At 63.4% G+C, this 57,032-nt stretch carries 51 protein-coding genes and 2 tRNA genes (2 of these 53 only partly in view); 29 read left to right on the forward strand and 24 right to left on the reverse strand.

Annotation, left to right across the window (positions count from 1 at the left end; genetic code table 11):
- The 11 genes from thrS to AC3WOH_RS12555 all read left to right on the forward strand — a co-directional run.
- A protein-coding gene (thrS, locus tag AC3WOH_RS12505) for a threonine--tRNA ligase (protein WP_492229656.1) crosses the window boundary here: on the forward strand, nt 1-120 show its final stretch. The gene continues 1,800 nt to the left of window position 1, outside the view; only the last 120 of its 1,920 coding nucleotides appear in the window; the start codon falls outside the window, past its left edge; it ends in the stop codon at nt 118-120.
- Between the two features lie 81 nt (nt 121-201).
- Complete coding sequence (gene infC, locus AC3WOH_RS12510) at nt 202-810, forward strand: translation initiation factor IF-3 (RefSeq protein ID WP_184861242.1); 609 nt, start codon at nt 202-204, stop codon at nt 808-810.
- Nucleotides 811-997: 187 nt separating this feature from the next.
- The gene (gene rpmI, locus AC3WOH_RS12515) at nt 998-1,201 is read left to right on the forward strand and encodes a 50S ribosomal protein L35 (RefSeq protein WP_005795135.1); all 204 of its coding nucleotides are present in this window, start codon (nt 998-1,000) and stop codon (nt 1,199-1,201) included.
- Nucleotides 1,202-1,226: 25 nt separating this feature from the next.
- The gene (rplT, locus tag AC3WOH_RS12520; protein ID WP_005795139.1) at nt 1,227-1,586 is read left to right on the forward strand and encodes a 50S ribosomal protein L20; all 360 of its coding nucleotides are present in this window, start codon (nt 1,227-1,229) and stop codon (nt 1,584-1,586) included.
- A 104-nt stretch (nt 1,587-1,690) separates the two neighbouring features.
- Complete coding sequence (gene pheS, locus AC3WOH_RS12525) at nt 1,691-2,743, forward strand: phenylalanine--tRNA ligase subunit alpha (RefSeq protein WP_492229657.1); 1,053 nt, start codon at nt 1,691-1,693, stop codon at nt 2,741-2,743.
- Between the two features lie 82 nt (nt 2,744-2,825).
- Nucleotides 2,826-5,273, forward strand: a complete 2,448-nt coding sequence (gene pheT / locus AC3WOH_RS12530; RefSeq protein ID WP_492229658.1) for a phenylalanine--tRNA ligase subunit beta — start codon at nt 2,826-2,828, stop codon at nt 5,271-5,273.
- 36 nt (nt 5,274-5,309) lie between these two features.
- Nucleotides 5,310-5,663, forward strand: coding sequence for an integration host factor subunit alpha (locus tag AC3WOH_RS12535; RefSeq protein WP_184861019.1), 354 nt, complete (start codon nt 5,310-5,312; stop codon nt 5,661-5,663).
- Nucleotides 5,664-5,762: 99 nt separating this feature from the next.
- Nucleotides 5,763-6,197: a MerR family transcriptional regulator gene (locus tag AC3WOH_RS12540; RefSeq protein WP_492229659.1), complete on the forward strand. Its 435-nt coding sequence runs from the start codon at nt 5,763-5,765 to the stop codon at nt 6,195-6,197.
- A gap of 30 nt (nt 6,198-6,227) precedes the next feature.
- Nucleotides 6,228-6,304, forward strand: a tRNA-Pro gene (locus AC3WOH_RS12545).
- 267 nt (nt 6,305-6,571) lie between these two features.
- Nucleotides 6,572-6,970, forward strand: a complete 399-nt coding sequence (locus AC3WOH_RS12550; protein ID WP_492229660.1) for a hypothetical protein — start codon at nt 6,572-6,574, stop codon at nt 6,968-6,970.
- 217 nt (nt 6,971-7,187) lie between these two features.
- Nucleotides 7,188-7,790 carry a hypothetical protein gene (locus tag AC3WOH_RS12555; protein WP_492229661.1) on the forward strand — a complete coding sequence of 201 codons (603 nt, stop codon included), beginning with the start codon at nt 7,188-7,190 and terminating at the stop codon, nt 7,788-7,790.
- A 21-nt stretch (nt 7,791-7,811) separates the two neighbouring features.
- Here the strand turns inward: AC3WOH_RS12555 and AC3WOH_RS12560 are convergent, their stop codons facing one another.
- The gene (locus AC3WOH_RS12560) at nt 7,812-8,030 is read right to left on the reverse strand and encodes a hypothetical protein (protein ID WP_492229662.1); all 219 of its coding nucleotides are present in this window, start codon (nt 8,028-8,030) and stop codon (nt 7,812-7,814) included.
- 589 nt (nt 8,031-8,619) lie between these two features.
- Between AC3WOH_RS12560 and AC3WOH_RS12565 the strand changes: the two genes are divergently transcribed.
- Complete coding sequence (locus tag AC3WOH_RS12565) at nt 8,620-8,937, forward strand: single-stranded DNA-binding protein (protein WP_492229663.1); 318 nt, start codon at nt 8,620-8,622, stop codon at nt 8,935-8,937.
- A gap of 136 nt (nt 8,938-9,073) precedes the next feature.
- Here AC3WOH_RS12565 and AC3WOH_RS12570 read toward each other — a convergent pair whose 3' ends face one another.
- Nucleotides 9,074-9,286 carry a hypothetical protein gene (locus AC3WOH_RS12570; RefSeq protein WP_492229664.1) on the reverse strand — a complete coding sequence of 71 codons (213 nt, stop codon included), beginning with the start codon at nt 9,284-9,286 and terminating at the stop codon, nt 9,074-9,076.
- Nucleotides 9,287-9,564: 278 nt separating this feature from the next.
- On the opposite strand from AC3WOH_RS12570, the gene AC3WOH_RS12575 reads away from it, so the two are divergent.
- Nucleotides 9,565-9,921, forward strand: a complete 357-nt coding sequence (locus tag AC3WOH_RS12575; protein WP_492229665.1) for a hypothetical protein — start codon at nt 9,565-9,567, stop codon at nt 9,919-9,921.
- Nucleotides 9,922-10,270: 349 nt separating this feature from the next.
- Nucleotides 10,271-11,572 (forward strand): tyrosine-type recombinase/integrase, encoded by a 1,302-nt coding sequence (locus AC3WOH_RS12580; RefSeq protein WP_492229666.1) that lies wholly within the window; start codon nt 10,271-10,273, stop codon nt 11,570-11,572.
- A 56-nt stretch (nt 11,573-11,628) separates the two neighbouring features.
- Here the strand turns inward: AC3WOH_RS12580 and AC3WOH_RS12585 are convergent, their stop codons facing one another.
- The 21 genes from AC3WOH_RS12585 to AC3WOH_RS12685 all read right to left on the reverse strand — a co-directional run bounded on the left by AC3WOH_RS12585 (nt 11,629) and on the right by AC3WOH_RS12685 (nt 39,820).
- Nucleotides 11,629-13,338: a plasmid recombination protein gene (locus AC3WOH_RS12585; RefSeq protein ID WP_492229667.1), complete on the reverse strand. Its 1,710-nt coding sequence runs from the start codon at nt 13,336-13,338 to the stop codon at nt 11,629-11,631.
- A gap of 110 nt (nt 13,339-13,448) precedes the next feature.
- The gene (locus tag AC3WOH_RS12590) at nt 13,449-13,655 is read right to left on the reverse strand and encodes a DNA-binding protein (RefSeq protein ID WP_492229668.1); all 207 of its coding nucleotides are present in this window, start codon (nt 13,653-13,655) and stop codon (nt 13,449-13,451) included.
- A 93-nt stretch (nt 13,656-13,748) separates the two neighbouring features.
- Nucleotides 13,749-14,429 (reverse strand): hypothetical protein, encoded by a 681-nt coding sequence (locus tag AC3WOH_RS12595; RefSeq protein ID WP_492229669.1) that lies wholly within the window; start codon nt 14,427-14,429, stop codon nt 13,749-13,751.
- 83 nt (nt 14,430-14,512) lie between these two features.
- Nucleotides 14,513-16,588, reverse strand: a complete 2,076-nt coding sequence (gene brxL, locus AC3WOH_RS12600; protein ID WP_492229670.1) for a protease Lon-related BREX system protein BrxL — start codon at nt 16,586-16,588, stop codon at nt 14,513-14,515.
- A 27-nt stretch (nt 16,589-16,615) separates the two neighbouring features.
- Complete coding sequence (pglZ, locus tag AC3WOH_RS12605) at nt 16,616-19,222, reverse strand: BREX-1 system phosphatase PglZ type A (RefSeq protein ID WP_492229671.1); 2,607 nt, start codon at nt 19,220-19,222, stop codon at nt 16,616-16,618.
- A 139-nt stretch (nt 19,223-19,361) separates the two neighbouring features.
- Nucleotides 19,362-20,471, reverse strand: a complete 1,110-nt coding sequence (locus tag AC3WOH_RS12610) for a hypothetical protein (protein ID WP_492229672.1) — start codon at nt 20,469-20,471, stop codon at nt 19,362-19,364.
- The gene (locus tag AC3WOH_RS12615) at nt 20,441-21,109 is read right to left on the reverse strand and encodes a DUF3226 domain-containing protein (RefSeq protein WP_492229673.1); all 669 of its coding nucleotides are present in this window, start codon (nt 21,107-21,109) and stop codon (nt 20,441-20,443) included. The genes AC3WOH_RS12610 and AC3WOH_RS12615 overlap by 31 nt, the downstream gene beginning before the upstream one ends.
- Nucleotides 21,106-22,287, reverse strand: coding sequence for an AAA family ATPase (locus tag AC3WOH_RS12620; protein ID WP_492229674.1), 1,182 nt, complete (start codon nt 22,285-22,287; stop codon nt 21,106-21,108). The genes AC3WOH_RS12615 and AC3WOH_RS12620 overlap by 4 nt, the downstream gene beginning before the upstream one ends.
- A 26-nt stretch (nt 22,288-22,313) precedes the next feature.
- Entirely contained in the window at nt 22,314-25,964 is a 3,651-nt protein-coding gene (gene pglX / locus AC3WOH_RS12625; RefSeq protein WP_492229675.1) for a BREX-1 system adenine-specific DNA-methyltransferase PglX, read from the reverse strand.
- Between the two features lie 87 nt (nt 25,965-26,051).
- Complete coding sequence (locus AC3WOH_RS12630) at nt 26,052-26,363, reverse strand: type II toxin-antitoxin system RelE/ParE family toxin (RefSeq protein WP_492229676.1); 312 nt, start codon at nt 26,361-26,363, stop codon at nt 26,052-26,054.
- Nucleotides 26,360-26,809 carry a hypothetical protein gene (locus AC3WOH_RS12635; protein ID WP_492229677.1) on the reverse strand — a complete coding sequence of 150 codons (450 nt, stop codon included), beginning with the start codon at nt 26,807-26,809 and terminating at the stop codon, nt 26,360-26,362. Before AC3WOH_RS12635 ends, AC3WOH_RS12630 begins: the two co-directional genes overlap by 4 nt.
- 119 nt (nt 26,810-26,928) lie before the next feature.
- Nucleotides 26,929-30,573, reverse strand: coding sequence for a BREX system P-loop protein BrxC (brxC, locus tag AC3WOH_RS12640; protein ID WP_492229678.1), 3,645 nt, complete (start codon nt 30,571-30,573; stop codon nt 26,929-26,931).
- 50 nt (nt 30,574-30,623) lie between these two features.
- On the reverse strand, nt 30,624-31,211 hold the full coding sequence (locus tag AC3WOH_RS12645; RefSeq protein WP_492229679.1) for a DUF1788 domain-containing protein: 588 nt from the start codon (nt 31,209-31,211) through the stop codon (nt 30,624-30,626).
- Nucleotides 31,208-31,801, reverse strand: coding sequence for a DUF1819 family protein (locus AC3WOH_RS12650; protein WP_492229680.1), 594 nt, complete (start codon nt 31,799-31,801; stop codon nt 31,208-31,210). The genes AC3WOH_RS12645 and AC3WOH_RS12650 overlap by 4 nt, the downstream gene beginning before the upstream one ends.
- 315 nt (nt 31,802-32,116) lie before the next feature.
- Nucleotides 32,117-32,192 (reverse strand) — tRNA-Thr (locus tag AC3WOH_RS12655).
- A gap of 12 nt (nt 32,193-32,204) precedes the next feature.
- On the reverse strand, nt 32,205-33,212 hold the full coding sequence (locus AC3WOH_RS12660; RefSeq protein WP_184861009.1) for a class 1 fructose-bisphosphatase: 1,008 nt from the start codon (nt 33,210-33,212) through the stop codon (nt 32,205-32,207).
- A 32-nt stretch (nt 33,213-33,244) separates the two neighbouring features.
- Nucleotides 33,245-34,087, reverse strand: a complete 843-nt coding sequence (locus AC3WOH_RS12665) for a tetratricopeptide repeat protein (RefSeq protein ID WP_492229681.1) — start codon at nt 34,085-34,087, stop codon at nt 33,245-33,247.
- A 16-nt stretch (nt 34,088-34,103) separates the two neighbouring features.
- Nucleotides 34,104-36,818, reverse strand: coding sequence for an aminopeptidase N (gene pepN, locus AC3WOH_RS12670; RefSeq protein WP_492229682.1), 2,715 nt, complete (start codon nt 36,816-36,818; stop codon nt 34,104-34,106).
- Entirely contained in the window at nt 36,802-37,479 is a 678-nt protein-coding gene (locus AC3WOH_RS12675; RefSeq protein ID WP_184861003.1) for an HAD family hydrolase, read from the reverse strand. The genes pepN and AC3WOH_RS12675 overlap by 17 nt, the downstream gene beginning before the upstream one ends.
- Before the next feature lie 76 nt (nt 37,480-37,555).
- A protein-coding gene (prfB, locus tag AC3WOH_RS12680) for a peptide chain release factor 2 (protein ID WP_492229683.1) occupies nt 37,556-38,660 on the reverse strand; the annotation gives its coding sequence in 2 pieces (ribosomal slippage) (nt 37,556-38,578 and nt 38,580-38,660; 1,104 coding nt in all).
- 236 nt (nt 38,661-38,896) lie between these two features.
- A complete protein-coding gene (locus tag AC3WOH_RS12685) occupies nt 38,897-39,820 on the reverse strand; it encodes an alpha/beta fold hydrolase (RefSeq protein ID WP_492229684.1) in 924 nt (307 codons plus the stop codon).
- A gap of 187 nt (nt 39,821-40,007) precedes the next feature.
- Here AC3WOH_RS12685 and AC3WOH_RS12690 point away from each other — a divergent pair, with 187 nt between their 5' ends.
- From AC3WOH_RS12690 to AC3WOH_RS12735, 10 genes are all read left to right on the forward strand, one after another.
- Nucleotides 40,008-41,024: an AraC family transcriptional regulator gene (locus AC3WOH_RS12690; RefSeq protein WP_492229685.1), complete on the forward strand. Its 1,017-nt coding sequence runs from the start codon at nt 40,008-40,010 to the stop codon at nt 41,022-41,024.
- Nucleotides 41,025-41,135: 111 nt separating this feature from the next.
- Nucleotides 41,136-42,416: an anthranilate 1,2-dioxygenase large subunit AndAc gene (gene andAc / locus AC3WOH_RS12695; protein ID WP_492229686.1), complete on the forward strand. Its 1,281-nt coding sequence runs from the start codon at nt 41,136-41,138 to the stop codon at nt 42,414-42,416.
- A 13-nt stretch (nt 42,417-42,429) separates the two neighbouring features.
- Nucleotides 42,430-42,948, forward strand: coding sequence for an anthranilate 1,2-dioxygenase small subunit AndAd (andAd, locus tag AC3WOH_RS12700; RefSeq protein ID WP_492229687.1), 519 nt, complete (start codon nt 42,430-42,432; stop codon nt 42,946-42,948).
- 35 nt (nt 42,949-42,983) lie between these two features.
- Entirely contained in the window at nt 42,984-43,307 is a 324-nt protein-coding gene (gene andAb / locus AC3WOH_RS12705) for an anthranilate 1,2-dioxygenase ferredoxin subunit AndAb (protein WP_492229779.1), read from the forward strand.
- Nucleotides 43,308-43,366: 59 nt separating this feature from the next.
- Complete coding sequence (locus AC3WOH_RS12710; RefSeq protein ID WP_492229688.1) at nt 43,367-44,572, forward strand: ABC transporter substrate-binding protein; 1,206 nt, start codon at nt 43,367-43,369, stop codon at nt 44,570-44,572.
- A 37-nt stretch (nt 44,573-44,609) separates the two neighbouring features.
- On the forward strand, nt 44,610-45,530 hold the full coding sequence (locus AC3WOH_RS12715; RefSeq protein ID WP_492229689.1) for a branched-chain amino acid ABC transporter permease: 921 nt from the start codon (nt 44,610-44,612) through the stop codon (nt 45,528-45,530).
- Nucleotides 45,531-45,583: 53 nt separating this feature from the next.
- Nucleotides 45,584-46,540: a branched-chain amino acid ABC transporter permease gene (locus tag AC3WOH_RS12720; protein WP_492229780.1), complete on the forward strand. Its 957-nt coding sequence runs from the start codon at nt 45,584-45,586 to the stop codon at nt 46,538-46,540.
- Nucleotides 46,537-47,295: an ABC transporter ATP-binding protein gene (locus AC3WOH_RS12725; protein WP_492229690.1), complete on the forward strand. Its 759-nt coding sequence runs from the start codon at nt 46,537-46,539 to the stop codon at nt 47,293-47,295. The genes AC3WOH_RS12720 and AC3WOH_RS12725 overlap by 4 nt, the downstream gene beginning before the upstream one ends.
- Nucleotides 47,292-48,011, forward strand: coding sequence for an ABC transporter ATP-binding protein (locus AC3WOH_RS12730; protein ID WP_492229691.1), 720 nt, complete (start codon nt 47,292-47,294; stop codon nt 48,009-48,011). Before AC3WOH_RS12725 ends, AC3WOH_RS12730 begins: the two co-directional genes overlap by 4 nt.
- Before the next feature lie 10 nt (nt 48,012-48,021).
- Nucleotides 48,022-49,092, forward strand: a complete 1,071-nt coding sequence (locus tag AC3WOH_RS12735; RefSeq protein WP_492229692.1) for a CDP-6-deoxy-delta-3,4-glucoseen reductase — start codon at nt 48,022-48,024, stop codon at nt 49,090-49,092.
- A gap of 7 nt (nt 49,093-49,099) precedes the next feature.
- On the opposite strand, the gene AC3WOH_RS12740 is transcribed toward AC3WOH_RS12735, so the two are convergent.
- Nucleotides 49,100-50,146, reverse strand: coding sequence for an AraC family transcriptional regulator (locus AC3WOH_RS12740; protein WP_492229693.1), 1,047 nt, complete (start codon nt 50,144-50,146; stop codon nt 49,100-49,102).
- 248 nt (nt 50,147-50,394) lie between these two features.
- Between AC3WOH_RS12740 and AC3WOH_RS12745 the strand changes: the two genes are divergently transcribed.
- The 5 genes from AC3WOH_RS12745 to AC3WOH_RS12765 all read left to right on the forward strand — a co-directional run.
- Nucleotides 50,395-51,195: an SDR family oxidoreductase gene (locus tag AC3WOH_RS12745; RefSeq protein WP_492229694.1), complete on the forward strand. Its 801-nt coding sequence runs from the start codon at nt 50,395-50,397 to the stop codon at nt 51,193-51,195.
- Nucleotides 51,196-51,208: 13 nt separating this feature from the next.
- Complete coding sequence (locus AC3WOH_RS12750) at nt 51,209-52,744, forward strand: flavin-containing monooxygenase (protein WP_492229695.1); 1,536 nt, start codon at nt 51,209-51,211, stop codon at nt 52,742-52,744.
- Between the two features lie 35 nt (nt 52,745-52,779).
- Complete coding sequence (locus AC3WOH_RS12755; RefSeq protein WP_492229696.1) at nt 52,780-54,003, forward strand: dienelactone hydrolase family protein; 1,224 nt, start codon at nt 52,780-52,782, stop codon at nt 54,001-54,003.
- A 130-nt stretch (nt 54,004-54,133) separates the two neighbouring features.
- Nucleotides 54,134-55,459, forward strand: a complete 1,326-nt coding sequence (locus AC3WOH_RS12760) for an ABC transporter substrate-binding protein (RefSeq protein WP_492229697.1) — start codon at nt 54,134-54,136, stop codon at nt 55,457-55,459.
- 53 nt (nt 55,460-55,512) lie between these two features.
- Nucleotides 55,513-57,032: the 5' portion of an ABC transporter permease gene (locus tag AC3WOH_RS12765; protein ID WP_492229698.1), read on the forward strand. It continues 229 nt past the right edge of the window; the window shows 1,520 of its 1,749 coding nt (coding positions 1-1,520); its start codon is at nt 55,513-55,515; its stop codon lies beyond the right edge, outside the window.

Genomic DNA, 57,032 nt, shown 5'->3' on the forward strand with positions numbered 1-57,032 from the left:
GACAAGGAAAAGGCGGCCGGCGCCGTTGCAGTGCGCGGCCGGGGTAATCGTGACCTCGGAGTGATGTCCATCGAAGCGTTCGCTGAGCTGATCGCCAAGGACATTGCCACCAAAGCCTGACGTTTGAGTCTAAACCTGCTTTGTTGCACGCCAGCTGTGCGGCTGTAGCTACACATTTTGTAGTATTTTGATTGAAGGAAGATAGCCATCGCTACTGAATTTCGTGATCGTCGCCACCGTGAAGAGCGCAAGCACCGCCTGAACCGTGAAATCATGGCCCCGGAAGTTCGTCTGTCCGGGCCTGACAACGAGCCTTTGGGCGTGGTCAGCCTCATGGAAGCCCTGCGCATGGCCGGTGAGCTGGATGTGGACCTGGTCGAAATTGCCGCCACGGCGAACCCGCCGGTGTGCCGCCTGATGGACTACGGCAAGTTCAAGTACCAGGAGCAAAAGCGCGCCGCCGAGGCGAAGGCCAAGCAAACGGTCATCGAGATCAAGGAAGTCAAGTTCCGTCCGGGTACGGACGATGGCGACTACAACATCAAGATGCGCAACATCCGCCGCTTCCTGGCCGATGGTGACAAGTGCAAGATCACGCTGCGGTTCCGCGGCCGTGAAATCACCCACCAGGAGCTGGGGCTGGCGCTGCTCAACCGCATTCGCGATGAGTTGGCCGACACCATCATCATCGAGCAGTTTCCCAAGCTGGAAGGCCGCCAGATGATCATGATGATTGCGCCGGGCAAGAAAAAGCCCGCCGCAGCCAAGCCGGCAGCGGCCGAAAGCACGCCTTCGGGCAGTGCCGCCTGAGGCCGATAGCGGACCAGGGACAAGGATTTGCCGGGCGAACCCCGCAAGGGGCGCGCCCGGCGATAGGCAGCGTTTCGGCGCTGCCGCACAGCCGGTGAAAGCCGGCTGAAAAAGTGGCTCGGGGCCAACAAGTTTGCAGATCGGTTTCTGCAAACGCCTCACGAGCACAAAGAAAAGGAGCATTCACATGCCCAAAATGAAGACCAAGAGCAGCGCGAAAAAGCGTTTCCGCGTCCGTCCAGGTGGTACCGTCAAGCGCGGTCAAGCCTTCAAGCGTCACATCTTGACCAAGAAGACCACCAAGAACAAGCGCCACCTGCGTGGTGCAGTGAATGTGCATGAGACCAACATGGGCTCGATCGCACAAATGCTGCCCAGCGCTGGCCTGTAAATAACGACGAACAAGGAGTACTCACATGCCTCGCGTCAAACGTGGTGTAACGGCCCGTGCCCGTCACAAGAAAGTTCTCGCCCTCGCCAAGGGCTTCCGTGGTCGCCGCGGTAACGTCTTCCGCATCGCCAAACAGGCGGTGATGAAGGCTGGGCAATATGCCTACCGTGACCGCCGCACCAAGAAGCGCGTGTTCCGCCAACTGTGGATCGCCCGTATCAACGCCGCTGCCCGTGAACTGGGCCTGACCTACAGCCAGTTCGCCAACGGCCTGAAGAAGGCTTCCATCGAGATCGACCGCAAGATGCTGGCCGACCTCGCAGTGCACGACAAGGCTGCCTTCGGCAGCATCGTGGAGCAAGTCAAGGCCAAGCTGGCTGCTTGAGTTCACGACAGGCGGCCGTCTCTTACCGGGCGGCTGTTTGCGCAATAACAGCAAGGGCTAGGGCTTGTGAAGGCACTAGCCCTTGTTCATTTTCAAGAGTCGATATGAACGAGTTGGATACCCTGGTCGAGAGCGCGACGCAGTTGTTTGCGCAAAGCGCCACCCCCGCTGATCTGGAAAACGCCAAGGCGCAGTTCCTGGGCAAGTCGGGTCGCGTGACCGAGCTCATGAAGGGCATGGCCCAGCTGTCGGTGGACGAGAAGAAGTCCCGCGGCGCCGCCATCAACGTCGCCAAGCAGGCCATCGAAGCCGCGCTGACCGCGCGCCGCCAGGCGCTGGCCGATGCCGAGCTGCAGGTTCAGCTCAAGGCCGAGGCCCTGGACGTGAGCCTGCCGGGGCGCCAGCGCGGGCAGGGCGGCCTGCACCCCGTATCGCTCACGTTCGAGCGCATCGAGGGCATCTTCGGCTCCATGGGTTTCGACGTGGCCCAGGGCCCCGAGATCGAGACCGACTGGTTCAACTTCACCGCGCTGAACACGCCCGAGGACCATCCCGCGCGTTCCATGCACGACACCTTCTACGTCGAGGGCGGCACGCCCGAGGCGCCCAACCTGCTGCGCACGCACACCAGCCCCATGCAGATCCGCCACGCGGTGCAGCATGTCAAGGCGCACCGCGCCGCGCTCGACGCCGGCCAGCCCATGCCCGAAATCCGCGTCATCGCGCCGGGCCGCACCTACCGCGTGGACAGCGATGCCACGCACTCGCCCATGTTCCACCAGTGCGAAGGCCTGTGGATCGGGGAGAACGTGAGCTTCAAGGACCTGAAGGTGATCTTCACGGCCTTCTGCCGCACCTTCTTCGAGAGCGACGACCTGGTGCTGCGCTTCCGTCCGAGCTTCTTCCCCTTCACCGAGCCCAGCGCCGAGATCGACATCCAGTTCCAGACCGGCCCGCTGGCCGGCCGCTGGCTGGAGGTGGCCGGTTCCGGCCAGGTGCACCCCAACGTGGTGCGCAACATGGGTCTGGACCCTGAAAAGTACATCGGCTTTGCCTTCGGCATGGGCATGGACCGCATGACCATGCTGCGCTATGGCGTGAACGACCTGCGCCTGTTCTTCGACGGCGACATCCGCTTTTTGTCGCAGTTCCAGTAAAGGCTGGCCCGCCGAGCCGTTTTCGCCCAGGCGCGCGCTGTATCCATGCCGCGCAGGGCACTTTCCGTACAAGAGTTCGACTATGCAATTCCCTGAATCCTGGTTGCGTGAGTTCTGCAACCCACCCCTTTCGACCGCCGAGCTGGCCGAGACGCTGACCATGGCCGGCCTGGAGGTGGAGGAGCTGCGCCCCGTGGCGCCACCGTTCACCAAGATCGTCGTGGGCGAGATCAAGGAGGCCGTGCAGCACCCCGATGCCGACCGCCTGCGCGTGTGCCAGGTGGACGTGGGCCAGGGCGCGCTGCTCAACATCGTCTGCGGTGCGCCCAATGCGCGCGTGGGCATCAAGGTGCCTTGCGCCTTGGTGGGCGCCGAGCTGCCGCCTGGCGACGACGGCAAGCCCTTCCTCATCAAGGTCGGCAAGCTGCGCGGCGTGGAAAGCCAGGGCATGCTGTGCTCGGCGCGCGAACTCAAGCTCTCGGAAGACCATGGTGGCCTGCTGGAGCTGGATGCCTCCGCCCCCGTGGGCCAGGACATCCGCGCGCACCTGAACCTGGACGACACGCTGTTCACGCTCAAGCTCACGCCCAACCTGGCGCACTGCCTGAGCGTGTACGGCATTGCGCGCGAAGTCTCGGCGCTGACCGGCGTGCCACTCTCGCAACCGGCCTTCCCGGCCGTGGCGAGCCAACTGGCGGACACCCTGGCCGTGAAGATCAGCGCGCCAGACCTGTGCGGCCGCTTTTCCGGCCGCGTGGTGCGCAATGTGAATACGCGCGCCACCACGCCGCAGTGGATGCTGGACCGCCTGGCGCGCTGCGGCCAGCGCGGCGTGTCGCCATTGGTGGACATCTCCAACTACGTGATGTTCGAGCTGGGCCGCCCCTCGCACATCTTCGACCTGGACAAGATCCATGGCGGGCTGGACGTGCGCTGGGGCAAGGCGGGCGAGTCGCTCAAGCTGCTCAACGGCAACACCATCACCGTGGACGAGAAGGTCGGCGTGATCGCCGACGACCAGCAGGTCGAGTCGCTGGCCGGCATCATGGGCGGTGACGCCACCGCCGTGTCCGACGACACGAAGCACATCTACATCGAGGCCGCCTTCTGGTGGCCCAAGGCCGTGGCCGGCCGTTCGCGCCGCTACAACTTCTCGACCGATGCCGGCCACCGCTTCGAGCGCGGCGTGGATCCTGCGCTGACGGTGGAGCACATCGAACGCATCACCCAGTTGGTGATCGACATCTGCGGCACGCCCGAGACGGCCTGCGGCCCCATGGACGACCAGCGCGTCAACCTGCCCGTGCCGGCACCCGTCACGCTGCGCGTGGCCCGTGCCGCCAAGGTCATTGGCATGCCGCTCACGCAGGCGCAGTGCGCCGATGTGTTCCGTCGCCTGGGCCTGCCATTCACCGAAGGCGAGGGCACGCTGGCTGTGACGCCGCCGGCCTACCGCTTCGATATCACCATCGAGGAAGACCTGATCGAAGAGGTCGCGCGCATGGTGGGCTACAACAACCTGCCCACCACGCCGCCGCTGGCACCCATCACGCCCAAGCTGCCGGCTGAGGCCTCGCGCAGCCCGTTCGCCGTGCGCCGCCTGCTGGCCGGCCTGGGCTACCAGGAGACCATCAACTTCAGCTTCGTCGAAGAGCGCTGGGAGCAGGAACTGGCCGGCAATGCCCAGCCCATCAAGCTGCTCAACCCCATCGCCAGCCAGATGAGCGTGATGCGTTCGAGTCTGCTCGGTTCGCTGCTGCAGGTGCTCAAGTTCAACCTGGACCGCCGCGCCGAGCGCGTGCGCGTGTTCGAGCTGGGCCGCGTGTTCCTGCGCGATGCCAGCGTGCAGAACACCGACACCACGGTCGAGGGTTTCCACCAGCCCATGCGTGTGGCGGGTGTGGCCTATGGCGCCAACGACATGTTGCAGTGGGGCCGCAAGGAGCAGGGCATTGACTTCTTCGATGTGAAGGGCGATGTCGAGGCGCTGCTGGCACCGCTCAAGGCGACCTTCGAGCCGGGCGAGCACCCCGCCATGCACCCCGGCCGCTGCGCGCGCGTGCTGGTGCAGGGCAAGCCCATCGGCTTCGTGGGCGAGCTGCACCCGCAGTGGCGCCAGTCGTGGGAGCTGCCGCTGGCGCCCGTGATGTTCGAGCTGGAACTCGACGCCGTGCTGCAGCGCGTGGTGCCGCAGTTCAAGTCGGTCGCCAAGCACCAGGCGGTGGAGCGCGACTTGGCACCGGTGGTGGCTGAGCGTGTCACGCACGCCGAGATCGTGGCAGCCGTGCAGGCCGCCATCCCTGGCGGCATGCTGCGTTCTGCCGTGGTGTTCGACATCTACCGCCCCAAGCCGCTCAAGGCCGGCGAGGAAACGCCTGCCGGTGGCCTGGCTCCCGGTGAGAAGAGTGTGTCCGTGCGCCTGACCCTGGGCAGCGACGAAGCCACGCTGACCGAAGCCGAGATCGAGGCTGCCGTGCAGGCCGCTGTGACCCAACTCACACAGCGTGTGGGTGCGCGGCTGCGCGGCTGAGGATCGCAGCGACAATAGCGGAGCACACACAACAACATGACGATGCTGACGGGGAGAGATGCCGTGATCGAATTTGCAGTCGAAAGCCTGGAAACCCCTGCGCTCACCAAGGCGCAGCTGGCCGATCTCTTGTTCGACCAGATCGGTCTGAACAAGCGCGAGTCCAAGGACATGATCGACGCTTTCTTCGACCTCGTCTCGCAGAGCCTGGTGGAAGGCAACGACGTGAAGCTCTCGGGCTTTGGCAACTTCCAGATCCGCACGAAGGCGCCGCGCCCCGGGCGCAACCCGCGCACCGGCGAGTCGATCCCGATCCAGGCGCGCCGCGTGGTGACCTTCCACGCCAGCAGCAAGCTCAAGGAGCAGATCCAGGCGGCCGCCGGATTGTGAATTTTTGCCTGATCGGTGGCTGAATCGGGGCTGGCGGTCTGGCGGTTCCTGCCGGCCTGCAGTACCCTTGCAGGCTTTCCCATTTGAATCCGGAACCCCATGGGCACTGTGCTTCCTGCCATTCCTGCCAAGCGCTACTTCACCATCGGTGAGGTGGCGGAGCTGTGTGGCGTGAAGCCGCATGTGCTGCGCTACTGGGAGCAGGAATTCACCCAGCTGCGCCCCATGAAGCGGCGCGGCAACCGGCGCTACTACCAGCACCATGAGGTGCTCATGATCCGCCGCATCCGCGACCTGCTGTACGACCAGGGCTTCACCATCAGCGGTGCCCGCAACAAGTTGCAGGAGCTGGCACTGCCGGCGCGCAATGATGCGGCGGGGCAGGGCGATGCCGAAGGGCCGGACAGCGAGTTGCCGGGCGTGCTGATCGACGATGTGCAGGGCCTGGGCAGCGCTTCTTCGGCCTTCGTTTTCGACTCGAATGCGGTCCGACAAGAATTATTTGAGATCCGAGCCCTACTTTCCCAAAACTAGCCGAATTTGTGCATATAATCTAAGTCTTGTCGGCGTGTAGCGCAGCCTGGTAGCGCACTTGCATGGGGTGCAAGGGGTCGCGAGTTCGAATCCCGCCACGCCGACCATTTTCTTCGATGAACAACGGGCTATCGCCACAAGCGGTAGCCCGTTTTTCTTTGCGCGCTCGGGGCTTGCGACAGCACGCACGCAGGCTTTGCTGCCGCTCTTTGGGGTCATGCCTCCATCTCTGCGCATGGGAGGCTCTTCTGATCGGCCCGGGTCCGGGTTGCCGTGTTACCGGCGGATCTTTTCTTGTTTGTGTATCCATGTGTTTCTGGTAAGGTTTCGCGGCCGGAAGGCGAAGACCTCTCTTTTCCAGGACTGCTTTTTCCATGCCGATTTCCAGAATCACGACGGGGGTGCTGCTGTGCGCTGCCGCATTGCTCGGTGGCTGTGCCACCTGGTCCACGAGTTCCGTTCGCAATGCTGCGCCCGACACTGCTGCTGCAGCCAGTGCGCCCCGGCTGAGCCCCGCGCAGGTGGCCATCACCGACCAGGACATCGTGGACCGGCGCTACGCCGCGCTGGGCGATATCACCGTCAGGGTCAACAAGACCACGATCTTTCATCCCTCGCCGACCCCTGAACTGGTGAACGACAGGCTGCGCGAGAAAGCGGCCGCGATGGGGGCCGATGCCGTGGTGCTGGTGCGCTATGGCGACGTGGGCATTTCGATGATGAGCTGGGGTACTCTGGAGGGCAAGGGCCGTGCAATCAAGTTCGTACCTTAAGGTTCTGGGCGGCGTGGCCGCATTGGTGCTTCTGGCGGGGTGTGCCACCCGGGCGCCCGCGCTGCCGGAGGCCAGGGGGCCGGGTTCCAGGTCTTTGGATGCCAGGGGTCCTGTCAGCAGCGGCGACCAGGCTGGATCTCCCAATACCTTGGTCATGCCGTTTGCCCCGCCTGCGGCGCCTGCAGTGGGTGTCGTGCAGGACCTCCGACCGGATGCCGTGATCGCCTCCCGTGTGTGGGACGGCCTAACCGAGGCCGAGCGTGACCGGCTCAAACTGCAGTATGCGACGCAGGTGCTGCGCGCCGATGGCTACGGCACCATCGTGGATGTGCAAGGGGTTGATCGCTCAACCCCGGGCACCACGGCGGGTGCGCACCTTGGCGGTGCCATTGCGGGCGCGGCATACCTGGACCGTGGCCTGCGCGGGGGCAACTACTCCGCTGGTGGTGCATTGGCGGCCACCTTGCTGGGGGCTGCCATCGGTTCGACCATGGACCGCAGGCCCCAGGCGCGTTACCAGTTCCGCTACACCGTGCGCCAGGGCGATGGCGAGATGCGCTATGTGGACGAGCACACCAGCGCCCCCTTCAGGCATTCGCCCGGCTTGTGTGTGCGGGTGCCCGAATTGACGCAGGTGGGGCAGCATGTGTGCGAGCAGACGCCGGAGTCGGTGCGCCAGCGCTACCTGGCAATGGAATGGACGCCGCCTGCCGCGGTGGCGGCACCTGTTGGCGGCCCGCCTGCTGCGTCGTCGGCGGTGGATGCAGCGCCTGCTGGCGTAGCCCCCGCGCCAGCGGGTCCTGCCAAGCCTGTGCTGTAGGAGCTTGGCTTGGGGCGGGCTTCAGCGCCCCAGCCGCGCCAGCGACTGCTGGATGCTGGCAAAGGCCTGGGTGAGCTTGCGGGTGGCGCGTTGCAATTCCTCGGGCCGGACTTCGCTGGTGCGGCGGCAGCGCGGGCAGGTGATGCGCGGGCTCAGCTTGAGCTTGCCCAGCCGCTCCTTGATGGTCTGCTGGCAGTGCGGGCAGGGCAGCTCGATGTTGGCGTCGTCCAGAACAGTCATGGTGGCCCCTCTCGAAAGATGGTGGGTGTGAACTGGTGGAGGTTGCCGGGCCATTGTCACCGGTTTGCCGGTGCCCGCCAAATCCGGTCTGACCCTTTGTGGCTACGCATGGGCGCTGTCGGATGCGTGGGTGCTGCTCTGGCCTGCTGCCGGCAGTGTCGCGCGCTAGCCGCACCAGGGCTTGCGAGGCGCCGGGTTTGAAAGGCCGGTGGTTACAATACGTACTGGCTTTTGGATGGATGTGCGTGCCACTGATGGTGGTGCGTGCAGGTCATGAGACAGGACGCCGTGCGGGTTGGTCCGGGGCTGTGGGGTGGTGGTGCCCCGCGGCGGGCCATTCCTTCAAGGGGTGCGAGGGCGCAGAGTCCGCCATGTGTTGGCGAGGCGGTTGCGGCTTGGTGCCTCTTTGGAAAAAGCCCGTGCCGGCGGCGACCCCATCATCCGCGGCAAGAGCCCAGAGCCAGTTGGTCCTGGGCTTTTTTTGTGGACAGGGGCGGCGTGTTTTTCGAGACTGCTGTGTTCCGGCCGGGTGGGCGGGGCGATGGCCCCGGCATGAACAAACCGACAACAAGTGCTGGATGGGGATTGCATGATCGATGGACTGATTTCGGGCCGTCTCTACGGAGGGCCAGAACGGCGTCTGGACAAGGTGGGAAAGCCCTACATGGTGGCCAAGGTGCGGGCCCCGAGTGCGGAGGGCGAGATGCTGTTCGTCAACGTCATCGCGTTCGACGATGACGTGTGCCAGGCCATGGAGCAGATGCACGACGGCGAGTCCATCTCGGTCGCCGGCTCCATCACCCCCAAGGTCTGGACCGACAAGCAGGGCAATGTGCGTCCGGCGCTCGACATGGTGGCCCACCGCGTGATGAGTGCGCGCGACGCGTACCAGACGCAAACCAGCTGAGCCATTTTTGGATGGGGTGGGCCTGGTGCCCATTGCCTCCTCCTGGCTGCCTATCTCTTTTGCCCCTCGCATCTGCCGCTTGCTGCGGATGGCGCTGGCCGCACGTGGCGTGGGCAAAGAGATGGCACGATGGTGCTCAGGCGGTTCTTTTTTGCGGGGTGGGTGCTGCTGTCTGTGTGCCCATCACAAACCCGAGGGCTTCCAGTTCTTCGCGTGAGAGGTGCAGTTCGCGCACTTCGGGTTGGCGGTGTTCGATGGAGCGGCGGCGCTCGTGCTTGCCAGGCGGCCCAGCCTCGGTCTGGCGGCGGTCCTTGCCACTGCGTCGTTCGTGAAAGGCTGGGTTGTCCATGGGGATTGGGCCTGTCAAATCCTGGGGCTGTCGGTCAATCGAGGGGTGTTCGTTGTGGGCGAGCGCCGGGGCACACGGCGACCCCTTTGTCGTGGTGTTGAGTATGCCCCGTGTGTTCGCCCGCTGTGGCAGGAAATGGCCGGCAAAGGCCCGATTGCAATACTTGTTGACGTTTGGGGTGGGGCAGCAGGGCGTTCTTGGGTGTGCATTGCTGTGGGGCTTGTGCAAATACGTTTCGCCAAAGGGTTGCGCCCACTTGCCATGCGAGTGGTGTGGGGATGAGTGCCGGTGTTCGGTGCCCCCTGTGCTTCGACGCGCGCCAGCGCTTATTCTTCTGGGAGCAATTTTTTATGCATGGTCAGGTTCTAGGGCTTGTCGTCTTGGTTGGGTTGATGGGTTGTGGCAGTACGGGGGTGGTGAAGCTCGAAGCTGATCGGTACATGGTGTCCGAAAAAAACGCGAAGGTCGGCTTCGTCTCGGCTGCGGAGGAGAAGGCGTCTGTCTATCGGCAGGCAAATGCCTTCTGTTCCGGGCTGGGCAAGGAGGTTCAGACGCTGGATCTGCAAACCACCAACTCGGGGTTTGGTCGCCAGGCCAGCGCAACACTGGAATTCAAATGCATTGATCGCAAGTGATCCAAGGCCCGTGTGTTGACGGGCCGTGAGCATGCAGGGCGAGCTTTGCGCTATATCGGGGTGGCCATCCTGCAGGCATGAAAAAAGCCCCTGACTCTTGCGAATCAGGGGCTTTTCATTTGGTGCCGGAGAGATGAATCGAACACCCGACCTTCTCATTACGAATGATGGGAGTGGCACATTTGCCTGTGTTGATGGATGTTGATAAAATCTATACAAATCAACACGTTAAAGCATTTTTCGCGGTTTACCGACGGTGCGAGTGTTGAAAGATACTCGGCTTTTTTTAAGAAAAAGTCTTACATCCGCCCTTACATCCTTAGCGATGTAAGACCGCACAGGATCCTCGATGGCAAAGATTGCTTTCACCGCAGGGCGCGTAACTGGCTTTAAATGTCCAGCCGACAAAAAACAGGCATTCATGTGGGATGTGAATGCGCCAGGGCTCGGCCTCCGGGCGACACCTGGGGGCAAACCTGCCTACGTTTTCCAGGGGGTGTATCAGGGCAAGGATTTGCGGATCACCATTGGTAGCCCTGCTGCATGGACGATTCCTGCTGCGCAGACCAAGGCCCGCGAGTTGCAGCGACTCATCGACGAAGGAAAAGATCCTCGCAACCTAAAGCGCGATGCAATTGCGGCCCACATTGCGAAGCATGCAGCTCTGGAAGCCAACGCATTGACTGTGGGGGACTTATGGCCCTCGTATCTGCAGAGTGGCAAGCCCAAGCGGCGTGACGCTTGGAAGCCACGCTATCGGGCTGATCTTGTGGCGATGGCGTCACCCGGTGGCGAAAGGAAGAAAAGAGGAGCGGGTCTAACGAGGCCTGGACCACTCCACCCCCTGCTGGCGCTGCCGCTAGTGCAAGTGAATGAAGATAGTTTGAAGATTTGGTACGACCGCGAGGCCCTCGCAAGCAAGCATCAAGCTGCTCGTGCGCTGATGATGTTCCGTGGTTTTCTTCGCTGGTGTGCAGGCCGCCCTGAGTATCGAAACCTAGTCGACCGCGATGCTGGGAAATCCGCTGCGATCATGGAGAACCTCCCGCCCAGCACCCGCCGAACGGATGCCCTCGAAGCCGCGCAGGTCGCTGCCTGGTGGTCGGGTGTTGAGCAGCTCCCGAACCGTACTGCAAGCATCTATTTGCGAGCGCTTCTGCTGACCGGCGCTCGTCGCGAGGAACTGGCTACCCTGACTTGGGGGAACGTTGATTCCCAGTGGCGCAAGCTGACCATCGCCGACAAAGTGGACAGCACCCGTACTATTCCGTTAAGCGCCTACATGGCTCAGCTCCTTGCAACATTGCCCAAGACCGGGCCCTTTGTGTTTGCCAGCACGGGCAAGGCTGGACGTATAAGTGACGCCCGCTCAAGTCATGCGGCTGCACTGCAAGAGGCAGGAATTGAACACCTGACCTTCCATGGCCTACGGCGGAGTTTCTCGTTGTTGGGCGAGGCTGCGGGCGCCCCCGCTGGGGCAATCGCACAGATCATGGGACACAAGCCAAGCGCCACCGCAGAGGGGTATCGGCCACGCAGTGTGGACGCGCTGCGACCGTTCTTGGCCCGCATTGAGGAGCACATTCTTGATTTGGCTGGCGTTCAATACGATAGCAATACGGTCCCTGGGGTGCTGCGCGCTGTGGTTTGAAATGTCCTGAAGCTAGTCATCCGCACCGTTGTCAAATGTTAAGTTTTGACAGGTTCTCATGGGGTTCGCTTTGTCTTTCGCGTCATTCCGTTTTGCGATGATGTCTTCTTGCCATCGGGACTTGTTGGTCCGGTGGAGCAACCTCCGTGCAATTTGCATCGCCCGCCGTTTAACAGAGCGGTCTGCTTGCAAGCGGTTCCAGCGCGCGTTTTAGCTCCACAAGTGAGGCCTCGAAGTGCCTCGGGGAAATCAGGCCTCAGAGGTGGCGGATGCGGATATCCACGCGCCCTCCAGGCCGCAAAAATTTCCTTCGTTGCTGCGTAGTACGCTTTCAGCAACCCGCGCTTTTGGTCATCGGTCATTTCAAAGACTTTTACGGAGCACCCGTGCATAGGGCAATTGGCGTGGTCAACGCATCGGAGGTCGCCATACGGGTGTTGATGGCCGTAGCCCCCACACTGCGGTCCAGCGGTTTGGCATCGGGACAGCGATGCTTTGCATGGCGCCCTGGTTGGAGGCCACCGCCAAGCGCGATGTACTTGCCTTTGTTGCGGTGCTTGATCGTGGCAGCCAATGTTGTGGGCGGTGTCGGTTGCTTCCGGACGTGCTCGTCGCACCAACTGGAAGATCGGTCGTTGCTGGAGTGCATGTGCTGCCGACGTGCGGAAGGGGGCTCCTGCGGACACCTGCGACGCGTCACGTTCCTTTTGAACTTGCGCGCACTGTGGACTGGGTTTCTGCAGCGCGAACCCTACAGAGCATAGGGTTCGCGTTGGTATATCGCTGGCAACTACTGCGGCCTCGACGGTGGAGAGCGACAAGCCCGCCTTTGGATCGCGTGTCGCTACAGCAGCAGATTGCGCAACTGCAGAGACTTTGCAAAGGAGAGGGAGGACGCGGTGAGCCTGCAGATACTCCGTGCTTTGACGATAGCGCTCTGCACTTGCGCCGCGCATGTTGCGGACAGGGCGCGTAAAGATCTCCGCCATCGTTGACTGGCGTTTGGCCCGGCGGAAACGCTTGACTCGCGGTGGCAAGCACGAATCCTCATCTATTCCCGTTACTGCGGGCGCAGTTGTGGGACAGCCCAGCATTTGAAAGAACGGCTCTGGGTTGTCCTCAATAAAGGCTCGAATGATTGGTGCCACCGCGCTCTCCCACATCGGATCGCGGATGCGCTGCAGATACGCTACCGTTTCGCGTGCCATTTGATCTGGTGGCACCGAGTGTTCGGTATCGAAGCCGAGCTGCTTCCACGCTGGCTGTATGGCCTGCTCGAAGCTTCGCAGCAGGGCGCCAATGTGATGAGGCCCACCTAACAGATCGGAACCTCGCATGTGCCCATCAACAAGGGGGACTACCAGCACATGCATGTGCTGGGCACTCTCGTCATTGTGGACGATGGCACTCAAAATGTTTTCTTGGCCGAACTTCTGACGCAGCCAGGCAATAGCTGCGGTGAAGTACTTGCCGTCTGCGTCGTAGCACCCGACCGGGAGGCTGATCACGCATTCGATTAACCTGACGGCGTCCACCCGCAGCTTGCGTACACCGGCGGCTATCAGCATAGCCTTGTAGGCTTCATTGACGGCGTTTGAAGTCAGCCCTCCCCACACTACTTGGTTTGCTTCCTGCTTGCCGGCCGTGATGTTAGGGGTGAGTGGTAGCTCTCGCAAATTGTGGCGCGCAGCTGCAAGCACGCGGCTTGTGCCTTTCAATTTCTTGAAACGCACAAAGACTCCGGGTCTGACCGTGCTCACAGCCATGTCAATGGGAGGGGGGGTACGGGGGCTTAGAAGCAATAAGGGCTCAGTGGCGACCTGAGCCCTTACCAAAAAGCAATGTGTTGCTCTGGGATTGCCCTGGTGCGCCGTGGTTACGCGCCGAGGAGATTGCGCAGATCCACAACCGCCCAGGCAAGACGGTTGTGAACACGAGCAGGGCGGATAGGGCCGTTCTCCTTGCAAGCCCACAGGCGCAGGGTCTGCTCGGAGCGGTTCAGGTGGAATGCAGCCTCGGCAGTGGGAAGATGCGAACGAGTTTCCTCGCTCAGGCGCGTGGGTGAGTGGGGGAGAGTGGTCATCGGTGTACTCCGGTGAATAGAACGGCGTTGATGACCGGACTTTTCCAGCGGCGACGAACACGAACCCCCTTCGTGTTCGCTTTCTGATCTCTGCTAAACCGAATCGCCTTCAGTTACCTGGCGAAACTTTCGACGAATAGTGGTGGGCGCGACCCCATAACGAAGGGCCAAGATACCTGCAACATCTTTGGATTCCCTTCCAGACTCCAACAAGCGCTGCCGTTCTTGCAGGAGCTTTTGGATCTCTGGTACAGACGATTGCCTAATCCGCTCTTTTCCGGATTTCTTGCCCCCTAAGCTGGCACCTTGTTTGATGCGCGCTTCTTTAGCCTTGAGGTTGCGGATTACCGGACCCAGAGCTTGTGCGACGCTAGAACCTGCTTCTCCTAGCGCCATATAGTTTAGTAGGGTTGGCCAGTGTTCGATGGGGCAAATCGACAGTGCGTACTGCAATACCCCGTCCCGAGTTCCGCCTTCAATCTGGTGGGCGACCTCGTCGGCGCACTGACGTAAAGTGAGCAGTGCAGGCCAGGGCAAAAGATCTGCCAAGACGATGCCTTGTTGGCGTTTCTCTGGCGACATTAAGCCGCGAGGAGGCATCGGAATACGAACTCCCCAGCTGGGATCGCGATAGAGCGCGACACGCGTTTTTTCTGTGGCTTCGGCTATCGCAAGCAACATCTGCAACTCGATGGGGTCCTCCAGCTTATAGGCGACGGGGTCGAGCCGCAGCGAAGTTCGAGAAGCGAGGATGTCGAGGGCGGGTGTGTTCATGGGGGTATGCCACCTAGTCGCTTCTGGTTTGAGAAATCGAAGAGATCAAGACCTTGAACGAACAACGCTGACCGCATCAGTTTTTATTCCACGCCTAGGGCCTTAAACGCAGCATCCACCGGATCTGAATAAAAGCTCGTCTGAAATTTTGCGAACAATTCGCCTGGGACCGATGGGATGTCCGTCACGCTCGACATCGGCAGCAAAATGCGCTTGGCGCCTGCGTCGAAGGCCACCTGCATGCTCTCCGCCAGATTGCGCACCTGAACAATGGTGCCTCCCAGACTCATGTCGCCCAACACAGCCAACTGCGACTGCACGGGCTTGGCAAGGGCTGCTGAGCAGAGCGCGATAAAGCTCGCCAGCGTCAGCGCTTGCGGCGCACCACTGTTCTGCAGCTCCACCAGGTGGGTATGAAAATCCCGCTCGCCCGGCTTGATGGAGGCGCTCACCCGCGAGGAGTTGGCTTTGAAATAGTCAAAGGCCACCTTGACGGCCTCCCGTGGCGCGACACCTGACACGCTGACCTTGCCACCGCCAGGAATCGACTGGATCTCCAGCCGGTAGATACCCGGCATTTCCGAAACGCCCATGCTGATGGTGTGCAAGGTGCCTGGCTGCAGGCGCCCCTCCGGCACCAGTGCACCGCCTGACTGTTCCGGCACGGTTACAAAGCGCTCCACTCCGTCTTCCAAATCGATGTAGCTGAAATGCACGTCGTAAAACTCCATGCCCCCAATCTTCTTGAGCTGCTCCTTCACACGGCGTCGAGTTTCCAGCGCATATTCCAGGCACTTACGCACCGAATCCTTGGTGTACTCACCGTTCGGGCACACCAACTTGAGCAAGCCCGACGTGGTGCGGCGCACGGCGATGGTGTCACGCTGGTTCAAGTTGTTGCCCAGCTTGAACCACTTGTCGATGGCATCGGCAAAGCTGTACTTGCGCATTTCACGCAGGTACTCCGCCAAGTAGTCCACGATCATGCCGTACTGGTTGGTAAAGAACTCAGGCCGCATCTTGGGGATCTCCCAGCCCGGCACATATGCATGAAAGCGGTCAAAAAACGCCGAGTCGATCATGGCCTCCGGGAACGGGGCCAGCAGGTGTGAGGTCTTGACCAGCGACTCCACGCTCTGGTTGATGTTGCCTACGAACACCATCGCCGCGCTGGCGTTGATCGACTCACGGCCCCGGCTGAACGAGCCCGAGGCCATGTAGTCCTTCATGATCTGCACGCCGTCGTGGTCCTTGAAGTTGATGCCCGCCACTTCGTCAAAGGCCACCACGTCCCACAAACCTACCAGCCCCACTTTGCGGGCGCTCATGTTGTAGAACAGATTGGCCACCGTGGTCTGCCCGCCCGACACCAAAATGCTGTTGGGGCTGATTTCTTTGTAGATGTGGCTCTTGCCGGTGCCACGCGGGCCCAGCTCGCAGAAGTTGTAGTTGTTTTCCACCAGCGGCACCATGCGCGCAAGCAGGTGCCACTTTTCACGCTCCTTGAAGCAGGTCGGCTCCATGCCCGTGGAGCGGATCAGCGCGTCGATCCACTGCGCATCGGTGAATGCCTTGCGCGCCTCAAACAGTGCCTGCATGTCCATGTTGGGCATCTGGATGGGCTTGAGTTCAGTCACGGTGAAAGGCGATCCGCGCTGGTCTTCTTCAAAGTGGTACTTCAGCGTGACGATGCACCAGATTCCGCCTACCAACAGTTTCTCAAACTGCCGCACATATGAGTCAGAAATCTCGGCGTTCTTCACGCCCAGGTTGGACAGCAGAGCTTCGTACAGGTCGCGCTTTTCATTCAGCTTGACGGTGATCTTGTCGATCACCTTGTACGTGCCGCTTTCGCGCACCTTGGACTTGACCTTTTCTGCTTCGTCCGCACGCACATAGTTTTCAGCCAGCACGCGCTTGACCATCTGCAGCCCGTTCTGAATGGTGGCCTCGTCGTTGCTCGCGCAGTACATGCCCAGCAGGTACTCCAGCACGTACACCGGCACATTGGCACCTTCCTTGATGAGCTTGGTCAGATCCTTGCGGACCACCTTGCCTGCAAAGTGGGTGTTCAGCAGATCGTCCAGGCTCGCGCCTACGGTGGATTCCAATGCTTCAGATGGCGGCGTGGCAGTAGGGGTGTTCAGTTCTTGTGTCATTCGCGTTCTAGAAAAAACCGCATTCCATTAAAAGTCGCTGCCAAAGGCCAAGTCCACCTTGATAGGCAGGCGAAGCACTTCCACCTTAGTGATGGCATCCCGCATCACCAGGTCATAGCGGCGGTGCGGGTCATGCGCACCGGCTAACACCGTCAAAAATACAGTGCGTTTGCGCTCATCCAGTAGCTGAGAGGTGCTGTCAAACGTCAGCGTCTGCTCGTCGCTGATCGACGCGTCGCCCTCGCGCAGCGACACCACCACCGTGCGCGCCAGCACCCGCTCGGACACCGCATCGGTCTGTATGAACTCGAAACGCTGCGAACTGGTCACCATCTTGCCCACGTTGCCCAGCACGCTGATATTCACGGGCCGGGTCTTGGCGTGGTCGGCCTCGCTCTCACGCACTGTAATGACTGGCACCACCACCTCTTGCGGCATGGCACTGCCGTGCACAAAGCGAGCGCCCCCGGCAAAGTGAAAGCGGCTGGCACCTTTGGGCACCCAGAAATCCAGGCTGCCCTCAGGCGTGGTGCCCGCCGTCACCGCCGTATTGCCTGCCCAGGCTTTGGCGGTCGTGCCAAGGTTACGGCCGATCAGATAGCGCTTCTTGGCCTTGAGCGTGCCTGCGGGCTTGTCTTCCAGCGTCGATTTGTCGGCCCCATCCAGGGGTGACTCCTGGTAGATGAAGCCATGATCCGCCGTCACCAACACCGTCGAGCCGTTGAGTGAGTTGATGATGAAGCCCAGCAACTGCGACAACTCCTGCACCGTCTGCGCGGCCGCCTCAAAAGTCTTGGACTCTGACGCCTGCTTGTCGCCCGTCATGTCAATGCGGTCGTGGTAGATGTAAATGAGCTGGCGGTCACGAACCAGATCGCGGCCTTTTTCCTTGCCCAAGGCCATCAGGTCTTCGGCCTTGATCGCCATGCCGCCGACCGACTTCAAGTGCTCATTGCGCTGCTCCAGCGTAGCCACCAGGTGGCCATCAGCCAGCACATCGAGGTTGGCGCTTTCCTTGTACGCGAGTGTTTGGTGCGGCAGCAGCGCCGCCATGCCCAGTGCTGTGTAGCTGGGCAGCACACCGAGCATGGCACCCAGCGACGCCTTGAAACGGTTCTTGCCGTTGGTGAACTGCACCAGCTCCTGTGCCACTTCGTAGCGCAAAGCGTCTGAAATCACCACAAACACGCGCTTGGCGCCGCCGCTATACAAAGGCTGCACCTCACGCTCATAAAACGTCTGCTGCGGCGTCACGTCGGGCAGGGTCCAACGCTGCAGCAAGCCTTGGTCGCCTTCCATCACCTTGGCCCAGGCGGCGCCAAGTTGCGGCACAAACCAGCCTGAATAAACCCCCTCGATGGACGTGCGCAGCTCATGCAGCACTGCCCAGCCTGAAGGCTCCACAGCATCCGCTGCCGTATGAAAGTGGCGGTACAGCTGGTCAAAGAGGTACAGGTGCTCGCGGTATTGGCCGAACGCCGTGGCTGCATCGGCAAAACTAAAGCCCGCCGCATGGCTGGCCTTGAGGCTGAAAAAGTCTGCCGCTGCCGTGAGCGCGTCGTAGCAAGCCGCCAGCGCGCGGGTGCGCTCGCTGGCACTGGCCAACAAGGGGTTGGCCCAATGCCCGTCACGCCGCCGTGCAATCAAACCATGCACCACGTCCATGTTGGCACCCGCGCCAGCCACGATGCGTTGCTTGAGGTCTTGCACCACCCGCAGCTCTACCTCCTCGAAAGCCATGCACTCGGCCAGTTGCTCTGCCGTGTAGCTGGCCAGCAATTGCGCCAGGTTCAACTCCTGCGCCACGGCACGGGCCAGCACGTTGTAGCTGCTGAAAAACGCCAGGTGTGAGCGCCACCGCGCCGCAAACACCGAGGCATTGGCCGCCAGCGCGCGGTCGGGCAACACAAAGTGCGCCAACTGGCGCGGCGGCGGGCCGTCCAGGCACCGGCACAGGTCGGTCACCAACACGCGCACCAGCAGGTCTCGCAAGCAGGGGTCTGGGTCGGCATAGCCCAGTTGTGAGCGCACCAACGCCCAAAACGCCGGGGCCAGGTCGTTGGCCACAATGTCTTGCCAGGCCTTGGGCTGCGCGGTCAGGTCGGCCTCGCCATCCACCACCAGCGCGGCAAACAGCCGTTGCAGCATGGCAAACAGCTCAGGCTGGTCGGCGCGGGTCAGCACGGCCAACATCTTGCGATCCAGGTCTGGCGCACCGTCGCCCGGCAGCGCCAGGCGCTTGAGGCGCTCCACCCGATCCTTGGCGCGCAAAAACTTGGCCCGCTCTTTCACGTGGTGGCGCAGTGCCTGCGTGGTCAGGCCCAGGTCTTCCAGCAGGATGGACGTGGTGTCTGCCCGAAACGACTTGCTGCGCAGGCGCACGTCCAGCAGCCAGTCCTGCGCGGGCTCCGGCTCGGGCTGGGTGCTGTAGATCAGCCAGCGCTGGCCCGGCGCGCGCTCAATGTCAATCTTCACGCGCAGCGTGGGCGTCTCGTCCAGGCGCACCAGTTGCACGCCCTCGGGCGGCAGGCTATCGACCACGGAAGTGAACTCGTGCTCCACGTCGTGCCAGAACACCACCGGATGGGTGGCAAACAAGGCACTCAAGCTTTCCAATAAACGTTGCTGGCTCATAAATTTTGGGGTCTGGCTACTCGATGGTGGGCAATGCGGGGCCACTTAGTCAGCCGCGCTCATTTACCTTGGCGGACACTGGCACCCTTCGAGGGACACGTATGAACCGAGGAAATAGTGCAGCAGCCCGTTGCACAAATTAGCCGTCAATGATGCCGCGCCCCTCACGCCGCCTGAGTGCCGCTGACACTTGTGGAAAGCTCTTGACCGGCACTTTATGGCCACAAGCCCGGCCTTCGGGCGTAATGCCCAGACAGATGTACTCGTAGCTGTCCAGCATGAGTCCCCCAGCAGAGGGCTTGGGCATGAGCTTCATGGGGAGCAAGTGGGCAGGGCAGATCATCTGTTCGTCTTCCTCTCCGAGACTCGCACGCAATCGGCCATGCGCCTTGTTCAGCACATCCGGGCGAGTCCAGATCTCCTCGCGCTGCTTGCGAGATCCATCCAAATCGGCATCGGGTCGGCGCAACACAGATGTGCGCTCAGCTTCAGGGTCGAGCTTCAGCGTTGGGCATGGCAGCGGGTTGGGCGAAGTGCATTGCCAATAAAAGGTCTGCCGATCCGTCTTGGTATTGAAGCCACCTAACTGGATCCGCATGGCCCCACCACACTCAGGGCATTCCTTCGTTGACAGGATGCCAATTGATGCCGCCGCCTCGTCCCCCGTCACTGCCGCTGCAATTACATCGTCCTGCGCCTCTCGCAGCTCCTGAGCAGAACGCGCCGCTTTTGCTTCATCCAGTTCGCGTCGCAAGCGGTCACGCTCAGCCTCAATTTCACGCAAACGATCGAGATCGTTCTCCGTGAATCGTCCATCGCGCCGTCTCTTTTCCGCCAACTCTTGCTCTTCGTCGGCAAGATCCTTGGCCACGTTGAAATGGCGTTGTGCTACCCCGCGCATCAATTGGGTGGCCGCCTTACCGAATGACGAGTTATCAATCTCTTCCAGCACGGCCTTCACGGTCTCCCTGACCACGACCACGGCGCCTTTTAGAAAGGCCTTTGCACCTGCAAAAAGCGAATCAAGCCAAGCCATTGAAAGCCCCTTCAAAAGATGGATGCAAGGTAAATTGAGCTGCCGCAAATCCTCAGAGCAACGCTGCCGAGGGGGGATGAAAAGAAGCCACGCCGCCCCTCTGATTTGGGCAGTGCTGTGTTTACACCCACCAGAATTGGTCAACAGCCCGTTGACTAATAGGCTTGAAGCAACCTGATCGGTTAATTTGTCGGAAACACCCTCATCAGCCACGTCTTCAGCGCTTGAAGCTGTGTTGCCGTGTCATCCAGCAGGTCAGGTTTGGCGGCTTGCCACAGCCCATGGTCAGGCTCTGCCTGCCATGCCAGCCATGTGGCCACTTCGGCCTTTGAGCGCCGCAACGGCTTGAATTTGGGGCCACCTGGAATCTGGTCAATCGAATCCCTGACGTGCCGCATCAGCACCGCTTCACCAGGGTGAAGGTTTAACTGAATCCAGTCTTCCAGCATGCCATCGTCAGCGTTGTTGGGCATCAACCAAGCGCCAAGGTCATTCAGCCCATCGCTGTGGCCAAAAAGAAAACCTCCGGCACCAGATCCGGCCCGCTGCTGATAGCCCGCAGGGGTGAGCCGCTGAGTCAATTGATCCAGGGTGCGTGCAAAGCCGCCGCCATTGGCGTGCTGATCTGTGTCAATCGCGATAGCCAGCCGTTCAATCTGGCCATCCGCCAACTGGGGCAAATACGATATTTCCAGTACGTCAAACGCGGCTTGCTTCGTGTCCCTTGCGTGCCCGGCATCACGCGGCGTGCTTACCTTGACCTGAACGGGCAATTGCCACCGCTTGCACAGCTCTTCAAAGAAACCACGATCAGACTCGCCTTCAACGAGCAAAACATTGTGGGCGCTCATCGCACCTCCACATCTTGCTGGGTGATGTTCTGCAACGCAGCCTCATCAAACACCGTGGCGATCACCCGGCCTTGATCGCTGGTGCGCACGCTGCGGCCCAAACGGAACAGCACACCGTCTGTCTCTGTGCGCGCAACGGCCACTTTGGTAAAGCTCTCGATGCAATCCCAGCTGTGGGTGGTGGCAAAAACTTGCACGTTCAACTGCTCAGCCAGCTCAAAAACAAGCTGCCAGACCTTTTCCTGAACGCTGTAGTGCAGGCCGTTTTCAAATTCGTCGATCAACAAGAATCCGCCCTTTGCCCCCAACAGCTTCAACGTCAGCTGCAGCACACGCAACATACCGTCGCCCATGCTGTTTAGAGGGACGGGAGCGGGCGCCCCAGCCAACTTCACTTTGGCGCTGCGCTCAGGTCTTTGACGGTACAGAGCCCGGCTCTCCGAGGTAGTCCGAAATGACATGCTCCGACCGTCCGGGTTCCGAACGAACGCCAAATTCTCAAAATCAGGGGTAACGATGCGCATTGCGCGCCTCAAAACTTCCTCGTGCGGCGTCAACGCCACCTTGTCCCACTCCAATGCCAACTCGTCCTCTGAAATGAACTGCGTTGGCACCAAGCTGCATGGCAACGCCAGGCCTGAGTCGAATGAGAGCGTACGCACCCTCGATGAGGCGGGCACTAACAAGATCGGGGGCAAGGATTTTTCGCCTTTCACCACCTGCAGCGCTTGAGAGGTTGCGTCATAGAAAAGGTCCGGCGATTCAGCCTTCAGAACTGGCAGGCGCCGAACCACAGATCCGTTGTCAACCTTCTCTTCTGTTTCGACAAGGAAGACATGTTCTATCGTCAAACGTTGGTGCTGCTGCGTTGCACTTCCAATTTCGATTTTTACCCCGTCTTTGGTAGGGAAGCGGCGATCTGCGAAAAGCGCCTGGAACGGCAACTCTTCCGCAGAATCGCCCAAGTCCACATCACCCGTTGCCAACGGCTCATCGTGCTCAATCGCAATCGCCTCCAGCAACTGCCGCTGAGCGTGGCCCGCGTAAATGCGCAGCGCCTCCAGCACCGTGCTCTTGCCCGAGTTGTTCTTGCCCACCATCAAATTGACGCGCCCCAGCTTGGGCACCTCCAGGTGCTCCAGCGAGCGAAAGTTTTTGATCAATAAAGAGTCAAGCATGTGGTGTGCTCCAGTAACCGTCGATCTTAGTCATCTCCGGTGCCACCGGTGACCACTTTCACCCCCTCCAGCAAATCCCCAAACTTGCCATAGTTCACCTTCACGCCATCGTCCAGGTCGAGCTTGATGCGCATGTCGGCGTAGTGGCGGAGTTGTTCGTCGTAAGCCAGTAGCTCTACGTGCTTCTTCTTGAGCTTTTCCACTTCCTTGGCCAGCTTGTTGCGGGCGGCGGTGCTGCTGGCGGCTGAGGCGTCTTTTTGCAGCATCTCGATGCGGGCCTGCAATTTGCCGGTGAGGGGCACGACGTATTCGGCGCGCAGGCGGGCGAGTGTGCCCTCGTGGTAGCGGTGCAGATAGACCAGGGCCTGGAAGGCGCCTTGTTTGCCGCTGCTGAAGAGCCAGTAGATGGGACGCTTTTTGTAGGTTTGCAGGTGGTCTTTGAAGAACTTGTCGGCAATGTAGCGGCGGATAGTCTCGTTTGAGGTCTCAGACGCTTTGGTACCCAGGCTCTCAGCCAGCCAGGCCAAGTTTTCTTCCAGAGTGTCTGGCCCCCAGACGGCACGCAGAAATTCGCGGATGCGGCTGGGCGCGTCGTCGGCAAACCAGAGTTCATCGGTGATGGGGACGATGCCGTCGGCATCTGCGGGGAAGGTGGCGTAACGACCAGGCTCGAAGCCGATATTGCCCGCGTGAGCATAGATCAGGCCGGGCTCGTCGAGGCTGTAGCGGCCCATCATGCAGCCGATGGCGTAGGACACAACCTCAGATGCAGTGTCTCCGCGAAACCGCAGTTGGCGACCTAAATCATCTAAATCTGCATCGTATCGATAAGCTGAATTCACAGTTAAAGAAACCCTGTCAAGGGACACTTCTGGATTCAATGCAGCACCAAGATTCAATGCATCAATGAAGATTGCGTTGATTTCTTCCTCTAGCGCAGATGTGGCGTTTACAGCATCTTTGATTTCACTCTGCCACCCAATATAAGCGGCACTTAAGGTAGGACTTCCCCTTCCAGCCATTGCTACAACCGGGCTTCTTGTATATTCCCACGACCTTTCGTATGAATCCCAATCAGCCTTCGCTTGCTCTATGAGGCGATTCGCATTGAATGTTACTTTCAAGCGATTCTCGTTTGAAATTTTCGGATTTGGAAGGCAGGAAATGTGTCCCTGGTTGTAGTGCATAGCTGGAGCAACGAGCTGCAGCAAATGATCAGCTGGCTTGCTATTCAAAAATGCACATAACTCCAAAACTAAATTGGGATCCTCTGCGTGTAAGACAGGGCCTGGCTCAGAATAAATAAAGCCAACAGGGGAAAATCGGCAATTGAAAGTCGATATGGTCACCGAAGTCCAAGTTACGCCGGCCTTAAAGTAATAGTCCAGACTTTGAGGACGAGATCTTAGTTTTCCATTCTTGTCGAAAAATGACCTGATCGACTTACCGTCACTATTCCAATTTACAAAATAGTGATGGTTTCCAAACCATTTCCTGTACTCGCCGCCTTTTTGAAATGGGAACCAAGTTTTGCCGCTTTGCTCAGCATCTGCGCGCGATCTGCTTTTGACATCAGCATTGCCAATGGAAACTTCGAACCATAGTCGAAGAAAACGATCGTTATCGCCAGTAATCAACCCTTGCTTAGCATCAGCAATACTTCCAAGGTTCTCGTTGTCGACAAATGATCTAATTGTGGTTGGTGGAACCCAATAGGCAATTGGCTTATTTGGTATCAAACGAAAATCGTCAGGCTTGGCCTCAAATAACCATTTGCAGTCTGCATTATTTATAGCCTCAAGAGTCTTGATTGGCTGAAGATCGGCGCCACGAAATTCCGTTAATTTTACAAATTTTGCGTTGTACCCACGTGTAGATGAGTTCTGCAGTACAAAAGCGCAAATAGGGACAGCAGCTGATTCAAAGAAGGTGTGGTATTGCGGTTGAATCAACGACTGCAACGTATTTTCACCATGAACAATCTCCCTCACTCCTTCGAATGAACTTAAAAACATCCATGTAAACGGAGTCATAAATCCGCTAAATCCAGTCGACTTCACATACCCCACGAATCTCTCCATGGCTACTGCGAATAGATCAGACTTTGAGCGCGGGAAAAACTCAGCAGAGAATTCCCTTAACTCAAGATTCATGTTCTTTGACCCAATATACGGTGGATTCGCCACCACCGCATCAAACTGCATCGCCAGCACCTGCGACTGCTGCACCAACGGCAGCAAATCATCCGCAGCCGCACTGGCATACATATCCCCACTTTGCTTGACCGACGCCAGCACCTCAAGTAGCACCGCCAGATGCGTCTTGAGCACATAAGGAATCTGGATCAGCGAGCCAAAGGTTTTGGCGTGGTCAAAGGTTTCTACCAGCGCTGAGATGGTGGCGCGCTGCACCTTGAACGGGGCCAGGTGGGTGGCAAGCTCGTCCACGCTCAGTACCTTGCTCTCTTGCAGGCTCAGCACATTGAGCTTGGGTGGCTGCAGACTCCCTGCGGCATCCGTGGCGGTGAACAGGCGGCGGTCGTCGGCGCGGGCTTTCATCAGCAGGGCGAAGCCGGCCATTTGGGCGGCGCGGTCGTCAATGTCCAACCCAAAAAGGTTCCTTTCCAGGATCAGGCGCGGGATGGCTCGGGGCTGGTAGCCGCGCTCCAGGTAGATGGCCTTGAGCACGTCATACGCCACCACCAGAATGTGGCCACTGCCACATGCCGGGTCCAGCACGGTGATGGATTCGGGATTGAGGGTGTCGCCATCTTCGCGAACGCGGGTCTGGATGAGGGCATCGAGCTGGGCTTGCACCTCGGGCGTTTGCTCGGCAGGGGTGATGTAGTACGGCCACTCCTTCGCCAAGGTGCTTTGCGGGTTAGCCATGAGCCACAGGCGGCCCACGCTGTTTTGCACCAGGTATTGCACGATCCAGTTGGGCGTGAAGAGCTGGGTGGCGGCGGGGATGTCTTCGCTTTTGACCACCTTGCCAATGACCTGGTCCTTCTTCTCGCTGATGTAGAACTGGTAAAGCCAGCCGATGATTTCGACCTCGGCCCAGTCTTCTTCGGGGATCTCTGCCACCAGCTTGGCAATGACGGAGTCGCTGCGCAGCAGGTTGTCGGGCAGCAGCAACTCGGAGTCGTCGTCAATGCGCTCAAATAAGAAGGGCATGGCGCGCGACAAAAAGTTGCACTGGGCCACCAGCAGCATGCGGTACAGCTCGCCATCGCGGTTGCCCGCGAGCTTGAGTTCGGTGACTTTGGCGGCGTTCAGGCCTGGGAGTTCGTTGGTGAGGTCTGTGGCGTGGGTGAGGATGTCTGGCAGCCCACCGGAGGTGCTGGACAGCGCCCGGTGGCCGTGGCCCAGGTAGTCGTGCAGCTCCATGTAGCGCAGCGCGGCAAAGCGGTTGAACCAGGTGTAGGCCACGGCTTCCATGGTGTGGGCGAAGCCGTCGTTGTGGATGCGCTCAATCAGTTTGTCGCGCTGGCCGCTGACCTTGGCGGGCCAGGCTTGGCCAGCGATGACGGTGACGTCGCCCTGGGTTTGCGCGGGGTCTACTTCTAGCGTGCCAGCCTTGTCGGACAGGCCCAGTAGGTTGGCGCGGGCGGTGACTGCGGCGATGAAGTCTTTGCGGGCCTGGGGGGCGTAGGACTTGAGGTTGGACTTGTTCATGTTTTTACGGTCAAAAGTGGCTCTGGCGCTTATCTATAAAGCGCTAGCAGCTATTATTTTTGAGTATGTTCGAGGTGGGGATGTGCATCACCGATGAAATTTGGGTGGGGTGATGCGGGCCACATGCACCACGGCATGCACAGTGACGACGCACTGGTCTTCGTTCTGGTCGAAATAGACGATGTAGTTTTCGTGCGCGACGAGCTCATGCGCCCCGTTGACCCGCGTGCTGGTGCGGCGGGGAAAGTTGGGGTCGGCCAGGTGGTCCACCTGCCCGTCGATCCACAGCCACATGTCGATGGCTGCGCTGGCGTTGTCTTGTGCAATCCAGGCTTCAATGGCGTCGAGGTCTTGCCGGTATTCAGGCCGACGATCCACGCGGTAGGCGGCGCACGTCATTGCGGCGGCCGGGCCTGCAATGCTTTTTGTTGGGCCAGTTTTTCAGCGCGGATGCTTTGCCATTCGTCGGGGGTGATGGCGGGCTGCGTGCTGCCCCGGCTGGCCTGCACCTTGGCGCGCACCCAGCGGTCGTATTCGGCGGCGTGGGTGAGTGCCTGGGCGCGGTCGGGGCGGCTGCGTTTGTGCTCGGGGGCCTGATCCGGCTGCCAATTTTCCAAGCCTTCGAGCACGATGCGGCGCACGCCCAGTTTGTGCAGCAGCTTCAAGGCGGCGTCGGTGGTGCCAAACAGCCGTGCCTGCGTGCCACGCGCCTGCACCAGCGAAGCCTCGCCGGTGAGGGTGGTCACCTTCACGGCAAACTGTGAGCCCACGGGCTCTAGCGCCACCGACTGCACGGCCCCATGGGCAAAGGCTGCCTGAAATTGGGTTTGGGTGAGGGTTTGCATCTTGTGACTTGCGCTCGACTAACGTTAGTTGTTCTTCTTTATACGTTAAATTGCCATGGGGTGCCAGAGATTTGGCAACGGCCTGTTGCCGGATTGCGGGGGCGCCGTAAAACCGCCGTTTACTGCACGCGCGCTTTTTGCCCGGCACGCACCACGGCCAAGAGTTCGGACTTGAGCCGGGTGAGGTAGGCATCCACCTCAGCCTCGGTTTCCAAATATGGCTGATTGGAGAACTCGGCAGCGCGCACCACGCGGGTGGCTTTGGGGGCCGGTGCTGGACTTACCAAAGCGTTGGTCTGGCCGGTTTGCAGGGGCTGGGAGGTATCGCCGGGGCTGGCCACCCTGGGGGTGGTGGGCTTGGCGGCAGCAGCGGCCACGGTGGCTTCGATGAGGGTGATGGCCTCGTCCATGGCGTCGCCGCCTTGGCTTTGCAGGTACAGGATTTGCGCAATGCCGGTGAGGCCTGCAATGCGCGCCTTGAGGTCTTGCAAGGGTTTGAGGGCCTTGTTGGACAGCTCTGGGGTGGCGGCGGCAGTGGCATTGAGCTGCTTTTGAACGACGGCCAGCTTTTCGTCGATGGAAAGCAGGGCTTTCTCTCGTTTTTCCTGCGCCAGTTGCTCGTTAACGGAGGTGACCGTGGCCACCAGCGGTTCGATGCGGTTGACCAAGGCGTAGGGCTGGGGGTTGTCGCGGATCTGGGTCAGCTCGGCCAGTGCCGTGGCGGCCTGGGGCACCTTGTTCAGGGCTTCGCGGTTGTCTGCAAACTGGCTGAGAGCGGCTAGCAGCTTGCGCCAGGCGGTGATCTGGGTTTTGTAGAAGTTGACGAGGTCGTGGATGTCGTCAGATGTGTCTTGCCAGTCGTCCTTGGCGGAGAGCAGCGCCTCGATAAAGGCAAAGCTGTCGCGGATGGCGAGCTGCTGGCCGATGCGGGCCAGGGCGGCATCAATGGTGGCCTTGCCCGGATGGTGGGGGGTGGCGGCGGTGAGGGCGTAGCTTTTGAGGTCTGACTGCCAGTCGCCCAAGCGGGTGCGGTAGTCGGCCACCAGGCTGTCTTCGTCTTCACGGCCCAGTTGGCTGAACAGGTCTTTGTACAGCTCGCGCGCACGGCGCAGGGTGGTGGCGTCGGCGGTTTTGCGCTTGAGGATGGAGACTTGCTTGAAGCGGGCGGATTTGGTGAGCGGGTCGGCGGCGCTGGCGGGGTCCAGGTCACTGCCTTCTAGCATGAGCTTGACCTCGCCTGTCATGAACAGACGGGCGACGAGCAGCACCGTTTCCCACTCGGGCTTCCAGCCCCAGGGGATGCCCGCAAAGCGATCTACCACGTCGGACAGCAGCACGCGGGACTGGCTGGCGGCCAGTTGCAGATAGTCGCGCAGTTCTTGCACCGCCAGGGGGTTGCCTGCTTCACCGTTCAGTGCCAGGGCATGCTGCGCCAAGTCGCCTGCGCTGAGCACGGCCTTAATTTCGGCAATGGGGTCGGCCTGGCGCACCTTCAGGTAGGGAAGCTTGCTGTAGGTGTTGGTGATGAGGTAGTTGAGCAGCTCATCGAGCACGGTAGCCGCGCTGCTGGCCTTGATCTGCACCGGCTGGCCCAGGGCGTAGAAGTCGCCTGCGGTGATGAGCTCAGACAACTGGTGCACGAGGCGCTGGCGGCGTTCGCGGTTTTCATCCTTGCGGTCGGCCAGGATGCGCTTGAGTGATGGGGTGGCCTGATCGGCTTTGGGGCTGACGATGTACTTTTCGATTTGCTGGTAGATGGCCAGCTCGATGTCGAGGCGCTCGCCCTCGGCCAGGCGCACGATGGCCCGTCCGGCGCCTTCGCTGCTGCGCAGGATGCATTTGGCGCTGTGCAGTTTGTCGTAGTCGTCGCCCAGCGGGGTGAGCACTTCAAAGCTGAGGGCGTGGCTTGCCTGGCGCCAAGGCGCGCCGTCGAGCAGGCGGTTGAATTCGTAGTCGGACTTGGTATCGCGGTGGCGCACCTTGGTCTGGCTGCCCAGGATTTCATCGAACACGATTTCGGCCAGCAGGCGGGATTTTTCTGCAGCAGAAACGTCCACATGGCCAATCTCGCGGGCCACGTCGCGCTCTTCATTGGTCAGGAAGAACCACTGGTCGCCGTTGCGGCTGACCAGGCGTTGCTGCTCCAGCCGCGCCAGGCTCTCTTGAATTTGGCGCTTGAGTGCGAGCTTGTCGGCGTCGATCTTGTCAATGCACAGCGTGGCTAGGTTGTCGATGTTGGGCTTGACGATGTCGGGGATGTACCGGATTAGGAACATCGCCTTGAGCAGCTGGCTGTCGTAAGGCTGCAGGGCCGGGTTGAGCGGTGCCTCGTCGATGGAGCGCTTGGCCATGCCGTCGATGAAGCTTTCGATGGACGGATAGAAGTCGTACAGCGGAACCAGCACGTCGATGCCGTTGGGGGCGTTGCGCACGGCAGCCGACTGGAAGGCGTCGAGCAATGAGCGTTCGCCGCGTGAGAGGTGCTTGCCGGTGGCGCCCACTTTGCGGATGGTTTCAAAGATCTTCTGCAGCAGCGTGAACTGGTACGGGGCAAAGGGGTAGCAGTTGACAAATTCAGCGGCATCTTTGTAGCCGCGCAGGCTGACGGCATTGCCGACAAAGCTGAGCTGGTTGTTGATGACGTCGCCCTTGCTGGCAAAGGCGTCGCGCAGCAATACATGGGCGGCTTCGGTCTTAGAGAGCAAGCGTTCGCCAATCACTTCGTCGGTGTTGCTGCTGGCGAGGGAAAGCCGCGTATGAAAACGCCCTTGAATCTTGGAAAAGTCTTGCGACTTGGCTTTGTTGGCCTCGCCAATGGCGGCGTCGATGTCTTCCTGGCTGGTGACGATGACCCAGGCGCGGCCCTTGCACTGCGTGCCCAGCTGCTCGGTGATGGTCTGCAGGCTGAGCATGAGCTGCGAGTTGGCGCCAATGAATTGCCCCACCTCATCGACCAGGAAGATGACTTTATGACTTGCGGTCCGGGTGGCCAGGTAGTCGTTGACGACCTTGGCAAAGCTTTCGATGTTGATGCGAAAGTCATCGCGGGCACGGTCAAACCACTGGCCTGCAGACTCGGGGGTCATCTTGAGGGCCTTAGCAAGCGCAACCACGATGTCGTCACGCAAGAAATCGACCGCGTCGCGCTCTTGCTCCCAGGTGCTGCCGTTCGATGCGGCAAAGGCTGCCTTGAAGGTATCGAGCGCACCTTTGGAGACCAAGTGGCGCTCCATGTCGGCGATATGCGGCGCGTCGCCTGAGTAGCCCAGCTTTTCATTGAAGACGCGCAGGAACACCTGCAGGATGGCATTGCGGTCTGTCTTGCTGTCGGCCTTTGCGTCAATGTTGAACAGAATGACGTCGGCACTGCCCTGAACGGCGCGCTGGATGTCGGCCTGCAGCATGGCGTCTTTGATTTTGTGGTGATCGAAGAACTGCGCTGCGCTTCGCTTTTCTCCCGTTTCGGGGCTTTGCGCCTGCAGGTTTTCCAGCAGGTACGACAGTATCTTGATGAAGTGCGATTTGCCAGAGCCAAAGAACCCGCTGACCCAGACGCCCATGCGGTCGGTGATGGCCGCGTCGTGCGGACGGTCGATGGCGGCCAGATAGGCGTCAAAGAATCTGCGCAGGTATTCGCTGATCTGTTTGGTGACGACGTATTCCTCTAGCTCTTGCCAAACGCTGGCTGCATCCATCTGGTCGGCTTTGATAACACCGTTGATGGGGCGGTCGATGGGCTTTTGGAACAGGTCGCGAATGATCATGGGGCTGTTTGGGAAGATGGTCTGGTGGATGCGTAGGAAGTGGAGAGCAACTAGGTCGCTTCAGGGACCAGGCGGAATGCGCGGTAGTAGTGGTCTTCAGCCTGTGTATTGAACAAGCGCAGTGAGTGACCGTCGTACCGGCCAGGAAAGAACATGAGCAATGGCGTGTTACCCATGATCGGGTGTAGCGCAGATAGCAGGGTGTGGGTGCGCAGCATGGGGTACACGGCGCCCACGCCAGTGAGTACGAGCAAATCTAGCGCAGCTATGTCATGTCGAGCCGCAATTTTCTGGGCCAGCTTGTCTTCTTTGAGCACGGAGCGCAGAGCAACCAGGGCACTATCGTCGCCCTTGGCATGTTGCATGGCGATCGCTTTTTCGAGCAGGTTGCGCTCTTCTAGCAAGTCGGTTACGAGTTCCAGCAGATCCACGACGCAGCAGCGAATGGCGGGCGACTGCTTGCCCAAGGTCGGTACCACTGTGCCTGATAGGAAGTCCCGCACCTCCATTTCACGGTCAGGCGGGTAGTCAAAGATCCAGAAACCAATTTCGTTGCCCAGCCCCTTGCTGTCGAGGAAATCCCGCGAAGTGATACGCGGCAAGATTTGATTTAGGCGTTCTTCAAGGCTCAGCGTCATTGCGCGCGCTCCAGGCATTCGAGGACATAGGTTTCATGGCGCTCACTGAGGTAGCGCCGCACGTCAGGGTGCAAGGCCCTCGGGGTGAGCGTCATGCTGCGGACATTGTCTAGGTATTTGGCCTCTGCAAGCACGCGAAGAATTACCTGGAACAGTTTCGCTCGCGTGGAATCGCTCCACAGCGCGACCGCAGGGTCGTGGTGGGCGCATTCGGCCAGGAATTCCGGCCAGTCGTGTGGCGTCAGGGAAGGTTCGAGTCGCCGTTGGCGCAGGGCATAGACATTGCGCAAGAAGTCGCCCAGCAGCGCGCTGTGTTTGATGGCAGCAGCGAGCAGCAATTGAATGTGCACTTCGCTCTCGCGCTCGGCGATCATCTTCCAGCCCCGCGCATCCACCGTTGCCAGGCGTTTGCGGATCAGCGTAGCCTGCCGCCGCGCGGTGGCGGGGGTCTTCTTTTGCAAAATATTGTCGGTTTCGATGGCATGGCGCCAGGTGGTTTCGTCCGGCTGCGTGAGCAACAGCGCGGCGATGCGCTTGCTTTCGAGCGGCATAAGCGATCCGGCGGAGATTTCTGCGTTGTAGGTATGCACGGGGCGACGGCAGCGTTTAAAGAAGTATTGTCAGCGTGCAAAACTGCCAAACCCTTCTTCTGTCATCAGTATTCGCACAAATGCTAGATCCCAGCGTGTGTCCCCTGGGACATAGCCTGTTTTTTCGAGCTCTGTCCCCAAGGACACGAATGGCTTGTCCCTAGGGACAGGTGTATTGGGGTCGAATTGCTTTGGTGCAATCTCGCTAGCTACCGGGAGGCGGGCATTCGGAAATCGTCTTACATCCGCCCTTACATCGAACGCAAAAAGAAAAACCCCGCTATCTTATGGATAGCGGGGTTTCCTTTACTGACTTGGTGCCGGAGAGATGAATCGAACACCCGACCTTCTCATTACGAATGAGCTGCTCTACCGACTGAGCTACACCGGCGTAAGACTTAGATTATAGCGTGGAATGGTAGCTTGTCACGCGTTCCACCTCATTTTTTGATCCAAGAATCACACTGACGCGTTCGTGCAACTGCGTGGGCTGGATGTCCATGATGCGCTGCTTGCCGTTGGTCGCGGCGCCGCCGGCCTGCTCGATGAGCCAGGACATGGGGTTGGCTTCGTACATCAGGCGCAGCTTGCCGGGCTTGTTGGGTTCGCGCTTGTCCCAGGGGTACATGAAGATGCCGCCGCGCGTGAGGATGCGGTGCACGTCGGCCACCATGCTGGCGATCCAGCGCATGTTGAAGTCCTTGCCGCGCGGGCCTTCCTTGCCCTGCAGGCATTCGTCGATATAGCGCTTCACGGGCTCATCCCAGTGGCGCATGTTGCTCATGTTGATGGCGAATTCCTTGGTGTCCTCGGGAATGCGCACGTTCTCTTCGGTGAGCACGAAGGAGCCTTGCTCGCGGTCGAGCGTGAACATGGCCACGCCGTCGCCCACGGTCAGCACCAGCGTGGTCTGCGGGCCGTAGATGCAGTAGCCTGCGGCCACCTGCGCCGTGCCGGGTTGCAGGAAGTCACCGGCCTCCACGCCGCGGTCGTCATCGGGCTTCTTGAGCACGCTGAAGATGGTGCCGATGCTCACGTTCACGTCGATGTTGCTCGAGCCGTCGAGGGGGTCGAACAGCAGCAGGTACTCGCCCTGCGGGTAGCGGTTAGGCACCAGGTAGATGCCGTCCATTTCTTCCGAGGCCATGGCAGCCAGGTGGCCGCCCCATTCGTTGGCTTCGATCAGCACTTCGTTGGCGATGATGTCCAGCTTCTTCTGGATTTCGCCCTGCACGTTTTCGCTCGATGCCGAGCCGAGCACGCCGCCCAGGGCGCCCTTGTTGACGGCCTGGCTGATGCTCTTGCACGAGCGGGCCACCACTTCGAGCAGCAGGCGCAGTTGCGAGGGGATGTGCCCGTCGATGCGCTGCTGCTCGACCAGGTAGCGGGTAAGGGAGATGCGGGAGCTCATCGGTGGATCGTCCTAGGCTTGGGTTTTGTGAATTACTTGGATTGCTGCTCGCGTTCCGCCAGCTCGGCCAGCGTGGCCTCTGCTTCGTCGAGCAGGTCCTGGTCGCCGCTGGCGCGGGCGATGGCCACCCGCTGCGTGAGCAGGCTGCGCGCCAGGGCGCTGTCGCCGGTCTCGTGGGCCAGCACGCCTTGCTGGAACAGCGTGTCCAGCACGATGCCATCGTCCTTCAGCGCCTGACCCAGGGCCAGCCGCTGCTGCAGATAGCCTTGGGCCTGGGCATGCTCGCCCAGCTCGTAGGCGTTCTGCGCCAGGTTGTTGACAAGGCCGGCGAGGCGTTGGTCGGTGTCGGAGCCGAAGACGCGTTGCGCGTCGGCCAGCAACTGTTGGTTGTGCGCCAGGGCATCGGCAAAGCGGCCGGCCTCGTGCAGGGCATAGCCGATCTCCTCGCGGATGCCCAGCTTCTGGTCGGCGCTCAGCGTGGCGCCTTCCTGGTCGGCCCAGTGGGCCGACTGGCGCAGGTGGTCGATGGCGGTGTCGTACTCTTCGGACTGCAGGGCCGACTCGCCGATGGCGTAGTGCTTCTGGCAACGGTCCGCCGTGGTGAGGTTGCCCAGCACCGAGTGGATGGCCAGGGCGCGCAGCCCCAAGGGCAGACCCTCGTCGTCCATCTGGCGCTTGGAATACACCACGAACTGCAGCCACAGCAGCTGCGCCAGTTCGGGCGACTCGGCGCCCAGGCTTTCGGCCAGCGGGCGCAGGGCGGCCAGGTCGGCCGACATGGCCGAGCCGCTGAACATGGCGTCGGCGTCGTACACCGTGTCGAGCAACTGGTTGAAGCGCCGCGCGAACTCCTGCGCGGAATCGGTGAATGCCATGGTGTTTCGCTTGTCGTCAGTCTGCCAGCGCGCGGGTGACCACCTCGCGCACGTCGTTGCTCAGGTCCGGGCGCGTGGCCACGCGGGCAATCGCCTCGCGGGCCGCCGTGCGCCAGGGGTCGGCCAGCTTCTTCCAGCGGTCCAGCGCGCGCGCCAGGCGAGCGGCGACCTGCGGGTTGATGGCGTCGAGTTCGATCACACGGTCGCTCCAGAACACATAGCCCGCCGCGTCGGTGCGGTGGAAGGCGCCGGGGTTGGCGCTGCAGTAGCTGAAGATCACGCTGCGTGCGCGGTTCGGGTTCTTGAGGCTGAAGTCCGGGTGCTGCATGAGTTGGCGCACGGCGGGCAGCACGTTGCCGCCCTTGTCCGGGGCGCCGGCCTGCAGGGCGAACCACTTGTCGATGACCAGGGGCTCGTCCTTGAACAGCGCATGGAAGCGCGCCAGCGCCGGGGCCGCCAGCGTGCTGCCACTGGCGACCAGGGCGGTGAGCGCGTTGAAGCGGTCGGTCATGTTGCTGGCCACCTTGAAGCGCTGGTAGGCCTTGCCGGGCCAGACTTCATCGCCCGTGCGCTGGGCGGCGATGCACAGCATGTGCAGCGCCATGCCGCTGAGCGAGCGGCGGCCGGACGAGACCGGGTCGGGGCTGTAGCCACCGGTGTCCTGGTTCTGTTCCCAGGCCCATTCCCAGTCGGCCTTGAGCGCCAGGGCCAGCTGTTCGCGCATGGCTTCGCGCACCGCGTGGATGCGCTGCGGGTCCACCACGTCGAGTTGCTCGGCTATGTAGGTCTCGGACGGCAGGGTCAGCACCAGTTCCTTGAACGCTGCGTCGAGTGCCGGGTTGCGCAGCACGCCGCGCAGGGCGTCCACCACGGCCGCGGGGAGGATGTCGCCGCTGGCAGGGCCGCTGCCGCTGATGGCATGGATGGCGGTGCGCAGCGCCAGACGCTGGCCGGCCTCCCAGCGGTTGAAGGCGTCGGGGTCGTTGGCCAGCAGGGTGAGCAGTTGCTCGTCGGTGTAGTCGATGTCCAGCACCACGGGGGCGCTGAAGTCGCGCAGCAGCGAAGGCACGGGCGCGGCATCGAGGCCGGTGAATACCAGGGTTTGCGAGGCCTCGGTCAGCACCACGGTGCGCGATGGCGCACCGGCGGCGTCCTCGCCCTGCAGCTGCAAGGGCAGGGCGGCGCCTTCGTGCGTGAGCAGGCCCAGGTTGACGGGGATCACGAAGGGCAGCTTCTCGCTCTGGCCCGGCGTGGGCGCGCAGCTTTGCGACAGCGTCAGCGTGTAGGTGCGGGCGGCGGCGTCGTAGCTGCCCGTGGCCTTTACGCGCGGCGTGCCGGCCTGGCTGTACCAGCGCTTGAACTGGGGCAGCAGGCGCGCGAGGTCGCTCGCTGGGTTGGCGTCGGCAATGGCCTGGGCGAAGTCGTCGCAGGTCACGGCCTGGCCGTCATGGCGCTCGAAATACAGCTTCATGCCCTTGGCAAAGCCTTCACGGCCCACCAGGGTGTGCATCATGCGCACCACCTCGGCACCCTTTTCGTAGATGGTGACGGTGTAGAAGTTGTTGATCTCGATGTAGCTGTCGGGCCGCACCGGGTGGGCCATGGGGCCGGCGTCTTCGGGGAACTGGGCGGTGCGCAGCACGCGCACGTCCTCGATGCGCTTGACGGCGCGGGCCGAGGGGCTGCCCGCCAGGTCCTGGCTGAACTCCTGGTCGCGGAAGACGGTGAGGCCTTCCTTCAGGCTCAGCTGGAACCAGTCGCGGCAGGTCACGCGGTTGCCGGTCCAGTTGTGGAAGTACTCGTGGCCGACCACGCTCTCGATGTTGGCGAAGTCCACATCGGTGGCGGTTGCCTCGCTGGCCAGAACGTACTTCGTGTTGAAGATGTTCAGGCCCTTGTTCTCCATGGCGCCCATGTTGAAGTCGCTGGTGGCGACGATCATGAAGCGCTCCAGGTCCAGCGGCAGGCCGAAGCGCGCCTCGTCCCAGGCCACGCTGGCCATCAGCGAGTTCATGGCGTGCTCGGTCTTGCCCAGGTCACCGGGGCGCACGTAGACCTGCAGCAGGTGGTCGGTGCCGGCGCGCGCGCGGATCTTCTGCTCGCGCGCCACCAGCTTGCCCGCCACCAGGGCGAACAGGTAGCAGGGCTTCTTGTGCGGATCGAACCACTTGGCGAAGTGGCGGCCTTCATCGAGGTCACCGCTTTCCACCAGGTTGCCGTTGGACAGCAGCACCGGGTACTGGGCCTTGTTGGCGCGCAGGGTGACGGTGTAGCTGGCCATCACGTCCGGGCGGTCCAGGAAGTAGGTGATGCGGCGAAAGCCCTCGGCCTCGCACTGCGTGAAGAAGGTGCCCTGGCTCACATACAGGCCCATCAGGTGCGTGTTCTTGGCGGGGCAGCAGGTGGTGAAGATCTCGAGTGCGAAGGCATCCGTGCCCGTGGGCAGATTCTCCAGCACCAGTCGGGTGCCTTCCATCTTGAACGAGGTGCCCTGGCCATTGACCAGCACGCGCGCCAGGTTCAGGTCCTCCCCGTCGAGCTTGAGCGGCTGCTCGGCCACGTCCGGGTTGCGGCGCAGCGTCATGCGGTTGAGCACGCGCGTCTTGGCCGGGTCCAGGTCGAAGGTCAGCTCGACGCTGTCGATCCAGTAGGCAGGGGCGGTGTAGTCCTCGCGGCGGATGGCGGTGGCCGGGCCGGCTCCGCTGGCGTCGGCGTTATGCGATGGCAACATGGATGCGCTCCAGAAAGTCGGTGTTCATGAGTTCGTTGTAGTCGCGCACGGCGGCCAGCACATGCGGGCCGGCGAGTTCCTGCGCGCTGTGGGTGCTGCACACCGCCACGGCATGCATGCCGGCACGGCGCGCGGCCTCGATGCCGAAGGGGGCGTCCTCGAAGACGACGCAGCGCTCGGGCGCGACGCCGATGCGGCGTGCCGCCTCCAGGAAGATGGCCGGCTGCGGCTTGCCTGGCAGGCCCTCGTCGCCGCGCACGATGGTCAGCGGCTCGGGCTCCATGGACAGGCGCGCCATGGCAAACGCCACGTTGTGGATGTCGCCCGCCGTGCCTACCGCCAGCTTGTAGCCCTGCACCGAGGCATGGGCGGCAAAGGTGCGAAAGCCCGCCACCTCGGCGAACGAGGGGCCGAACAGCTCGCGGTAGATGTCTTCCTTCTCGCGCGTGAGCGCGTCGGCCTCGGCCTGTTCCACCTCGCGCTGCAGCAGCTCGCGGATGCACTCGGTGCCGGTACGGCCCGTGGTGCGGGCCATGAGGTCGGGCACGTCGATGGCCATGCCGCGGCGGCGCGTGAACTCGACCCAGGCCTTGGCGTGCCAGGGCATGGAGTCGATCATGGTGCCGTCCATGTCGAAGATGAAGGCTTCGACCGGGATCATGCGCAGCCCCCGACCTGGCAAGGGCTGCCGGTTCGCTCGTTCGTGGCGGTGGCGGCTGCTGCGGTGCGGCGGTCCATCACACGCCCTGCTTGAGCGAGGCTTCGATGAACGCGTCCAGGTCGCCGTCCAGCACCTTCTGCGTGGCGGAGATTTCCACGCCGGTGCGCAGGTCCTTGATGCGGCTGTTGTCCAGCACGTAGCTGCGGATCTGGTGGCCCCAGCCCACGTCGGTCTTGGTGTCCTCGAGCTTTTGCTGCTCTTCCATGCGCTTGCGCATCTCGAAGTCGTACAGCCGGCTGCGCAGGCGCTGCCAGGCCACGTCGCGGTTGCTGTGCTGGCTGCGGCCGTCCTGGCACTGCACCACGATGCCGGTCGGGATGTGTGTCAGGCGCACGGCCGAGTCGGTCTTGTTGATGTGCTGGCCACCGGCGCCCGATGCGCGGAAGGTGTCGGTGCGCACGTCGGCCGGGTTGATGTTGATCTCGATGGAGTCGTCGATCTCGGGGTAGACGAACAGCGAGGCGAACGAGGTGTGGCGGCCACCCGAGCTGTCGAACGGGCTCTTGCGCACCAGGCGGTGCACGCCGGTCTCGGTGCGCAGCAGGCCAAAGGCGTACTCGCCCTCGATCTTGATCGTGGCGCTCTTGATGCCGGCCACGTCGCCCGGGGTTTCATCTTCCACCGTGGTCTTGAAGCCCTTGCGCTCGGCGTACTTGAGGTATTGGCGCAGCAGCATGCTGGCCCAGTCGCAGGCCTCGGTGCCGCCGGCCCCGGCCTGGATGTCCACAAAGCAGTTGAGCGGGTCGGCCTCGTTGCTGAACATGCGGCGGAACTCCAGCTCCTCGATCAGCGGGCGCAGCTTGGCGGTCTCGGCCTCGATGGTCATGAGGCCGGGCTCGTCGCCTTCCTCCTTGCTCATCTGGTACAGCTCGGCGTTGTCAGCCAGCTCGCGCGTGAGCTTGTCCAGCGTGACGACCACGCTGGACAGGGACTTCTGTTCCTTGCCCAGCTCCTGGGCCTTCTTCGGGTCGTTCCAGACCGCGGGGTCTTCCAGCGAGGCGTTGACGGTTCTCAGGCGTTCGAACTTGGCATCGAAGTCAAAGATACCTCCGTAACTCTGCCGTGCGCAGAGCCAGGTCGTCGAGGGTGGTGCCGATGAGGTTGATGCGTTCTGCGTCCATGATGGTGTCCTGTCGTATGGTTGTTCGGTTCTGTAGGGTGGTCGATGCACCATGGGTGCCCCGCGCAAGGCGGGTGCAAGGCCCTGGCAAGCCGGCTGGCGGCATTGCCTGCCGCGCCAGCCCAGGGTGGCGCGAACGCGGGTTCGGCATCTTCCGAATCAACCATTTTCTCACGGACCGGGCAGGGGCCCGAGAAAGCCCCTTGTCCCTGTGAAAACTGGCCCCTCAGAACGTTTTCAGGACAGGTGTTCTTCGATCAGCCTTGCCACGGCGGCCGGCTGGTCATGGTGCAGCATGTGGGCGGCATCCTGCACCACGGCCGTGCGGCATTGGCGCACATGGGTCAGGCGCTGGTGGTACTCGGGCAGGGCATAGCGGCCCTTCCACCACAGGCCCAGGCTGTCGTCGCTGGCCTCCACGGCCAGCACCGGGGCCTCGATCCGCGCGTACAGGGCCAGGGCCTCGTCCAGACGGTACAGCTGCGAACTGGTGATCTTGTGCGCCGGGTCGCCCAGGATCTCCCAGCGCCCTTGCGCATTGGGCTCGGCCCAGTGCTGGGCCAGCCAGTCGGCCTTGTCCTGCGAGAGGCGCGGGTTGGTCTTCATGAGGCGCTGGGCCACGCCCGCCACGCTGTCGTAGGCCTTGAGGGCCATCTCGCCCTTTTCCAGCTGCTTGATCTCGTCGATCCACTGGGCATAGCGCTTGGGGGCTTGCTCGGGCTTGGTGGCCGGCATGCCGAAGCCCTCCAGGTTGACCAGGCGGCGGATGCGCCCGGGCCGCACGCCCGCGTACATCATGGCGATGTTGCCGCCCATGCTGTGGCCCACCAGGTCCACGGGCTGGTCGCCCACGTAGTGGTCCAGGAGCATGTCCAGGTCGGCCAGGTAGTCGGGGAAGGTGTAATGGTCGCAGGGCGCGGGCAACTTGCTCAGGCCGAAGCCGCGCCAGTCGGGGGCGATGATGTGCCGGCCCTCGGCGAAGGCGGCCGAGAACGCGTCCACCACGAACTGGTAGGAGGCGCCCACGTCCATCCAGCCATGCACCAGGACCAGTGGGGGCCTGGTCTTGTCGGGCGATGCCTCGCCCCAGTGGCGGACATGGTAGTTCAGGGTGCGGATGGGGACGAACTCGCTGCGCGAGGGGCGGACGGTGGAATACATGGAGCGGGAAGGGGAGGGTAGACCGGTGTTGCTCCGATGGTACGTCGGCAGCCCGTCTGGCGTGGCAGTAGGGGTGTCGCATGGGCGCCTGTCCGCCCATGGGTATGGAAATTGCTGAGATTGATGCATATCAAAGCGGCGCGCCCTGATGTGCGCTGCGCCCCTTCCCACGCGAGGTCTCTGTCCGATGGTTCCCATATCGTCCGCCCTGTCCCTGGATCTGTCGGCGCTGCAGCAGCGCCCGGTCTTCACGTCGGACCTGCGGGTGGACTCCCATGAACTGGTGGCGCGCGAGTTCTCGGACCATGGGCTCAAATGGTGCGGCGGGCCGGTGGCCACGGCGCTGTCCAAGGTGCGCGTGCGCCAGCTGCAGCTGTTCATGCTGCAATACGGTGCAGAAGTGGAGATCCGCCCGCGCCCCTTCGACGATTTCGTGCTGGTGCACCTGTCGCTCTCGGGCACGGCGCAACTGGTGTCCGACGGCGTGCCCGTGCGCCTGCCGGCCGGTGCCGCCGCGCTGATCGCACCGCGCCACAACCTGCACATGCACTGGCAGCAGGGTGCGCGCCAGCTCATCCTCAAGGTGCCCTGCAGCCTGCTGCGTGACTGGGCACCCGAATCGCTGGTGGGCGACTCGACCTTTGTGCACCCGCTGCTGCCGCTGAGTGCGGGGCAGGGCCAGCAATGGCACTTCCTCATGCAGTCGCTGCTGCACGTGAGCCAGCAGGCCGTGGAAAGCACGGCGCATGCGCGCTGGGTGGACCACATGGAGAGCAATGTGGCGCTGTTCCTGGCCTCGTGCGCGCAGAGCGTACCGGTGCCGGCCGCGCCGCTGCTGCCCTTGCTGGGTGGGGAGACCTGCAGCGCCTCGCCGGCCCCGCTGGGTGACATGGGCCGGCTCGACCGGCTCGACGCCTACATGCGCAGCCGCCTGTGCGCGCCCGTGGCGCTGGAGGACCTGGCGCGTGCCGCCGGCGTCAGCGTGCGCGGCCTGAACGCGCTGTGCCAGCGCCACCATGGCGAATCGCCCATGGCCCTGCTGCGCAACATGCGGCTCGATGCCGTGCGTGCGCGCCTGATGGAGCGCCCCGGCCACTGCGTGACCGATGCGGCGCTGGAGTTCGGCTTCGGCCACCTGGGGCGCTTTTCCAGCTATTACCGTGAGCGTTTCGGCGAGCTGCCGAGCCAGACCTCTTTCAATTGAGCAGGTTTGCAAGAACCGGACAGGCCTGGGGCACCCATGTGCCGATAGTGGATAGCGGGGCAGGGCGTTGATTTCTAGCATGGAGGCAACCCAATCGAAGAGGTGTTGCCCATGTCTGAAATCCCCGTCGTCGCCGTTGCGCCACCCGCCTCGCTCAAGGCCCAGCGCCAGGTCTTCTTTCCGCAGCCCGATGGCTCCAACGTGCCCTACCGGGTGTTCAGCTCGCAGGAGGTCTACGACCGCGAGCAGGAGCGCATCTTCCGTGGCCCGGTATGGAACTTCCTCGGCCTGGAAGCCGAGATCCCGAACGTGGGCGACTTCAAGTCCACCTTTGTCGGCGACACCCCGGTGGTGGTCACGCGCACGGCCGAGGGCCTGGCCTGCTGGGTCAACCGCTGCGCGCACCGTGGTGCCATGGTGTGCCGCGAAAAGCGCGGCAACGCCGCCAGCCACACCTGCGTGTACCACCAGTGGAGCTTTGCCGCCAACGGCGACCTGCAGGGCGTGCCGTTCCGCCGTGGGCAAAAGGGCATGGTCGGCATGCCCAAGGATTTCAAGACCGAGGAACACGGCCTGCAGAAGCTGCGCGTGGACAGCTACAAGGGCCTGTTGTTCGCCACCTTCAGCGACGAGACGCCGCCGCTGCCCGAGTACCTGGGCGAGCAGATGCGCCCGTGGATCGACCGCATCTTCCACAAGCCCATCGTCTACCTGGGCTGCACGCGCCAGTACTCCAAGTCGAACTGGAAGCTGTACTTCGAGAACGTGAAGGACCCCTACCACGCCAGCCTGCTGCACCTGTTCCACACCACCTTCAACATCTTCCGCGTGGGGATGAAGGCGCGCTCCATCCCCGATGCGACGCACGGCCTGCACAGCATCATCACCGTGACCAAGCCCGAGGTGGAGACGGACACCGCCGCCGCCTACAGCGCGCAGAACATCCGCTCCATGGACGAGGGTTTCACGCTCGAGGAACCCACCTTGCTCGGCCAGATCAAGGAGTTCGACGAGATGACCACCAACCACATCCAGCCGATCTTTCCGCAGCTGGTGGTGCAGCAGATCCACAACACGCTGGTGGCGCGCCAGCTGCTGCCCAAGGGGCCGAACAACTTCGAGCTGGTGTTCCATTTCTTCGGCTATGCCGACGACACGCCCGAGCTGCGCGAACTGCGCCTGCTGCAGGCCAACTTGGTGGGGCCTGCGGGCTATATCTCCATGGAAGACACCGAGGCGACCGAGCTGGTGCAGCGCGGCACCGTGCGCGATGGCGACAAGCACTCCTACATCGCCATGGCGCGCGAGGCGCCCGAGCAGATGGACACCGTGATCACCGAGAACCTGATCCGCCGCTTCTGGGTGGGTTACCAGGGACTGATGGGCTACTGAAGGACTGCACGCCATGACCACGATGACCACCCCCACCGCCCCTATCGAGATCAGCCGCCAGGAGCGCCTGCAGCTGTGGACCGAACTGCTGGAACTGCAGCACCGCTATGTGAGCGCACTGGACAACAACCAGCTCGAAGAATGGCCCGGTTTCTTCGTCGAAGAGGGCCGCTACGAGATCATCCCCAAGGAGAACTTCGACGCGGGCTTTCCCGCGCCCATCATGTACTGCCGCAATGCCGGCATGCTGCGCGACCGCGTGCTGTCGCTGCGCAACGCCAACATCTACGAAGACCATGTCTACCGCCACGGCACCTCGGGCCTGGTGATCACCGCGGTGAAGGACGGCGTGGTGCACACCCAGTCGAGCTACGTGGTGGTGATCACCGGCGCGGCCGGCGAATCCAGCGTCTACCAGGCCGGCACCTACCTCGACGAGGTGGTGCAGCACCAGGGCGAGTGGCGCTACCGCAGCAAGCGCGTGGTGTACGACACCTCCCGCGTGGCCACCTTGCTCGCCACCCCCATCTGAGGACCCGCACCATGCAGACAACGACCGACAACGCACTGGAACAGGGCACGGTAGCCGCCTGGCACGACGTGGGCGAGCCCGAGGATTTTCCCGATGGCGCCGTGTGGCCCGTGGTGGTGGACGGCCTGCCCGTGGCGGTGTTCCGCGACGGAGAGGGCCTGTTCGCCCTGTACGACCTGTGCACCCATGGCGCGGCCAAATTGTCCGATGGCTGGGTCGAGGACGGCTGTGTGGAATGCCCCTTGCATCAGGGCACCTTCGACATCCGCACGGGGGCGCCCTGCAAGGCGCCCGTCACCGAAGCGGTGCGCACGTTCCCGGTGCGCGTGGTGGCGGGGCGCGTCGAAGTCGGGCTCTGACGCCCGCCTGCGCGGCCCCTGGTTTCTCTCATTTTGTTGTTGATGGATAAGGATTGACGATGGCACAACTCTCCCGCACCTCGCTTCGCCACCGGATCGGCGCAGCCGCACTGGCCACCCTGGCGGCCTGCACCAGCTTCACTGCCATGGCGCAGCAGGGCCCCATCAAGGTGGGCATGGCGCTCGACATCTCGGGCCCGTTCTCGGGCCCTGGCGCCGATGCGCGCGACGGCTTCAACCTGGCCATCAAACAGTTGGGTGGCAAGCTCGGTGGCCAGCCCGTCGAATTCATCCAGACCGACATGGCCGGCAGCCCCGACCAGGCCAAGCAGCTGGTGGACCGCTTCGTGCAGCGCGAGAAGATCGACCTGTTCACAGGCCCCATCGCCTCCAACGTGGCGCTGGCCGTGGCGCCCACGCTGTTCGCGGCCAAGGTGCCCTACCTGTCGAACAACGCGGGCCCGAGCCAGCTGGCCGGGGCGCAGTGCAACGCCTACTTCTTCGGCACCGCTTACCAGAACGACCAGTACCACGAGGCGGCGGGCCAGTTCGCGGCCGACCGCGGCTTTGGCCGCATGGTGTTGATTGCCCCCAACTACCCCGCGGGCAAGGACGGCCTGACCGGCTTCAAGCGCAAGTTCAAGGGCACGGTGGTCGACGAGGTCTACACCAAGGTAGGCCAGCTCGACTACGCTACCGAACTGGCGCAGCTGCGCGCCGCCAAGCCCGAGGCGGTGTACTTCTTCCTGCCCGGCGCCATGGGCATCAACTTCATCAAGCAGTTCGTGGGGGCCGGCCTGTCCAAGGACATCATGCTGGTGACCAGCGGCTTCTCGGCCGACGAGGACATCATCGGCGCGGTGGGCGAGCCCATGCTGGGCTTGTTCAACACCTCGCACTGGGCGCACGACCTGGACAACGCCGCCAACAAGGCCTTCGTGGCGGCCTTCCGCAAGGAGTACGGCGGACGCTTCCCATCCATCTACGCAGCCCAGGCCTTCGACGTGGTCACCGCCATGGACTCGGCCGTCAAGGCCGTGGGCGGCAAGGTGGCCGACCGCGAGGCGCTGGCCAAGGCCCTGGCTAAGGCGCAGTTCCCCTCGGTGCGCGGCAGCTTCCGCTATGCCAACAACCACTACCCGGTGCAGAACTTCTACCTGCGCACCATCGGCAAGAACGCCGAAGGCCGCGTGACCAACAAGACCATCAAGACGGTGCTCGAAAACTACGGTGACGCGTTCTCCTCGCAATGCCCGTTGAAGTGACCCTGTTTCCACTGCCTTCGCGCATCCCCTGCACACCATGAACTGGATCCTCGTCATCGAGCAATTGCTCAACGGAGCGGGCTACGGGCTCATGCTCTTCCTGATCGCGGCCGGTCTCACGCTGGTCTTCGGGATCATGGACGTGATGAACCTCTCGCACGGCTCGCTGTTCATGGTGGGCGCCTATGTGGCGGCCACGGTGCATGTGCACAGCGGCTCCTTCGCGGGGGCGGTGCTGGTAGCGATAGCCGCCACCGTGTTCGTGGCCGTGCTGCTGGAGGTGACGCTGATGCGCCGCCTCTACGGCCGCGACCACCTGGCCCAGGTGCTGGCCACCTTCGGCGTGATCCTGGTGGCCGATGATGCGGTGAAGATGGCTTGGGGCCCCTCGCCCGTGATGGCGCCCACGCCGGCCCTGCTTGCGGGCCCGGTGGAGCTGTTCGCAGGCCTGCCGTACCCCTCCTACCGGCTGGTGGTGCTGGTGGCCGGCGTGGCGGTGGCGGGCCTGTTGTACCTGCTGGTCAACCACAGCCGGGTGGGCATGCTGGTGCGGGCCGGCGCGTCGGACCGGTGGATGGCCGAACTCATGGGCGTGCGCGTCAAGCGCGTGTTCTGCGGCATCTTCGTGCTGGGGGCTGCGCTGGCGGCCCTGGCCGGCGCGCTCATGGGCCCCATCATGGCCGTGCAGGTGGGCATGGGCGAATCCATCTTGATCCCGGCGCTGGTGGTCATCGTCATCGGCGGCATCGGCTCGGTGCGCGGCGCCTTCGTGGCGGCCTTGCTGGTGGGGCTGGTGGACACCATTGGCCGGGCCTTCCTGCCGATCTTGCTGCGCGCCACGCTGCCGCCGTCTGTGGCTGCCGATCTGGGGCCGCTGTTCGCCGAGGTCGCCATGTACGCCCTGATGGCTGCCGTACTGAGCTTTCGCCCTGCCGGGCTGTTTTCTGCAAAGGCATGAGTGCCATGTCTGCCTCCTTGACCTCATCATCCCCGTCGCTGACCCCGCAGCCCATGGTCGTGCCGCGCTGGCGCGGCGCCATCGTGCCGTTGGTGCTGCTGGCTGCCTTGGCCGTCTTCCCCTTGGTCGCACCGGCGCTGGGCCTGGACTTTTACGTTAGCTTCATGCGCCGGGTGCTGGTGGTGGCGCTGGCCGCCGCCAGCCTGAACTTCATCATGGGCTTTGGCGGCATGGTGGCGCTGGGGCATGCGGGCTTCGTGGGCGTGGGTGCCTACGCCGTGGTGGTGCTCAGCGATGCGGGCGCCACATCGGCCTGGGTAGTCTGGGGCGCTGCCGTGGTGGCGGGTGCTCTGGTCGCCGCGCTGGTGGGGGCCATCTCGCTGCGCACCCAGGGCGTGTACTTCATCATGATCACGCTGGCGTTTGCGCAGATGCTGTACTTTGTCTTCGTATCGCTGCGCAGCTACGGTGGCGATGACGGCTACACATTGCCCATGCGGCCCGCGCTGGGCCTGGGCCTGGATGCGATGCACGAGCCCACGCTGTACTGGGTGGTGCTGGCCTTGGTGGCGCTGGTGCTGTGGTGGCTGGACCGGGCCACGGCTTCGCGCTTCGGTGCGGCGCTGGCGGGCATCCGCGACAACGAGACGCGCATGCGCGCGCTGGGCTACCCGGTGTACTTGCTGCAACTGGCGGCCTTCACGCTGGCCGGCGCCGTTGCCGGCCTGGCCGGTGCGCTGCTGGCCACGGGCAACAGTTTCGTGAGCCCGTCGATGATGCACTGGACACAGTCGGCCACGCTGATCGTCATGGTCGTCATCGGCGGCCTGGGCCGGCGCTGGGGCGGCCCGCTGGGCGCGGCCGTGTGGCTGGCACTGGAAGAGGCGCTCAAGCTGCACACCGACTATTGGCACATGCCGCTGGGCGTGCTGCTGATCGCCACCGCGCTGTACGCGCCCAAGGGCCTGGCCGCGCTGGCGGACCTGCGCTCAAGGAGGGCTGCGCGATGAGCCTCTTCCAAGTGCAAGGTCTGGTCAAGCGCTTCGGCGGCCTGCTGGCCACGGACCATGTGAGCCTGTCGGTGGCGCACGGCGAGGTGCATGCCCTGATCGGCCCCAACGGTGCGGGCAAGACCACGCTGGTCAACCAGATCTCGGGCCTGCTGGCGCCCGATGAGGGGCGTGTGCTGCTGGACGGCGCCGACATCACGGCGCTGCCCATGCACCGCCGCGTGGCGCAGGGGCTGTCGCGCTGCTTCCAGGTCACGCGCATCTTCCCCAGGCAGAGCGTGCGCGACAACCTGCTGCTGGCCGTGCAGGCGCACAGCGGGTCGAGCTTTCGCTTTCTGAAGCCGCGCTCGCACGAGCGCGGCCTGTACGAGGCGGCCGGCCGCCTGGCCGAACGCGTGGGGCTGCAGGGTCAGCTGGACGAGATTGCCGGTGCCCTGCCGCATGGCGCGCAACGCACGCTGGACGTGGCGCTGGCGCTGGCTTCCGGGCCCAAGCTGCTGTTGCTGGACGAGCCCATGGCCGGCATGGGGCCCGATGAGTCGCAGCAGATGGTGCAGCTCATCGAAGCTTTGCGCAAGGACATGGCCGTGCTGCTGATCGAGCACGACATGGAAGCCGTGTTCCGCCTGGCCGACCGCATCTCGGTGCTGGTCTATGGCCGCGTTCTCACCGCTGGCACGCCCGACGAGATCCGCAACAACGCCGAGGTGCAGGCTGTGTACCTGGGCACCGAAACCCTGGAGACCACCCCATGAGCGCCCCCGAGCCATTGCTGAGCTGCCAGGGCCTTCAGGCCGGCTACGGCGTGAGCCAGGTGCTGTTCGGCATCGACCTGCAGATCGGGGCCGGGGAGGTAGTGTCTCTGCTCGGCCGCAACGGCATGGGCAAGAGCACCACCATCAAGACCCTGGTGGGGGCGCTGCGCCCCACGGCTGGTGGCATCCGCTTTGCCGGCCAGGCCACCGACAAGCTCAAAAGCGACGCCATCGCCCGCCTGGGCCTGGCCATCGTGCCCGAGGGGCGCCACGTGTTCCCCAACCTCACGGTGCGCGAGCACCTGCTGGCCTTTGCCGACCACCGCAACGGCCTGCGCGATGCCTGGGACATCGAGCGCATCTATGGCGTGTTCCCGCGCCTCAGGGAGCGGCAGAACAACCTGGGTAACCAGCTGTCGGGCGGGGAGCAGCAGATGCTGGCCATCGGCCGGGCGCTGTCGACCAACCCGCGCCTGCTCATCCTGGACGAGGCCACCGAAGGCCTGGCCCCGGTGATCCGCGAAGAGATCTGGCGCTGCCTGGCCACGCTCAAGGCCGCCGGGCAGACCATTCTGGTGGTGGACAAGTACGTGCACCGACTGGTGGGCCTGGCCGACCGCCATGTGATCCTGGAGCGCGGGCGCGTGGTCTGGCAGGGCGACTCCGCCGCGCTTAATGCCGACCGCAGCCTGTGGTCGCGCTACCTCACTGTATAGAAGTTTCCCCATGCAGATGACCGAAGAGGCCGGCGCAGCCGTGGCCGAAGCGCCCGCGTGCGCCATCACCCTGTTGCCGTCCGGCAAGTCCTTCACCAGCCAGGCAGGTGAAAGCGTGCTCGATGCCGCCCTGCGCCAGGGCATCCTGCTGCCCCACCAGTGCAAGACCGGTACCTGCGGCGCCTGCCGTGCGCGGGTGGTCGATGGCGTGGCCGCCTGCCTGCCGGGCGCCCAGCCTGTGGCGCTGTCGCCGCAGGAGGCGGGGCAGGGCATGCACCTGCTGTGTTGCACGCAGGCGGCCAGCGATCTGCGCATCGAATGCGCGGAGATCCCCCACATCCCCGGCATCGCCGTGCGCAAGCTGCCGGTGCGCGTGGCGGCCCTGGAGCGCCTGGCGCCCGATGTCATGCGCGTGCTGCTGCAACCCCCGCCGGGCCAGCACCTGCACTATGCGGCCGGTCAGTACGTGGACGTGCTGCTGCCCGGCAACCGCCGGCGCAGCTATTCGCTGGCCACGCCGGCCCGCGAGGGGCAGGAGCAGCTGGAGCTGCACATCCGCCACCTGCCGGGCGGGCTGTTCACCGACCAGGTGTTCGGCAGGCTCAAGGTGCGCGACGTGCTGCGCATCGAGGGGCCGTTCGGCACCTTCGGCATGCACGATGGCGCGTCCACCGTGCCGGCCATCCTGCTGGCCAGCGGCACCGGCTTTGCGCCCATCAAGGCCCTGGTTGAGCAGTTGCTGGCCACTGGCAGCCAGCGCCCTGTGCGCCTGTACTGGGGCGGCCGCAAGCGCGAAGACCTGTACCAGCACGCCCTGTGCCTGGAGTGGGCGCAGGCGCTGCCGAGGCGGCTGAGCTACGTGCCCGTTCTGTCCGACGCGCCCGCATCCGACGGCTGGTCCGGCCGCACCGGCTGGGTGCATGAGGCCGTGCTGCAGGACCATGCGGACCTGTCGCAGCACGAGGTGTATGCCTGCGGCGCGCCGGCCATGGTGGAGGCTGCGCGGCGCGATTTTGCGGCCCGGGCGCGCATGCGGGCCACGGCGTTCTTTGCGGATGCGTTTGTGGCGCAGCCGGGGTGACCTGGACTCAGTGGGGCTTGCCCTGCCGCAGGCGGGTTTCCGACGGCGTCTCCCCGAAGCGCTTGCGGTAGCCTTCGGCGAAGTGGCCCAGGTGAAAAAAGCCATAGCGCGCCGCGATGTCCGAGACCTGCGGGGCGCGCTCGGAGGGGGCAGGCTGCTGCAGCGCCGCGCGCACCGCATCGAGCCTGATCTCGCGCAGAAAGGCCATGGGGCTCTTGCCCGTGCATTGCGCAAACGTCTGCTGCAGCGAACGGGCGCTGACGCCCACGTGCGTGCACACGTCGGCCAGGGTGATGGGCAGCTCCAGCCGGCTGTGCATGAACTCCTGCGCGCGCTTGACCACGCGGGGCAGCACGACCGGGGCGGAGCCGGGTGCGGCCATGCCCGCCGCCAGTGCCGCCGAGTAGTTGTGCTGCGTGGACAGCAGCAGGCTGGTGAGCAGGTGGCTCTCGGCCTGCTCGGCCAGCACCGGGTGGCCCAGCAGGAAGGCATTGGTCTCGACCGCCGAGCGCAGGTAGGCAATGAAGCTGGCCATGCCCATGAGCGCGGGGTTGGCCAGGTCCACCCCAAGGTCGAACACCAGCGGCTGCTGCACGGGCGCCTGCAGCAGGGCCGACAGGCGCGCCTGCAGGGTCTCGCGCTCGATCTTGACGATGAACTGCGGGCTGTCCTCGTGCCAGCGCATGGACAGCGGCTCGGTGGGCGAGGGCAGGGACGCCATGAGCGCATGCGATTCCACCGCCTGGCTGCCGCAGCGCACGCTGGCACCCCCGCGCAGCGGTATCTGCAGCAGGTAGAAGCCCGCGAGGTGGCCGGGCTCGATGCGCACGGCCGGGCCGTACTGCACGTAGTTCAGGCTGGCGTCGCGGTGCAGGGGCACGCTGTGGTGGCAGGCATCGAGCTGCGCGCCCGGGTGCAGCGTGGCCAGCTCGTGCGGGCAGAACACCCGGCCCACGAACTCGCGCGCCTCGTCCAGGTCGTGGCTGTCGAACAGGCGGTAGTGCGCCAGCGGTAGCGGGTGCGCGGTGCTGCTGCTCTGCTCGGCGGTGTGCATGCGGCTCTGCCAGTGGGGTAATGGTTCTTGGGCAAGCACGAACCACGCCACAGCGGCGGCGCGAAAACATGCGTTTGCGGGATATGCCCTGCGCTTTCGGGATGCGGCTGCGCGGGCGGCTTTTCTATTCTTGGGCCAGCACCGGGTGGAGCGCAAGAGCGTTAGCACCAGGGGCACACAGGCGGGTGTGACGGCGTGTTACCGCTGCTGCACTGCAGCACGTTCAAGGCACTACAGGAGTCAGCAGCATGGTCCAGGGATTCGAGGGGATGCGCGGCAAGAGCGCGATCGTGACCGGGGGCGCCACCCTCATCGGCGCCGGGGTGGTGCGTGCACTGCACCAGGCTGGGGTGAAGGTGATGGTGGCCGACATCAACGCCGAGGCCGGCCAGGCGCTGGCGGATGAATTGGGCGAGGGTGTGCGGTTCCGCCGCACCGACATCACCGAGGATGCCGAGATCGAAGCCTGCGTGGCCGAAGCGGCCGAGCGCCACGGCGGCGTGCACTACCTGGTGAACCTGGCGTGTTCCTACCTCGACGATGGCATCGCCTCGCCGCGTGCGGACTGGCTGGCATCGCTCAATGTCAACCTGGTCAGTGCGGTGATGGTGCTCAAGGCCGTGCGCCCGCACTTCCAGCGCGCAGGCGGCGGGGCGGTGGTCAACTTCACCAGCATCTCCTCGGGCGTGGCGCAGACCGGGCGCTGGCTCTACCCGGTGGGCAAGGCGGCCATGGTTCAGCTTACGCGCAGCATGGCCATGGACCTGGCGGGCGAGGGCGTGCGCGTGAACAGCGTGTCGCCCGGCTGGACCTGGTCGGCCATCATGGACCAGCTCACCGGCGGTGACCGCGCCAAGACCGACCGCGTTGCCGCGCCCTTCCACCTGCTGCGGCGCGTGGGCGACCCGGCCGAGGTGGCCAATGTGGTGCTCTTCCTGTGCTCGGACCTGGCCAGCTTCGTGACCGGTGCCGACTATGCCTGCGATGGCGGCTACTCGGCCATGGGGCCGGAGTCCTATACGCCCGCCATCTCCCAGCTCATGTCCTGAAGGAGCCGCTGCCATGACCATCCGATCCGTAGGCATCATCGGTGCCGGCTTTGCCGGCCTCTCTACGGCCAAGGTGCTGCGCGCCTTCGGCTTCGAAGTGACCGTGTTCGAGAAGGAGCCCGACGTGGGCGGCGTCTGGGCCGCCTCGCGCCGCTACCCGGGCCTGACCACCCAGAACCCGCGCACCACCTATGCGCTGTCGGACTTTCCGATGCCGGCGCACTACCCCGAGTGGCCGTCGGGCCAGCAGGTGCAGGCCTACCTGCACTCCTACGCCGAGCACTTCGGGCTGATTCCCCACCTGCGCATGTCCACCACGGTGGAGAGCGCAGTGCTCGACGAAGAGGCCGGGGTGTGGGCCGTGAAAGCCCGGCGGGCGACAGCCGGGCTGCCGGCCGAAGTGCACCGTTTCGACTACCTGGTGGTGTGCAACGGCATCTTCAGCGAGCCGGCCGTGCCGCAGTACCCGGGCGCCGATGCCTTCGAGGCGGCGGGCGGGCGCGTGTGCCATACCAGCCAGTTCAACGATGCGGGCGAGGCGCGCGGCAAGCATGTGCTGGTGGTGGGCTACGGCAAGTCCTCGTGCGACGTGGCCAATGCCATTGCGGCCGACAGTGCCAGCACCACGGTGCTGGCACGCCAGTTGATCTGGAAGATCCCCAAGAAGTTCATGAACGTGCTGAACTTCAAGTTCCTGCTGCTCACGCGCATGGGCGAGGCGCTGTTCAAGTACATCGAGCCCAAGGGCTTCGAGAAATTCCTGCACGGTGCGGGCCTGCCGGTGCGCAACTCCATGCTGGGCAGCGTGGAGTCGGTGGTCACGCGGCAATTGAAGCTGCGCGAGATCGGCCTGCACCCCGGCACGCCGCTCGAAACCATTGCCCGCAGCACCGTGAGCCTGGTGACCGATGGTTTTTACGAGAAGGTGGCGGCCGGCCAACTGGGCGTGCGCAAGGGCGTGAGCATCCGCGCGCTGCAGCCCGGCCAGGCCGTGCTGAGCAATGGCGAAACGGTGCCGGCCGACCTGGTGGTGTGCGGCACGGGCTGGCAGCAGCAGGTGCGGTTCTTCGACGCCAGCGTGCTGCAGCGCGTGACCGATGCGCGCGGCAACTTCCGGCTGTACCGCTCCATCCTGCCCGTGGCCATGCCGCGCCTGGCTTTCAATGGCTACAACTCGTCTTTCTTCAGCCAGCTCAATTGCGAGATCGGTGCGTTGTGGCTGGCCAACCTGCTGCGCGGCGGGCTGCAACTGCCGCCGCAGGAGGCCATGGACGCGCTGATCGACCGGCGCCTGGCCTGGATGGAGGAGCGCACCGACGGCAAGCACTCCAAAGGCACCAACATCATCCCCTTCTCGGTGCACAACATCGACGAGCTGCTGCAGGACATGGCGCTGCCGTTGGGCGTGCTCACCCGCTTCAAGCAGTGGCTGGGGCCGGTGGACCCGGCCGACTATGCCGTGGTCACCCGCCAGCTGCTGGCGCGGCATGCGGCTGTGCCCACCGTGGCGGCCACGCCCCAGGCCGCCTCCGGTGCCGCCGCTTCCTGAACCCACTCATCCCACAACACACAAGGACCCCCACCATGCCAGGACAATGGACCACGCTCGAAGCCGCCGATGGCAGCGGCCGCTTTCGCGCCTACCTCGCCACCCCTGCCAGCGGCAGCGGCCCGGGGCTGGTGCTTGCGCAGGAGATCTTCGGCGTCAACCAGACCATGCGCGATGTGGCCGACTACTACGCCGAAGAAGGCTATGTGGTGCTGGTGCCCGACCTGTTCTGGCGCCAGCAGCCCGAGGTGGAGCTCGATGCCGCGAGCGACATGCCGCGCGCCTTCGGGCTGTACCAGGGCTTCGACGAGGCCAAGGGCGTGGACGACCTGCAGACAGCCATCACCGCGCTGCGTGCCCGGCCCGAGGTGCGGGGGCAGGGCGGCGGCAAGGTGGGCGTGCTGGGCTTCTGCCTGGGCGGCAAGCTGGCCTACCTGGCCGCCTGCCGCACCGATGCCGACGTGGCCGTGGGCTACTACGGCGTAGGCATCGAGGCCGCGCTGGCCGAGGCCGGTGACATCCAGTGCCGCCTGGTGCTGCACATCGCCGAGCTCGACAGCTTTTGCCCACCGCCCGCGCGCGAGGCCATCGTGCAGGCCCTGTCGGGCCGCGAGAATGTGGAGCTGTACGTCTACCCCGGCACCGACCATGCGTTTGCGCGCGTGGGCGGCGACCATTTCCACAAGCCCTCGGCGCTGATGGCGCACCAGCGCAGCGTGGCCGCCCTGCGGCGCGAGATGGGCCCGCACTACGACCTCTCGGCCCTGTGGGACAAGCACTGCGAATACGAGTTCGCCACGCGCGATGTGGATGCCACCATGTCCACCATGGTGGCCGAGCCCTATGTAAACCACATCCCCACCATGACGGGCGGGGTGGGCTACAAGCACCTGCACGACTTCTACACGCGCCATTTTGTCAACAGCAACCCGCCCGATACCAGCCTCACGCCGATCTCGCGCACGGTGGGCGCCACCCAGGTGGTCGACGAGATGCTGTTTTGCTTCACCCACACCACCGAGATTCCCTGGATGCTGCCCGGCGTGGCACCCACGGGCCGGCGTGTGGAAATTCCGCTGCTGGCGGTGGTCAAGTTCCGCGGGGACAAGCTCTTCCACGAGCACATCTACTGGGACCAGGCCAGCGTGCTGGTGCAGGTGGGGCTGCTCGACCCCAAGGACCTGCCCGTGGCCGGGGTGGAGACGGGGCGCAAGCTGCTCGATGAAACCCTGCCGTCCAATGGCCTCATGGAGCGCTGACGGCCAGCCTCGATGTTCTAGGTGATAACCCGACAGGCCGTGCCACTGATGTGCCGCATCAGAAACAATGATTGGCACAGGTCGCTGGCGCGCCCTACATTGGGCCTACTAGAACACCGAGGAGACAAGCATGCAGCGCATTCTTTGTGCGGGGGCTTTGGCCGCCGCTGGTTTGCTGGCGGCCCAGGCCGCCCAGGCGGGCACCGTGACGGTGCTCACGTCCTTCCCCAAGGAGCTGACCACGGCCTACCAGAAAGCCTTCGAGGCCAAGAACCCGGGCATCAAGATCGAGATCCTGAACAAGAACACCACGGCCGCGATTGCCTACGTGCGTGAGCTGCCCGAGGGCCAGCGTCCCGACATCATGTGGGCCTCGGCCCCCGATGCCTTCGAGGTGCTGGCGCGCAACAAGCTGCTGCAGGCGGCACCCGACACCAAGAACCCCGCTGCGCCGGCCAAGATCGGCAACTACCCGCTCAACGACCCGCAAGGCCTTTACTACGGCCAGGCGCTGGCGGGCTACGGCATCATGTGGAACACCCGCTACCTGCAGGCCAACAAGCTGCCCGCGCCCAAGGAGTGGGCGGACCTCACGCGGCCCGAGTACTTCGGCCATGTGGCGATCTCCTCGCCCTCGCGCTCGGGCACCACGCAGCTCACGGTGGAGACCATCCTGCAGGGCGAGGGCTGGGACAAGGGCTGGGCCCAGCTGCTGGCCATGATGGGCAACGCCGCCGCCGTGACCGACCGCAGCTTCGCCGTGCCCGATGGGGTGAACAACGGCCAGTACGGCATCGGCATCGTGATCGACTTCTTCGGCCTGGCGGGCAAGTACTCGGGCTTTCCGGTGGACTTCGCCTACCCGGCCATGACGGCCGTGGTGCCGGCCAACATCGCGCTGATCGCGGGAGGCAAGAACACCGACGAGGCCAAGAAGTTCATGGCCTTCAGCATGTCCACCGAAGGGCAGCAGCTGCTGTTCGACCCCAAGATCAGCCGCCTGCCCATCCTGCCCTACAGCAGCCTGAAGGCGCCCGCAGGCTACCCCGTGCCGCAGGATGTGGCCAAGCGCGCCAAGGTGCAGTTCGATGCCGACCTGTCCGAGAACCGCTACCAGGTGGTCACCAGCCTGTTCGACCAGATGGTGACCTTTCGCCTGAAGGAGCTGCAGGCCGCCACGCGTGCCATCCACGATGCGGACAAGGCGCTCAAGGCCAAGCCCAACCCCAAGGGCAGCGAGCTGCTGGCCCAGGCGCGCAGCCTGGCCTGCACCTCGCTGGTAGGCGAAGCGAACGTGAAGAACGAGGAGTTTCTGGCGCTGTTCCGCAAGAACCGGCGCGATGTCGAGGTCTCCAAGCAGCTCACGGGCCTGGAGCAGATGTGGGCCACCAAGGCGCGCGAGAACTATGAGCGCGCGCGCGGCCTGGCGCAGCAAGCCCAGGGCCTGGCCAAGTAAGTCCTGTCCGTCTCACCCAAGGGCGCCCCTTGCGGGCGCCGGGAAGTCCCGCCATGTCCGCTGTCTTTTCCGATCCCGGCGCCGCCGGGCCCGGTGCGGCCCGCCCGCGCCGCCTGCTGCATGCCCTCTCGGGCGTGGGGCCCTGGCTCGCCTTCGGGCTGATCCTGGCCTTTCTCGCGCTGTTCCTGCTGATCCCCGTGGGGCTGGTGGTCTACACCGCCTTCATCAACGAGACCGGTGCGCTCACCATCGGGCACTTCGCCAACTTCTTCGAACAGTCGGTGTTCCGGGAGTCCTTCTTCAACAGCCTGGTGGTGTCGCTGGCCAGCGTGTTCTTCGCGAGCCTGATCGCCGTGCCGCTGGCCTACCTCACGGTGCGCTTCGAGTTCCGCGGGGCGCTCTTGATCCAGACCCTGGGCGTGCTGCCGCTGATCATGCCGCCCTTTGTCGGTGCGGTGGCGCTGCAGCTGATCTTCGGGCGCAACGGCTCGGTGAACCTGCTGCTCAACGAGTACCTGGGCTTCGCCGTGCCCATCATGGACGGGCTGGTGGGCGTGACCTTCGTCGAGAGCATCCACTACTTTCCGTTCATCTTGCTGAACTTGGTGGCCGCCATGCGCAACATCGACGGGGCCATGGAAGAGTCGGCCCTGAACCTGGGGGCGCGTGGCTGGCGGCTGTTTCGCCGCGTGATCTTTCCGCTGGCCATGCCGGGCTACCTGGCGGGTGCGGCCCTGGTCTTCGTGAAGGTGTTCGACGACCTGGGCACGCCGCTGGTGATGGGCGTGACCAACATGCTCGCGCCCCAGGCCTACCTGCGCATCACCTCGGTGGGCATCGACGACCCGCTCGGGTATGTGATCAGCGTGATCATGATCGGCTTCTCGATCCTGGCGCTGTGGATGGCGGCGCGCGTGATGAAGGGCAAGGACTACGCCACCCTGCAAAAGGGCGGCAGCTCGCTGCAGCGCCGGCGCCTGTCCACCTGGGAGTCGGTGCTGGCCTATGGCTGGATAGGGCTCATCCTGCTGGTCACGCTGGCGCCGCACATCGGCATTCTGCTGATGTCGTTCTCCAAGGTGTGGAGCTTCTCGGTGCTGCCCGATGCCTACACGCTGGAGCACTACGCCACGGTGTTCACCGACTCCAAGCAGATGATCGGCAACACGCTGCTCTACTGCTTCATCGCGGCGGGGCTGGACGTGGTGATCGGCACCTCCATTGCCTACCTGATCCTGCGCACCCAGCTGCCGGCACGCCGCTGGCTCGACTACCTGGCCTCGGCTGCGCTGGCCATCCCGGGCCTGGTGCTGGCCATCGGCTACCTGCGCATGTTCAAGGGCGTGAACCTGCCGTTCACCGACACGCCGGTGGTCACCACCTGGGTGCTCATCATGCTGGCCTATGCGGTGCGGCGCCTGCCGTATGCGCTGCGCTCGTGCATGGCAGCGCTGCAGCAGGTGCATGTGTCGCTGGAAGAGGCGGCGCAGAGCCTGGGGGCATCGCGCCTGTCCACCATCCGCCGCGTGATGGTGCCGCTGATGATGGGCGGCATCCTCGCGGGCTTCGTCAC

The organism is Acidovorax sp. FW305-C-20-28 (assembly GCF_058783375.1).

Coding starts and splice junctions, on each gene's coding strand:
- rpmI (WP_005795135.1), top strand. CDS start 998: ATGCCCAAAATGAAGACCAAGAGCAGCGCGAAAAAGCGTTTCCGCGTC.
- rplT (WP_005795139.1), top strand. CDS start 1,227: ATGCCTCGCGTCAAACGTGGTGTAACGGCCCGTGCCCGTCACAAGAAA.
- pheS (WP_492229657.1), top strand. CDS start 1,691: ATGAACGAGTTGGATACCCTGGTCGAGAGCGCGACGCAGTTGTTTGCG.
- pheT (WP_492229658.1), top strand. CDS start 2,826: ATGCAATTCCCTGAATCCTGGTTGCGTGAGTTCTGCAACCCACCCCTT.
- AC3WOH_RS12535 (WP_184861019.1), top strand. CDS start 5,310: ATGACGATGCTGACGGGGAGAGATGCCGTGATCGAATTTGCAGTCGAA.
- AC3WOH_RS12540 (WP_492229659.1), top strand. CDS start 5,763: ATGGGCACTGTGCTTCCTGCCATTCCTGCCAAGCGCTACTTCACCATC.
- AC3WOH_RS12550 (WP_492229660.1), top strand. CDS start 6,572: ATGCCGATTTCCAGAATCACGACGGGGGTGCTGCTGTGCGCTGCCGCA.
- AC3WOH_RS12560 (WP_492229662.1), bottom strand. CDS start 8,030: ATGACTGTTCTGGACGACGCCAACATCGAGCTGCCCTGCCCGCACTGC.
- AC3WOH_RS12565 (WP_492229663.1), top strand. CDS start 8,620: ATGATCGATGGACTGATTTCGGGCCGTCTCTACGGAGGGCCAGAACGG.
- AC3WOH_RS12570 (WP_492229664.1), bottom strand. CDS start 9,286: ATGGACAACCCAGCCTTTCACGAACGACGCAGTGGCAAGGACCGCCGC.
- AC3WOH_RS12575 (WP_492229665.1), top strand. CDS start 9,565: ATGAGTGCCGGTGTTCGGTGCCCCCTGTGCTTCGACGCGCGCCAGCGC.
- AC3WOH_RS12580 (WP_492229666.1), top strand. CDS start 10,271: ATGGCAAAGATTGCTTTCACCGCAGGGCGCGTAACTGGCTTTAAATGT.
- AC3WOH_RS12585 (WP_492229667.1), bottom strand. CDS start 13,338: ATGGCTGTGAGCACGGTCAGACCCGGAGTCTTTGTGCGTTTCAAGAAA.
- AC3WOH_RS12590 (WP_492229668.1), bottom strand. CDS start 13,655: ATGACCACTCTCCCCCACTCACCCACGCGCCTGAGCGAGGAAACTCGT.
- AC3WOH_RS12595 (WP_492229669.1), bottom strand. CDS start 14,429: ATGAACACACCCGCCCTCGACATCCTCGCTTCTCGAACTTCGCTGCGG.
- brxL (WP_492229670.1), bottom strand. CDS start 16,588: ATGACACAAGAACTGAACACCCCTACTGCCACGCCGCCATCTGAAGCA.
- pglZ (WP_492229671.1), bottom strand. CDS start 19,222: ATGAGCCAGCAACGTTTATTGGAAAGCTTGAGTGCCTTGTTTGCCACC.
- AC3WOH_RS12615 (WP_492229673.1), bottom strand. CDS start 21,109: ATGAGCGCCCACAATGTTTTGCTCGTTGAAGGCGAGTCTGATCGTGGT.
- AC3WOH_RS12620 (WP_492229674.1), bottom strand. CDS start 22,287: ATGCTTGACTCTTTATTGATCAAAAACTTTCGCTCGCTGGAGCACCTG.
- pglX (WP_492229675.1), bottom strand. CDS start 25,964: ATGAACAAGTCCAACCTCAAGTCCTACGCCCCCCAGGCCCGCAAAGAC.
- AC3WOH_RS12630 (WP_492229676.1), bottom strand. CDS start 26,363: ATGACGTGCGCCGCCTACCGCGTGGATCGTCGGCCTGAATACCGGCAA.
- AC3WOH_RS12635 (WP_492229677.1), bottom strand. CDS start 26,809: ATGCAAACCCTCACCCAAACCCAATTTCAGGCAGCCTTTGCCCATGGG.
- brxC (WP_492229678.1), bottom strand. CDS start 30,573: ATGATCATTCGCGACCTGTTCCAAAAGCCCATCGACCGCCCCATCAAC.
- AC3WOH_RS12645 (WP_492229679.1), bottom strand. CDS start 31,211: ATGACGCTGAGCCTTGAAGAACGCCTAAATCAAATCTTGCCGCGTATC.
- AC3WOH_RS12660 (WP_184861009.1), bottom strand. CDS start 33,212: ATGAGCTCCCGCATCTCCCTTACCCGCTACCTGGTCGAGCAGCAGCGC.
- AC3WOH_RS12665 (WP_492229681.1), bottom strand. CDS start 34,087: ATGGCATTCACCGATTCCGCGCAGGAGTTCGCGCGGCGCTTCAACCAG.
- pepN (WP_492229682.1), bottom strand. CDS start 36,818: ATGTTGCCATCGCATAACGCCGACGCCAGCGGAGCCGGCCCGGCCACC.
- AC3WOH_RS12675 (WP_184861003.1), bottom strand. CDS start 37,479: ATGATCCCGGTCGAAGCCTTCATCTTCGACATGGACGGCACCATGATC.
- AC3WOH_RS12685 (WP_492229684.1), bottom strand. CDS start 39,820: ATGTATTCCACCGTCCGCCCCTCGCGCAGCGAGTTCGTCCCCATCCGC.
- AC3WOH_RS12690 (WP_492229685.1), top strand. CDS start 40,008: ATGGTTCCCATATCGTCCGCCCTGTCCCTGGATCTGTCGGCGCTGCAG.
- andAc (WP_492229686.1), top strand. CDS start 41,136: ATGTCTGAAATCCCCGTCGTCGCCGTTGCGCCACCCGCCTCGCTCAAG.
- andAd (WP_492229687.1), top strand. CDS start 42,430: ATGACCACGATGACCACCCCCACCGCCCCTATCGAGATCAGCCGCCAG.
- AC3WOH_RS12710 (WP_492229688.1), top strand. CDS start 43,367: ATGGCACAACTCTCCCGCACCTCGCTTCGCCACCGGATCGGCGCAGCC.
- AC3WOH_RS12715 (WP_492229689.1), top strand. CDS start 44,610: ATGAACTGGATCCTCGTCATCGAGCAATTGCTCAACGGAGCGGGCTAC.
- AC3WOH_RS12720 (WP_492229780.1), top strand. CDS start 45,584: ATGGTCGTGCCGCGCTGGCGCGGCGCCATCGTGCCGTTGGTGCTGCTG.
- AC3WOH_RS12725 (WP_492229690.1), top strand. CDS start 46,537: ATGAGCCTCTTCCAAGTGCAAGGTCTGGTCAAGCGCTTCGGCGGCCTG.
- AC3WOH_RS12730 (WP_492229691.1), top strand. CDS start 47,292: ATGAGCGCCCCCGAGCCATTGCTGAGCTGCCAGGGCCTTCAGGCCGGC.
- AC3WOH_RS12735 (WP_492229692.1), top strand. CDS start 48,022: ATGCAGATGACCGAAGAGGCCGGCGCAGCCGTGGCCGAAGCGCCCGCG.
- AC3WOH_RS12740 (WP_492229693.1), bottom strand. CDS start 50,146: ATGCACACCGCCGAGCAGAGCAGCAGCACCGCGCACCCGCTACCGCTG.
- AC3WOH_RS12745 (WP_492229694.1), top strand. CDS start 50,395: ATGGTCCAGGGATTCGAGGGGATGCGCGGCAAGAGCGCGATCGTGACC.
- AC3WOH_RS12750 (WP_492229695.1), top strand. CDS start 51,209: ATGACCATCCGATCCGTAGGCATCATCGGTGCCGGCTTTGCCGGCCTC.
- AC3WOH_RS12755 (WP_492229696.1), top strand. CDS start 52,780: ATGCCAGGACAATGGACCACGCTCGAAGCCGCCGATGGCAGCGGCCGC.
- AC3WOH_RS12760 (WP_492229697.1), top strand. CDS start 54,134: ATGCAGCGCATTCTTTGTGCGGGGGCTTTGGCCGCCGCTGGTTTGCTG.